The sequence below is a fragment of the Polaribacter sp. SA4-12 genome (assembly GCF_002163675.1).
Taxonomy (GTDB): Bacteria; Bacteroidota; Bacteroidia; order Flavobacteriales; family Flavobacteriaceae; genus Polaribacter.
The window spans coordinates 2,719,558-2,777,228 of record NZ_CP019334.1 but is presented as its reverse complement, the minus strand read 5'-3'; the positions used below and the strand labels follow the sequence as shown (position 1 = coordinate 2,777,228).

The 57,671-nt window shown below is 29.8% G+C and carries 55 protein-coding genes (2 of these 55 only partly in view); 18 read left to right on the top strand and 37 right to left on the bottom strand.

The window, feature by feature from the left end; translation table 11 throughout:
* Positions 1-166, bottom strand: partial view of a single-stranded DNA-binding protein gene (locus BTO07_RS11990; RefSeq protein ID WP_087522633.1) — the beginning only. The gene continues 173 nt to the left of window position 1, outside the view; the window shows 166 of its 339 coding nt (coding positions 1-166); it begins with the start codon at positions 164-166; its stop codon lies beyond the left edge, outside the window.
* 154 nt (positions 167-320) lie between these two features.
* Between BTO07_RS11990 and BTO07_RS11985 the strand changes: the two genes are divergently transcribed.
* From BTO07_RS11985 to BTO07_RS11975, 3 genes are read left to right on the top strand one after another with little or no spacing between them, the layout of a single operon-like run.
* Positions 321-863 carry a GNAT family N-acetyltransferase gene (locus BTO07_RS11985; protein WP_087521454.1) on the top strand — a complete coding sequence of 181 codons (543 nt, stop codon included), beginning with the start codon at positions 321-323 and terminating at the stop codon, positions 861-863.
* A complete protein-coding gene (locus BTO07_RS11980; RefSeq protein ID WP_087521453.1) occupies positions 853-1,203 on the top strand; it encodes a hypothetical protein in 351 nt (116 codons plus the stop codon). Before BTO07_RS11985 ends, BTO07_RS11980 begins: the two co-directional genes overlap by 11 nt.
* 51 nt (positions 1,204-1,254) lie before the next feature.
* Entirely contained in the window at positions 1,255-1,953 is a 699-nt protein-coding gene (locus BTO07_RS11975; protein ID WP_087521452.1) for a hypothetical protein, read from the top strand.
* Here the strand turns inward: BTO07_RS11975 and BTO07_RS11970 are convergent.
* Complete coding sequence (locus tag BTO07_RS11970; protein ID WP_087521451.1) at positions 1,950-2,420, bottom strand: CBS domain-containing protein; 471 nt, start codon at positions 2,418-2,420, stop codon at positions 1,950-1,952. The genes BTO07_RS11975 and BTO07_RS11970 overlap by 4 nt on opposite strands.
* Positions 2,421-2,526: 106 nt before the next feature.
* Here BTO07_RS11970 and BTO07_RS11965 point away from each other — a divergent pair, with 106 nt between their 5' ends.
* Entirely contained in the window at positions 2,527-4,824 is a 2,298-nt protein-coding gene (locus BTO07_RS11965; protein WP_087521450.1) for a M28 family peptidase, read from the top strand.
* 376 nt (positions 4,825-5,200) lie between these two features.
* On the opposite strand, the gene pyk is transcribed toward BTO07_RS11965, so the two are convergent.
* The 5 genes from pyk to BTO07_RS11940 all read right to left on the bottom strand — a co-directional run bounded on the left by pyk (position 5,201) and on the right by BTO07_RS11940 (position 9,437).
* The gene (gene pyk / locus BTO07_RS11960) at positions 5,201-6,628 is read right to left on the bottom strand and encodes a pyruvate kinase (RefSeq protein WP_087521449.1); all 1,428 of its coding nucleotides are present in this window, start codon (positions 6,626-6,628) and stop codon (positions 5,201-5,203) included.
* Between the two features lie 2 nt (positions 6,629-6,630).
* Complete coding sequence (locus BTO07_RS11955) at positions 6,631-7,080, bottom strand: IPExxxVDY family protein (RefSeq protein ID WP_232457024.1); 450 nt, start codon at positions 7,078-7,080, stop codon at positions 6,631-6,633.
* A gap of 115 nt (positions 7,081-7,195) precedes the next feature.
* Positions 7,196-7,933 carry a ribonuclease III gene (gene rnc, locus BTO07_RS11950; RefSeq protein ID WP_087521447.1) on the bottom strand — a complete coding sequence of 246 codons (738 nt, stop codon included), beginning with the start codon at positions 7,931-7,933 and terminating at the stop codon, positions 7,196-7,198.
* A gap of 6 nt (positions 7,934-7,939) precedes the next feature.
* Positions 7,940-9,193, bottom strand: a complete 1,254-nt coding sequence (gene fabF, locus BTO07_RS11945) for a beta-ketoacyl-ACP synthase II (protein WP_087521446.1) — start codon at positions 9,191-9,193, stop codon at positions 7,940-7,942.
* Positions 9,194-9,200: 7 nt separating this feature from the next.
* Complete coding sequence (locus BTO07_RS11940) at positions 9,201-9,437, bottom strand: acyl carrier protein (protein ID WP_004569249.1); 237 nt, start codon at positions 9,435-9,437, stop codon at positions 9,201-9,203.
* A 168-nt stretch (positions 9,438-9,605) separates the two neighbouring features.
* Between BTO07_RS11940 and purN the strand changes: the two genes are divergently transcribed.
* Both purN and BTO07_RS11930 read left to right on the top strand, forming a co-directional pair.
* Complete coding sequence (gene purN / locus BTO07_RS11935; protein ID WP_087521445.1) at positions 9,606-10,178, top strand: phosphoribosylglycinamide formyltransferase; 573 nt, start codon at positions 9,606-9,608, stop codon at positions 10,176-10,178.
* Positions 10,171-10,806: a ribonuclease H1 domain-containing protein gene (locus BTO07_RS11930; protein WP_087521444.1), complete on the top strand. Its 636-nt coding sequence runs from the start codon at positions 10,171-10,173 to the stop codon at positions 10,804-10,806. Before purN ends, BTO07_RS11930 begins: the two co-directional genes overlap by 8 nt.
* Positions 10,807-10,951: 145 nt before the next feature.
* Here BTO07_RS11930 and BTO07_RS11925 read toward each other — a convergent pair whose 3' ends face one another.
* From BTO07_RS11925 to BTO07_RS11910, 4 genes are all read right to left on the bottom strand, one after another.
* Positions 10,952-13,597 carry a carboxypeptidase-like regulatory domain-containing protein gene (locus tag BTO07_RS11925; RefSeq protein ID WP_087521443.1) on the bottom strand — a complete coding sequence of 882 codons (2,646 nt, stop codon included), beginning with the start codon at positions 13,595-13,597 and terminating at the stop codon, positions 10,952-10,954.
* A gap of 12 nt (positions 13,598-13,609) precedes the next feature.
* Positions 13,610-14,338, bottom strand: coding sequence for a GLPGLI family protein (locus BTO07_RS11920; RefSeq protein WP_087521442.1), 729 nt, complete (start codon positions 14,336-14,338; stop codon positions 13,610-13,612).
* 21 nt (positions 14,339-14,359) lie between these two features.
* Complete coding sequence (locus tag BTO07_RS11915; protein ID WP_087521441.1) at positions 14,360-15,088, bottom strand: GLPGLI family protein; 729 nt, start codon at positions 15,086-15,088, stop codon at positions 14,360-14,362.
* A 64-nt stretch (positions 15,089-15,152) separates the two neighbouring features.
* Positions 15,153-15,410 carry a hypothetical protein gene (locus tag BTO07_RS11910; protein ID WP_087521440.1) on the bottom strand — a complete coding sequence of 86 codons (258 nt, stop codon included), beginning with the start codon at positions 15,408-15,410 and terminating at the stop codon, positions 15,153-15,155.
* Positions 15,411-15,969: 559 nt separating this feature from the next.
* Between BTO07_RS11910 and BTO07_RS17455 the strand changes: the two genes are divergently transcribed.
* Together BTO07_RS17455 and BTO07_RS11900 are read left to right on the top strand one after the other, a co-directional pair.
* Positions 15,970-16,242: a helix-turn-helix domain-containing protein gene (locus BTO07_RS17455; RefSeq protein WP_198342464.1), complete on the top strand. Its 273-nt coding sequence runs from the start codon at positions 15,970-15,972 to the stop codon at positions 16,240-16,242.
* Between the two features lie 269 nt (positions 16,243-16,511).
* Positions 16,512-16,742, top strand: coding sequence for a helix-turn-helix domain-containing protein (locus BTO07_RS11900; RefSeq protein ID WP_087521438.1), 231 nt, complete (start codon positions 16,512-16,514; stop codon positions 16,740-16,742).
* Positions 16,743-17,202: 460 nt separating this feature from the next.
* On the opposite strand, the gene BTO07_RS11895 is transcribed toward BTO07_RS11900, so the two are convergent.
* The 19 genes from BTO07_RS11895 to gdhA all read right to left on the bottom strand — a co-directional run bounded on the left by BTO07_RS11895 (position 17,203) and on the right by gdhA (position 36,374).
* Positions 17,203-17,943, bottom strand: coding sequence for a succinate dehydrogenase/fumarate reductase iron-sulfur subunit (locus BTO07_RS11895; RefSeq protein ID WP_087522632.1), 741 nt, complete (start codon positions 17,941-17,943; stop codon positions 17,203-17,205).
* 22 nt (positions 17,944-17,965) lie between these two features.
* Positions 17,966-19,978, bottom strand: a complete 2,013-nt coding sequence (locus BTO07_RS11890) for a fumarate reductase/succinate dehydrogenase flavoprotein subunit (protein WP_087521437.1) — start codon at positions 19,976-19,978, stop codon at positions 17,966-17,968.
* 10 nt (positions 19,979-19,988) lie between these two features.
* A complete protein-coding gene (locus tag BTO07_RS11885; protein WP_087521436.1) occupies positions 19,989-20,666 on the bottom strand; it encodes a succinate dehydrogenase cytochrome b subunit in 678 nt (225 codons plus the stop codon).
* 145 nt (positions 20,667-20,811) lie between these two features.
* Positions 20,812-22,428 (bottom strand): aspartate:alanine exchanger family transporter, encoded by a 1,617-nt coding sequence (locus tag BTO07_RS11880; protein WP_087521435.1) that lies wholly within the window; start codon positions 22,426-22,428, stop codon positions 20,812-20,814.
* 174 nt (positions 22,429-22,602) lie between these two features.
* Positions 22,603-23,244, bottom strand: a complete 642-nt coding sequence (locus BTO07_RS11875; RefSeq protein ID WP_087521434.1) for a DUF6973 domain-containing protein — start codon at positions 23,242-23,244, stop codon at positions 22,603-22,605.
* Between the two features lie 69 nt (positions 23,245-23,313).
* On the bottom strand, positions 23,314-25,779 hold the full coding sequence (locus tag BTO07_RS11870) for a chondroitinase-B domain-containing protein (protein ID WP_157663340.1): 2,466 nt from the start codon (positions 25,777-25,779) through the stop codon (positions 23,314-23,316).
* Between the two features lie 80 nt (positions 25,780-25,859).
* Positions 25,860-26,318 (bottom strand): 3-oxoacyl-ACP synthase, encoded by a 459-nt coding sequence (locus BTO07_RS11865; RefSeq protein ID WP_087521432.1) that lies wholly within the window; start codon positions 26,316-26,318, stop codon positions 25,860-25,862.
* Positions 26,299-26,844 carry a YceI family protein gene (locus BTO07_RS11860; protein WP_232457023.1) on the bottom strand — a complete coding sequence of 182 codons (546 nt, stop codon included), beginning with the start codon at positions 26,842-26,844 and terminating at the stop codon, positions 26,299-26,301. Before BTO07_RS11860 ends, BTO07_RS11865 begins: the two co-directional genes overlap by 20 nt.
* Entirely contained in the window at positions 26,829-27,938 is a 1,110-nt protein-coding gene (locus BTO07_RS11855) for an NAD(P)/FAD-dependent oxidoreductase (RefSeq protein WP_087521431.1), read from the bottom strand. The genes BTO07_RS11860 and BTO07_RS11855 overlap by 16 nt, the downstream gene beginning before the upstream one ends.
* Entirely contained in the window at positions 27,939-28,388 is a 450-nt protein-coding gene (locus BTO07_RS11850; protein ID WP_198342463.1) for a GNAT family N-acetyltransferase, read from the bottom strand. It lies immediately after the preceding gene.
* A gap of 146 nt (positions 28,389-28,534) precedes the next feature.
* Positions 28,535-29,632 (bottom strand): DNA polymerase IV, encoded by a 1,098-nt coding sequence (dinB, locus tag BTO07_RS11845; protein WP_087521429.1) that lies wholly within the window; start codon positions 29,630-29,632, stop codon positions 28,535-28,537.
* 105 nt (positions 29,633-29,737) lie between these two features.
* Entirely contained in the window at positions 29,738-30,577 is an 840-nt protein-coding gene (locus tag BTO07_RS11840) for an alpha/beta hydrolase family protein (protein WP_087521428.1), read from the bottom strand.
* Complete coding sequence (locus BTO07_RS11835; RefSeq protein WP_198342462.1) at positions 30,574-31,131, bottom strand: hypothetical protein; 558 nt, start codon at positions 31,129-31,131, stop codon at positions 30,574-30,576. Before BTO07_RS11835 ends, BTO07_RS11840 begins: the two co-directional genes overlap by 4 nt.
* Positions 31,128-31,832: a hypothetical protein gene (locus BTO07_RS11830; RefSeq protein ID WP_198342461.1), complete on the bottom strand. Its 705-nt coding sequence runs from the start codon at positions 31,830-31,832 to the stop codon at positions 31,128-31,130. Before BTO07_RS11830 ends, BTO07_RS11835 begins: the two co-directional genes overlap by 4 nt.
* 17 nt (positions 31,833-31,849) lie before the next feature.
* Complete coding sequence (locus BTO07_RS11825; protein ID WP_087521426.1) at positions 31,850-32,908, bottom strand: hypothetical protein; 1,059 nt, start codon at positions 32,906-32,908, stop codon at positions 31,850-31,852.
* Positions 32,905-33,447 carry an XAC2610-related protein gene (locus BTO07_RS11820; protein WP_087521425.1) on the bottom strand — a complete coding sequence of 181 codons (543 nt, stop codon included), beginning with the start codon at positions 33,445-33,447 and terminating at the stop codon, positions 32,905-32,907. The genes BTO07_RS11825 and BTO07_RS11820 overlap by 4 nt, the downstream gene beginning before the upstream one ends.
* Before the next feature lie 137 nt (positions 33,448-33,584).
* On the bottom strand, positions 33,585-34,190 hold the full coding sequence (locus BTO07_RS11815) for a LysE family transporter (RefSeq protein ID WP_087521424.1): 606 nt from the start codon (positions 34,188-34,190) through the stop codon (positions 33,585-33,587).
* 51 nt (positions 34,191-34,241) lie between these two features.
* Positions 34,242-34,868, bottom strand: coding sequence for a LysE family transporter (locus tag BTO07_RS11810; protein WP_087521423.1), 627 nt, complete (start codon positions 34,866-34,868; stop codon positions 34,242-34,244).
* 150 nt (positions 34,869-35,018) lie between these two features.
* Positions 35,019-36,374, bottom strand: a complete 1,356-nt coding sequence (gene gdhA / locus BTO07_RS11805; RefSeq protein WP_442956787.1) for an NADP-specific glutamate dehydrogenase — start codon at positions 36,372-36,374, stop codon at positions 35,019-35,021.
* A gap of 196 nt (positions 36,375-36,570) precedes the next feature.
* Between gdhA and pheS the strand changes: the two genes are divergently transcribed.
* The 4 genes from pheS to BTO07_RS11785 are packed head-to-tail and all read left to right on the top strand — an operon-like array spanning position 36,571 to position 38,676.
* Complete coding sequence (gene pheS / locus BTO07_RS11800; RefSeq protein ID WP_087521422.1) at positions 36,571-37,590, top strand: phenylalanine--tRNA ligase subunit alpha; 1,020 nt, start codon at positions 36,571-36,573, stop codon at positions 37,588-37,590.
* On the top strand, positions 37,590-37,850 hold the full coding sequence (locus BTO07_RS11795) for a hypothetical protein (protein ID WP_087521421.1): 261 nt from the start codon (positions 37,590-37,592) through the stop codon (positions 37,848-37,850). Before pheS ends, BTO07_RS11795 begins: the two co-directional genes overlap by 1 nt.
* Positions 37,851-37,854: 4 nt before the next feature.
* Positions 37,855-38,280, top strand: coding sequence for an META domain-containing protein (locus BTO07_RS11790; protein WP_157663339.1), 426 nt, complete (start codon positions 37,855-37,857; stop codon positions 38,278-38,280).
* The gene (locus tag BTO07_RS11785; RefSeq protein ID WP_087521419.1) at positions 38,281-38,676 is read left to right on the top strand and encodes a hypothetical protein; all 396 of its coding nucleotides are present in this window, start codon (positions 38,281-38,283) and stop codon (positions 38,674-38,676) included. It abuts the gene before it with no gap.
* Between the two features lie 354 nt (positions 38,677-39,030).
* Here BTO07_RS11785 and BTO07_RS11780 read toward each other — a convergent pair whose 3' ends face one another.
* Positions 39,031-40,506, bottom strand: coding sequence for a Na+/H+ antiporter NhaC family protein (locus BTO07_RS11780; RefSeq protein ID WP_087521418.1), 1,476 nt, complete (start codon positions 40,504-40,506; stop codon positions 39,031-39,033).
* Between the two features lie 93 nt (positions 40,507-40,599).
* Here BTO07_RS11780 and BTO07_RS11775 point away from each other — a divergent pair, with 93 nt between their 5' ends.
* Entirely contained in the window at positions 40,600-41,142 is a 543-nt protein-coding gene (locus tag BTO07_RS11775) for a pyridoxamine 5'-phosphate oxidase family protein (protein ID WP_087521417.1), read from the top strand.
* A gap of 52 nt (positions 41,143-41,194) precedes the next feature.
* Here the strand turns inward: BTO07_RS11775 and BTO07_RS11770 are convergent, their stop codons facing one another.
* Entirely contained in the window at positions 41,195-44,503 is a 3,309-nt protein-coding gene (locus BTO07_RS11770; protein ID WP_087521416.1) for a S8 family serine peptidase, read from the bottom strand.
* 81 nt (positions 44,504-44,584) lie between these two features.
* On the opposite strand from BTO07_RS11770, the gene BTO07_RS11765 reads away from it, so the two are divergent.
* Both BTO07_RS11765 and BTO07_RS11760 read left to right on the top strand, forming a co-directional pair.
* The gene (locus tag BTO07_RS11765; protein ID WP_087521415.1) at positions 44,585-46,231 is read left to right on the top strand and encodes a glycerol-3-phosphate dehydrogenase/oxidase; all 1,647 of its coding nucleotides are present in this window, start codon (positions 44,585-44,587) and stop codon (positions 46,229-46,231) included.
* A 454-nt stretch (positions 46,232-46,685) separates the two neighbouring features.
* Positions 46,686-47,021, top strand: coding sequence for a hypothetical protein (locus tag BTO07_RS11760; protein WP_087521414.1), 336 nt, complete (start codon positions 46,686-46,688; stop codon positions 47,019-47,021).
* 112 nt (positions 47,022-47,133) lie between these two features.
* Here BTO07_RS11760 and BTO07_RS11755 read toward each other — a convergent pair whose 3' ends face one another.
* The 3 genes from BTO07_RS11755 to BTO07_RS11745 are packed head-to-tail and all read right to left on the bottom strand — an operon-like array spanning position 47,134 to position 50,105.
* Positions 47,134-48,402: an MFS transporter gene (locus tag BTO07_RS11755; RefSeq protein WP_087521413.1), complete on the bottom strand. Its 1,269-nt coding sequence runs from the start codon at positions 48,400-48,402 to the stop codon at positions 47,134-47,136.
* Positions 48,403-48,406: 4 nt separating this feature from the next.
* Complete coding sequence (locus BTO07_RS11750) at positions 48,407-49,066, bottom strand: hypothetical protein (protein WP_087521412.1); 660 nt, start codon at positions 49,064-49,066, stop codon at positions 48,407-48,409.
* A 43-nt stretch (positions 49,067-49,109) separates the two neighbouring features.
* Positions 49,110-50,105, bottom strand: a complete 996-nt coding sequence (locus BTO07_RS11745) for an NAD(P)H-dependent glycerol-3-phosphate dehydrogenase (protein ID WP_087521411.1) — start codon at positions 50,103-50,105, stop codon at positions 49,110-49,112.
* 96 nt (positions 50,106-50,201) lie between these two features.
* Between BTO07_RS11745 and BTO07_RS11740 the strand changes: the two genes are divergently transcribed.
* The 3 genes from BTO07_RS11740 to BTO07_RS17340 all read left to right on the top strand — a co-directional run bounded on the left by BTO07_RS11740 (position 50,202) and on the right by BTO07_RS17340 (position 51,762).
* Complete coding sequence (locus BTO07_RS11740) at positions 50,202-51,071, top strand: alpha/beta hydrolase (protein WP_087521410.1); 870 nt, start codon at positions 50,202-50,204, stop codon at positions 51,069-51,071.
* Between the two features lie 5 nt (positions 51,072-51,076).
* Positions 51,077-51,508, top strand: a complete 432-nt coding sequence (gene dut, locus BTO07_RS11735; protein WP_087521409.1) for a dUTP diphosphatase — start codon at positions 51,077-51,079, stop codon at positions 51,506-51,508.
* A gap of 104 nt (positions 51,509-51,612) precedes the next feature.
* Positions 51,613-51,762, top strand: a complete 150-nt coding sequence (locus BTO07_RS17340; RefSeq protein WP_157663338.1) for a PspC domain-containing protein — start codon at positions 51,613-51,615, stop codon at positions 51,760-51,762.
* Between the two features lie 940 nt (positions 51,763-52,702).
* Here BTO07_RS17340 and BTO07_RS17335 read toward each other — a convergent pair.
* Both BTO07_RS17335 and BTO07_RS11725 read right to left on the bottom strand, forming a co-directional pair.
* On the bottom strand, positions 52,703-52,867 hold the full coding sequence (locus tag BTO07_RS17335) for a hypothetical protein (RefSeq protein ID WP_157663337.1): 165 nt from the start codon (positions 52,865-52,867) through the stop codon (positions 52,703-52,705).
* A 279-nt stretch (positions 52,868-53,146) separates the two neighbouring features.
* On the bottom strand, positions 53,147-57,671 hold the 3' portion of the coding sequence (locus BTO07_RS11725; RefSeq protein WP_087521408.1) for a DUF4347 domain-containing protein. It continues 2,222 nt past the right edge of the window; 4,525 of the gene's 6,747 nt are visible here — the last part of the coding sequence; its start codon lies off the right edge, out of view; its stop codon occupies positions 53,147-53,149.

The window sequence follows — 57,671 nt, the reverse complement described above, 5'->3', positions numbered from 1 at the left end:
CATTATGCCATTGTGTATCTGTTACTTTTTCGCCTTGAGCATTTTTATAACTTTCATTTGTAGCAATAGAAAATTTTGCTAATTTATTTCCACTTTCTAAAGTGATAATTTCTGGGTTGTTTCCTAAATTTCCAATTAACTGTACTCTGTTTCTTAACGTACTCATAAGATAAGGTTTTAAATTATTATTATTTGTCAATTCGTTTTGACACTGCAAAGTTGCGACATCATTACAATTTTATTCGGTTACAAAACAATTACTTTCGGTTGTAATTATTTGTAGTCGTTTGTAAACGGATATTTTTTGGTACTTTAGCTATATGAAAGTTTATATAGAAACCGAAAGATTAATCCTTAGAGAAATTAGAGAATCTGATCTTGAGGGAATGTTTGAATTAGACTCAAATGCAGAAGTTCACAAGTATTTAGGGAATCATCCTATAAAAACGAAAAAGGAAGCTGAAAATGTGATTCAGTTTATTAGATATCAATACAACGAAAGAGGAATTGGACGTTTTGCTGTAATAGAAAAAAAATCAGGCGAATTTATTGGTTGGTCAGGTTTAAAATTGAATAAAGGTGAAAAAGAAACACTTAATGGTTTTGATAACTTTATTGATATTGGCTATCGATTGATTCCTAAGTATTGGAAAAAAGGCTATGGTTTAGAAGCTGCAATTGCTTGTTTAGATTTTGGTTTTAAAACATTAAATTATGATATTATTTATGCAGCTGCAGAAGTAGAAAATGTAGGTTCTAATAAAATTTTACAAAGAATTGGATTGCAATTTGTAAATGAATTTGAGTATGAAAACGTGAATGTAAATTGGTATCAACTTAAAAAAGAAAACTATGGAAAGTAAAAAATGTTTAGAATGTGATGAGGTGGTAAAAGGTAGAATTGATAAGAAATTCTGTTCTGATTATTGCAGAAACGCATACAATAATCGTGTAAATAAAGACAGTAAGAACCTCATCAGAAACATTAATAATCGTCTTAGAAAAAATCATAAAATTTTATCAGAATTAAATACAACAGGTAAAACCAAAGTAACAAGAACCAAATTATACGATAAAGGTTTCGACTTTCAGTTTTTTACATCCATCTATAAAACAAAAACAGGAAACACTTATTTTTATATATATGATGAAGGTTATTTACCTTTAGATAATGAAATGTTTTTATTGATTAAAAGAGATTAAATCTGTAACTATTTTACAGAAAACGATACTAATAGTTAAATTTATATGATAATGTTTCTATCCTCAAATTCCTTTTTTGTTCCAATTACTGTAATTTCTATAGCTGCACTTGTAGGTATTTTAATCTATTACTTTAATACGAAACAAAGAATTATTAGAACACTATCTAAACTACCAATTAAACAAATAGGCAGTTTAAGAAATAATGAATTTACACGATTTTCAGGAAAAGCACTACATGTAAAAGAGCCTTTAATTGCTCCTTTTAGTAAAAGGAAATGTGTTTTTTATGTGATGAAAATTGAAAAGAAAAAGAGTAATGGTAAAAGCTCTTATTGGGACACTATTGTTAAAGAAGAAAAAATTCAAGAATTCTTTTTAGAAAAAAATGGAGATTTTGCAATGGTAAGGCCTTCTCAAAATCCTAAAAATTACATCAGTCATTTAGTCGTTGATAAAAAAACAAACTCAGGTACTTTTAATGATCCAACTCCAGAATTCAATGAGCTTTTAGCAAACTATAATGTTGATAGTGAAAGTTTTTTTGGCTTCAATAAATCTTTGCGTTATTCTGAGGCAATTATAGAAATTGGCGAACAAATAACTGTTGCTGGAATTGCAAAATGGAAAAGTTTAAAAGAACCAATAGAAGGCTATTCATATTCTAAAATAGCCGAACTAGAGAGTTCTGATAAACAAAAATTAATTATTACAGATTTACCTAATATTAAATCTAAAAAACGATTTTAACTATTCCAAGTATTACCTTTTACACTAATTGCAGCTTTTAAAACATCTTTCTGGCTTAATTGCCCAATTAATTTTCCGTTTTCAACAACAGGAAATCTTCTTCTGTGTGAACTTATAAATTTAAAAGCGGCATCAAAAATATTCATGTCTTTATCAATCGTATCAACATCTGTAACCATATATTTACCTACAGTATTATTTATATCAGAAGGCATATTGTAATATTTGCTCTCAGAAATATGCTTAATACAATCCGTTTCAGAAATAATACCTATTAAATCATTTTTATCATTTACAACGGGGCCACCAGAAATTTTATATGTAATTAATTGATTAATTACATGATCTAAGGAATCTTCAGCTTTAAAAGTTATCAATTTTGTTGTCATATAATCAGACACTAAAATTTGAGCATCTTCTTTTCCTTGCTTCGTATCTCTTTTTCCTTGAAAGCTTTTAATTGCCATAATCGTTTCGTTTTTAATTGTTTTAAATTTACTGTTTTTTCTGTTTTTTTCACAATTTAAAGTAAGTTTTTTTTATTTCATACATTTATAAAAATTATTTCATCAAATGAAAGCCTTTTCATCTCTTGTTTCTGTACTTATAATTATTGGAGTTATCTATTGGAGTTTTTCTGATTTAAAACCTACCTTTTATCCTGAAGAAACTCCATCTAAAACTGAATTCTCAATTAATAATGCCCTATTTCATCTAAAGAAAATTAGTAAAGAGGCACATTATACAGGATCTGAAAATCATAAAGAAGTTCAAAACTATATTGTAGACGAACTTCATAAAATGGGATTAGATACAGAAATTCAAACCCAAACAGCAATTAATAAAAAATGGTTTGCAGCAACTACAGCAGAAAATATTTTAGCCAGAATTAAAGGTTCTGAAAACGGAAAAGCATTAATGTTGTTAACACATTACGATTCTAATCCTCATTCTTCTTTAGGTGCAAGTGATGCTGGTTCTGGAGTTGTAACTATTTTAGAAGGAATTAGAGTTTTCTTAGAAAAGAACGAACAGCCAAAAAATGATATTATTATCTTAATTTCTGATGCTGAAGAGCTAGGTTTATTAGGTGCTCAGGCTTTTGTTGATGAACATTCCTGGACAAAAGATATTGGTTTGGTTTTAAATTTTGAAGCTCGAGGAAGTGGTGGTCCAAGTTATATGTTGATGGAAACCAATGGAAAAAACAGTAAGTTATTGTCAGAATTTATGGCAGCAAAACCTAATTATCCTGCAACAAATTCTTTAATGTATAGCATTTATAAAAAGTTGCCTAATGATACAGATTTAACTGTTTTTAGAGAAAATGCAGATATAAATGGTTTCAATTTTGCGTTTATTGGCGATCATTTCGATTATCATACCGCACAAGATTCTTTTGAACGTTTAGACAGAGAAACTTTATTACATCAAGCAGATTATTTTACGTCAACAGTAAATTATTTTGCAAATTCAGATTTGTCAGATTTAAATTCTGATGAAGATTTTGTCTATGTAAACTTTCCGTTTGTAAAATTAGCAACTTATCCTTTTTCTTGGGTTTTTCCAATGTTAATTATCGCAGTTATCGTTTTTTTAATTTTACTTTTCTTCGGATTTTCTAAAGGAAAACTTTCTTTAAAAGGAATTTTAAAAGGTTTTGGAGTGTTTATAACCGCTATACTTTTGTGCGGAGGCGTTTCTTTTGGTCTCTGGAAGTTATTATTAATAATTCATCCTGCATATAAAGACATTTTACACGGTTTTACCTATAATGGATATCAATATATAACTGCATTCGTATTCTTAAATTTATGGGTCTTATTTAAAGTCTATAAATACATTTCTAAACATGAGAAAACTACAGATTTATTAATTGCCCCAATTGTAATTTGGTTGGTTATTAATTTCTTTATAAACGCGTCTTTAAAAGGAGCTGGATTTTTTATAATTCCGGTATTTTCTGCATTGATCATTTTAGCGATTGCTGTTTTTATGAATTTGGAAGAAAAATCGAGACGCATCTTATTTACTATTTTATCAATTCCGACTATTTATATTTTTGCTCCTTTAGTTAAAATGTTCCCTGTTGGTTTAGGTTTAAAAATATTGTTTGTCAGCGGAATTATAATTGCTTTAGTTTTTGGGTTGATGATACTCTCATTTCATCAAAAGAAAACTTTTTGGATGCAAAAAACAGTTGGTTTCTTAGCAATTCTATTCTTTGGTTTGGCAACTTATAATAGTGGTTTTACTGTTGATAATAAAAAACCTAATAGTATTGTTTATATTCAAAATTCTGATGATAAAACAGCTTATTTTGGGACTTACAATTCAACTTTAGATGATTACACCAAACAAATTTTTGATGAAAGCGCAACAGAAGGAAGTATTGCAAATGCAGAAACTAAAAGTAAATACAATACTCGTTTTAAGTATCATAAAAAAACGGAGTTTAGAAATATTTCATCTGCAAACATAGAAACAGAGTTAGATACAATTATTGGCGACAAACGTTTTTTAGAATTTACGATTTCATCCGACAGAAAAGTGAATAAGTTAGAATTTATTACAAACAAAAAATTGAAGTTATATCAGTTTAAAGTAAATGACGTTTTGGTAAATGATGGAAAGAGTTATGATGTGAAAAGTGGTACTTTTTTAGTGTATCATTTAGCAAACCAAGATAAAGAAGTTACCATTTCTTTTAGTGTTTTAACAGCATATGAATTAGATGTTATATTGAATGAAATCTCTTATGATTTATTAGAAAACTCTAATTTTTCGATAACTCCAAGAACAGAAGAAATGATGCCAATGCCTTTTGTTACCAATGATGCTATTATTATATCTAAAAAACTGAAGTTATAAAGGTTCATGAAAAAATTACTTTGTGTCTCGTAATGACTAATAGTTCGTAAAATGGGTATCCCTGATTAACTCTACTTTAATATTTTATTGAATCGTTGAATACTCCGCATTAGAAAAAACATCCTTTCTATTACCAATAAATAAGCATCATTACGAGTGAAACGAAGTAATCCGTTTCTAGTTATGAGATTGCCACAGTTTACAAAAAAATAAACTTCGAAATGACAATAATGAAAAGATATAGCCTTTCTACTTCGCTCAAGATAAATTCCAAGTAGGAAATAGCTTCAAAAAAATTAACCCATTTTTATTTAAAGCAAAAAAAAGCATTCTGAAAAATCAGAATGCTTTTTTAATATATAGTTTAAACTAATAATTATTCTATTTCAGAAACTCTAGATGTATTCACCATTCCTTGCGCTTTTGCAGGCATAGATGTAAGGTTAATCATAAGATCTCCTTGTTGTACATATCCTTTTTCTTTTGATATTCTATTGATATCAACAACTGTTGCATCAGTAGTTAAGTTTGCATCATAATAAAAAGCTTTTACACCCCAAAGTAAGTTTAGTTTTCCTAAAATTCTTCTTTCTGATGAAAATACTAATATTTTAGCTTGTGGTCTCCAAGCAGATATTTGAAAAGCAGTATAACCACTTCTAGTAAGTGTAGAAATTGCTGCTGCATCTATATCATTTGCCATTAAAGCTGCATGATGACAAACTGATTTTGTAATAAATCTGTTTGTTCTAATATGTGGTGCTTCATGTGGTACTTTAATCATTCTAGAGTTTTCAACAGCTTTAATAATTTCTGCCATTTTTTGAATAACTCTAATTGGGTGTTTCCCTACAGATGTTTCTCCAGAAAGCATTACTGCATCTGCACCATCCATAATTGAGTTTGCAACATCATTTACTTCTGCTCTTGTTGGAACAGAATTGTCAATCATTGTTTCCATCATTTGAGTTGCAATAATTACTGGAATTCTTGCTCTCTTTGCACGTCTCACTAATTTTTTCTGAATTAATGGAACATCTTGCATTGGAATCTCTACTCCTAAATCTCCACGAGCAACCATTAATCCATCACAATAAGGAATTAATGCATCTATATTTGCAACTGCTTCTGGTTTTTCAATTTTAGCAATTACAGGAACTCTATAATCTGAATGCTCATCGATTAAATCTCTTAACATTCTTAAATCTTCTGGCGTTCTAACAAAAGAAAGTGCCATCCAATCTACATTTAAACCTAATGCAAAAATTGCATCTTTTTTATCTTTTTCTGTTAAAGCAGGTAAAGAAATAGCTGTGTTTGGTAAGTTTACACCTTTTTTAGAATTTAATGGTCCACCAACAATTGTTTTAACAACTACTGCTTTGTCCATATCTGTAGAAATTACTTCAAAAAGTAATTTACCATCATCAACCATAATGTTTTCACCAACTTTTACGTCTTTAGGAAAACGTTGGTATGTCATAAATGCTCTTTCTTTATTACCTACACATTGTTCTGTTGTAAAAGTAAAAAGATCTCCATCATTTAAAACCACATTATCTTCCATAACTCCTACACGAAGTTTTGGACCTTGTAAATCTGCTAAAATGGCAACATTGTAACCGTTTTCTTCATTGATTTCTCTAATGGTTTTTACAGTCTTTTTAACGTTGTCATAATCAGCATGAGAAAAGTTAATACGAAATACATTTACACCTTCTCTGGCTAATTCCGTTAAAATTTCTTTACTGTCCGTTGCTGGTCCTAGGGTTGCAACTATTTTGGTTTTCTTGTAATCGTTCATGTTTAAAATATTAAAAAGTCTTTAGACTTGAGGGTGTTTTTATCAATTGAAAATGCAGTTATAACATTTTCGATATTTTTAATCTTATTTATTGTTTTCATAACAAACTCGTATTCTACTTCTCCACAAATTTTCAGAAAAAAATCTACCTTTCTCTTTTCTGGAATTAAATATGTCTTTGTTTCTGAAGTTAATAATAACTCGTTAGAAACGGTTTGATTTTCTCTTGTATAACTATTAGCTATTAAAAACCAATCAAAATCATATTCTTTATTTTCATAGTTATAAATAGCAAAAGAAGCTTTCTTTTTTTCTCTTACAAACTCTAAATCTTCTTTTGCTTTATAAAACCGAGTGTTCAGGTTTCTGTTTAGTAAGTAGGCAAGTTTATAGTCTTCTAATGTAGAATGGATTCCTATTAAAGAATATTCTTCTTCGCAAAAATCGTCCATTTCTAAAGCGTACACCTGCATAAATTATAACTAGTACTAGTTTTTATGAGAGAGCTAAATTACTAATTGTTTATGGGTTTTAAAGCTAATTTTAACGAAAACGTTATCGTGTAGGCTAACTTAACTTAATTTGCTTTTGAAAAGCAAAATACACTCTTTTAGAAGCTTGTTCTTCTGCTTTTTTCTTCGAAGTTGCTCTTCCTTTAGCAATTAGTTCGCCATCGATACTAATTTTTACGCTAAAGTGCTTAATGGTTTCGTTACCAGAATCCTCATAAGTATCGAATGAGTATTTTTTCTTTTGCTTCTGACACCATTCAATAATTAGACCTTTATAGCTAGTTATTTTACCTTCTAGTTTTTCAATATCTACATAAGGTACAATTACATTTTTATAAATAAACTTATGACTAGCATTGTATCCTTTATCTAAATAAATAGCGCCTACTAACGCTTCAAAAATATTACCATGAATATTATCGCCCACATTTGCTTGATCTATATTACTTTTAACAAAACGGATTAAGTTTAAATCTTTACCTAATTCATTTAAATGCTCTCTACTTACAATTTTAGAGCGCATTTGTGTTAAGTAACCTTCATTACCTGTAGGTACTTTTTTATATAAATAAGCAGCAATAACAGAACCTAAAATAGAATCTCCTAAAAACTCTAAACGTTCGTAATTAATAGGAATTCCTTTACTGTCTGTCATTTGCACAGATCTGTGTGTAAATGCTTTTTTGTATTGGTTTATTTTTCTAGGTGAAAAATTAAGAAGTTTTTTTAATTCGTTATATAATTGTTCATCCTCTTGATTGCGAGGCTTAACTATTTTACGAATAAAATTCATAGTGTATTATTCTTCTAGCTTTCTAAATGCAACACAAGCATTATGTCCTCCAAAACCAAATGTATTACTCATAGCTACTTTAATGTCGCGCTTTTGAGCTTTGTTTAACGTTAAGTTTAAATCAGGATTAATGTTTTCGTCGATATTAACATGATTAATTGTAGGTGGTACAATGCCATGTTTCATTGCTAAAATTGCAGCAATAGATTCAACAGCTCCTGCAGCTCCTAACAAGTGACCTGTCATAGATTTTGTAGAGTTGATATTAATATTTTTAGCATGATCACCAAAAACATTAGAAATTGCTTTTAATTCCGCAACATCACCTAAAGGCGTAGAAGTACCATGTGTATTAATATGGTCTACATCTTCTGGTTTAATTCCAGCATTTTCAAGACAGTTTTTCATTACAGCAATAACACCAATTCCTTCAGGATGTGGTGCTGTCATATGATAAGCATCAGAAGACATTCCTCCTCCAATAACCTCAGCATAAATTTTTGCTCCCCTTGCTTTTGCGTGTTCGTAGCTTTCTAAAACTAAAGCACCTGCTCCTTCACCTAACACAAAACCATCACGTTCTGCATCAAAAGGTCTAGACGCTGTTTCTGGGCTTTCGTTTCTTGTTGATAATGCTTTCATAGCATTAAAACCACCAACACCAGAAATTACAACTGCAGCTTCAGAGCCACCAGTTACAATTACATCACAAGTTCCTAAACGAATATAATTTAAAGCATCTATCATTGCGTTAGCAGATGATGCACATGCAGAAACAGTAGTATAATTTGGCCCCATAAATCCATTTTTAATAGAAATATTTCCTGGCGCAATATCTGCAATCATTTTTGGGATAAAGAAAGGATTAAATTTTGGTGTACCGTCTCCAGCTCCAAAATTTATAGCTTCGTTTTGAAAAGTTTCTAAACCTCCAATTCCTGCTCCCCAAATTACACCAACACGGTATTTGTTAATTTTTTCTAAGTCTAGATTTGCATCTGCAATTGCTTCATCTGAAGCAACCATTGCATATTGTGTAAATCTATCCATTTTACGTGCGTCCTTTCTATTAATAAAGTCCGTTACGTTAAAATCTTTTAATTCACATGCAAAACGAGTTTTGAACTTGGCAGCGTCAAAACTTGTGATAGGTGCTGCACCGCTAACTCCGTTAACTAATGCGTTCCAATATTCTTCAATATTATTACCAATTGGCGTTAAAGCGCCAAGTCCAGTGACTACAACTCGTTTTAATTGCATATAAATCTTACTTTTTTGCTTCTTCTATATAACTTACAGCTTGTCCTACAGTTCCAATGTTTTCTGCTTGATCATCTGGTATTTGAATATCAAATTCTTTTTCGAATTCCATAATTAACTCAACAGTATCTAAAGAATCTGCTCCTAAATCATTTGTGAAGCTCGCTTCTGTTGTTACTTCGTTATCGTCAACGCCTAATTTGTCTACGATAATCGCTTTTACTCTTGATGCAATGTCTGACATAATTTTTTATTTTAAATTTTAAATCAGGGCAAAAATACAAATCTTATTAATTATAACTAATGTTTGCCCTAAAAATGATTACTAAAAGTAAATAAAATAATTTAATCTTTACTTAAAATAATCAGTTTGTTAATAATTATTCCTTTTTTTGTAACTTAGAAATTAGATATGAAGCGTATTGTTATTTTTGCATCTGGTTCAGGATCGAACGCAGAGAATATTATTAAGTTTTTTAATCACACTAAAACCGCTAAGGTTACTAATGTGTTGTGTAACAATGAACATGCCAAAGTTTTTGAAAGATGCAAAAAACTAGAAATCAATTGTTTATACTTTAATAAAACAGAATTTTCTTCTACCGATGTTATTCTAAATAGGTTAAAAAAAGAAGCAGATTACATTATTTTAGCTGGGTTTCTATGGAAGATTCCACAGCGTATTATTGATGCTTTTCCTAATAAAATCATTAACATTCACCCTGCTTTATTACCTAAATATGGTGGAAAAGGAATGTATGGAATGAATGTTCATAAAGCTGTAAAAGAAAATAAAGAAACAGAAACTGGTATCACAATTCACTTCGTAAATGCCAATTATGATGAAGGAGCTATCATTTTTCAGGCAAAAACGACGCTTTTAAGCGTAGATTCTCCTGAAATTATTGCAGAAAAGATTCATTTTTTAGAGCAAAAGCACTTTCCGAAGGTTATTGAAGAGGTAATTTTAAATAAAAATGAGTAAAAAAAAGTTTTATGTTGTTTGGAACGGACGTAAAAAAGGTGTTTTTACTTCTTGGAAAGTCTGTAAAAAACAGATTGATGGTTTTGATGGTGCTCAATACAAATCTTTTGCAGATTTAGAGGAAGCCGAAAAAGCATCCAAAGGAAAATATGAAGATTATATTGGTAAAAACAGCAAAAAACCAACTTTATCATCAGCTGAAAAAGCAAGTTACGGTGCGCCTAATTTAGAAAGTATTTCTGTGGATGCTGCTTGTTCTGGAAATCCTGGAAAAATGGAATACAGAGGTGTTTTAACGCATAATAAACAGCAAATTTTCATTAAAGGTCCTTTTAAAAAAGGTACTAATAATATTGGTGAATTTTTAGCTTTGGTACATGGAATTGCCTTATTAAAAAGTAAAAACAAAGAAGATATTCCTATTTATTCTGATTCTAAAATTGCCATGAGTTGGGTAAAACAGAAAAGGTGTAAAACCAACATGCATTTTGATGCTTCTAACAGAGATTTATTAGAGCTGATTAAAAGAGCCGAAAAATGGCTGAAAGAAAATACGTACAAAAACCCGATTTTGAAATGGGAAACCAAAGCCTGGGGAGAAATTCCTGCAGATTTTGGGAGGAAATAAAAAAAGCCCAACCCAACCTTCCCAAAGGGAAGGAGTTAGCTAGTTTATGAATACTTATTATTATTAATTGATTGCAGCTTGTAGTTTAGTTTGTCATTTGGAAATGAACTTTTTTAAGTGATTGAGAAATCTCACCTTCTTACAACTACAAATTATACCCTATACTAAACATCATTATTCTTGGTAGGATAAATGTTTTTGTATCTGAAACTACATAATCTGAAAAAGAATTGCTTTGTTTAAACTGTGCGTTAAATAAATTTTGAGCACTTATTTTATATGACCAAGCAGAATTCTCTTTTTTGTAAGACAAGGTTGTATTTGCTATTTCATACACATTTTTTTGCCTCAATGTTTTATTTTGATAATTGCTTCGTTTGTAATCAAAATTAAAAATAAATCCTTTAGCAAAATCATAATCGACCGTTATAAAAGGTTCTGATGTAATAAATTTTGATGTAGAATTACTAGAAATAAAAGTACCAATTTCTCTTTTTAAACCGACTTCTATGGTTGGAAAATTATCAAACAACGTTTCAAAACCAATTTCAAAATCGTAATTATTATTTTTATTGGTTTGTAAGTTTCCGTTTAATTCTTGTATATATTTTGAATTGCTAAAACCAACATCAAATTTATATTTAATGGTTTTAATCGTTTTTTCTAAATATACATTTCCTTGAATGTCTTCTGAAGGGTTTTCAAATAATTTTACGGTTAAAAACTGATTTACATCATTAAAATCGACAACACTTCTAACTCCTTTTATTTGTTTGTTATAATTTAGATTAGCAAAAAGCATTAAACCTCTGTATAAACTAAATCTACTATAACGGATTCTTGCATTATGATATAAGTTGTTTTCTAGCGTTTCATTTCCTCTAAAAACAGAATTATACGATTGTAAATAAAATTGGTTTGCAAATTTACTAGCATCAGAAAAAGACGTTTTTAAATTATAATTCAGTTGAATTTTTTTTGATTTATTAAACTCAATTTTTGCTAAAAAATCGGGTAAAACAACCCACTTATTTTTATCTAAAACGGTTTGCTTGTTTAATTGCCAATTGTAATTGTGTAAATAAGCACCTTGTTTTAATGTAAAAATACCTGCTCTAAATTTGTAGTGAATTCCTAAAAACAAATCATTTAATTTAAAATTAAGATTATTGCCAAATTCATCCGAAGAAAAATTATTTGTGGTTCCATCATCTAACGTTTGAAAATCATTTGTTAAAAAATCTTCATTTAAAAACTTATTACCAACCGTTGTATAAATATGATTGCTATTGTTAATTTCCCAAAAGTGTTTAAAAATTACATCTATATTTTGCTCTTTGGTATTTTTAAGTTGATGAATTAAATATTGATTCTGATTCAGAACTGGTATTAACCCATTAAAAACATCGTCTTCTGTTTGCCAAAAATTAGTTTTATCACTTTTATCATATACATAATTAAAAACCGAAGAAAACGTGTGTTTATCAGATTGTCTTTTATGCCATTCTATATTTTGGTTGATATACGTTGCATTTAAATCTCTATCGGTTAAGATTGTATTCGCATTGGTATCTATCAAAGAAATTAACGTGTTATTATTTGTGTTATTTGTTCTTTTTACTTGAGTTCTTGCATACCATTTTTCTTTATTGTTAGGCGTGTATTCTATATTTAAATTTCCAATACCTAATAAATTATCTGCATTGGTGTTATTTGTTCTTTGTTCTGTAAATGTGGTATATTCATTAAAATTTTCTATAAAGCTACTGGTATTTGTGTTCGAAAAAATGGCATAACCAGAAATATCTAACTTTGATGTTGCTGTTTTTGTAATATTTAAAGCGCCAAATTTTTGTTTGCTTTTAAGTAAATCTTTGCTTTCTAAAAACTGAGAAAAATTACCACGTTTCCATTTAAAGTTACCACTAAAAATGGCATTCATTCCTCCAGAAAAACTCATATAATCTCTAAATGTGAAGGTTTTTTCGCCAATATTATTAATGTTTCCTATAAAGTTGACATTGGTTTTAGGTGAATAATAAAACAAATTGGCACTGGTTTTATAAAATTCTTTGTTGCCTTTACCTGCTTCTACATCACCAAAAAGAAAACGTTTTTTATCTTCTTTTAATTTGATATTCATTGCCATTTCATCAGAATCTGTTAATCCTTTTAAAAACGAGACTTCGTTATAGTTATCGATTACCTCAATATTACCAACTGCATCTGCAGGAATATTTTCTACCGCCAATTTAGAATTTCCTCCAAAAAACTTTTTGCCATCTACCAACATTTTGGTTACTTTTTCACCTTGTACGGTAACCGTTCCGTTTTTACTTACTTCAACACCAGGTAATTTTTTTAAAACGTTTTTTAATTTACGTTCTGTTCCGTTTATAAATTTATCTGTTTTATACGTAGTAGTATCTCCTTTTACAGTAACAGGCATTTCTATAACAACCTCATCTAATTGTTCTGACGATTGCTGTAAAACAAAATCTTTTTTGCTTGATTTTAAAGCTACAAATTGAAAATTAACTGGTTTATACCCCAAATAAGAAATACTAATGGTTATAGTGTCTCCTTTTTCTAATAACAACTTATAATAGCCTTCGTTATCTGTAATAGCAAATTGTAAATTTTTAGAAACATCTTTTGGTTTTGCAATAACATTTGCATAAGATAATGGGGTTTGTAAACTATCTTTTACAGAACCGCTTAAAGTTACCTTTTGGGCAAAAAGAGTAGTTGAAATACTGAAAATAAATAGAAATAGGAGGTTGTTTTTCATAGATTATAAAAATTAATATCCTTGATTCTTTTTAAATTTTTGTATTGTTGACGAAGCCACTTCTTGATACTCTTTTTCAGTCACTTTAATTCCTTTAATTGGTTTTTTAATTTCTATTTTTTCTTTTGGATTTAATACAATCTTTTTCACAAAATAAATTTTCTTATAAATCTCTAGCTCCAAAATTAAACCAGGTAGACCATATTCTCCTTTTGGACCAAAACTAACAGGAATAGAAGGAGTATACCATGCAATAACTTTACCTTTATTTCTCGTCGCCTTATTTGTTACATAACCATTCATAGTTCTTGTCTCCTGGGTCAATTCCCATTTTAAATAGTTATTAGTATAAATAAAATGTTCCCCTATACTGAATTCTTTAATTAAATAGGTTTTATTTGTATCATTATAGTAATATTCGTTTGAACCCCCAGCACTTGTTTTGTTTATTCTCTGACCTAAATCATGTATATCGGAACTTAACTTATCTTCAACGATAAATAAACCTTCTCTGTTTGAAAAAGTTAATTTAGATTTTATAGCTTTGGTATATAAATAAACCTGATCAAGTGATTTTATAAGAGTTTTGTTTTTTATGTTTTTCCTTTTTGTTGATAAATACTCATCTAATTTTTTACTACTAATAGTTGATTCGTAATGAACAATTCCAGAAAAATTTTGTTGAGAGAAAATAGAAGCATATGTAAAAATGCTGAATATTAAAATAATGATCTTTTTCATTTAAGGTTTATTTGATTTCTCCTACTTTTCATAAAAGTCTGGAAAAGCTTTTTTTAAAAGTGCATTGTAATTTTCTTTACTTATAACTTTTCCATTAGGTTTTTTGATTATAATTTTTTCTTTAGGATTGATTTCTATTTTTATTGCGGTAAATGTTACAGTATTATCCTCTAACTCTAATATTAAACCTGGTAACCCTGTAAAAATTTTAGGTCCATAACTCGCAGGTATTTTAGGAGCAAACCACGCTATAGGTTTTTTATACTTATACAAAGGGTTTTGATATACAGCTCTGTAACATAAATAACCTCCGATAATTTTAGATTCTTGTGAAATTTTCCAAATAGATTTTGGTTGTTCAATTAAGAAACATTCCCCTAAAATAGCACATTCAACAATACTATTTTTATGTAGAAAGGAATTGTTAGTGTAATAAATTCTTGCATTTCCAGCACCCGATTTTGTTTTATTTCTCATCCGATTAGCATCATTTTTTAATTTGGATTCTAATTTTTGAATTGAATGAAAATCATTAAACTCTAAATATGCTAAAATATCTCGAGCGCTGTTAATTCTATCTCTTGTGCTTTGAGATGTCTTTACATTTCTTTCTTTATTTCTTTTATCTACTTGTTCAATTGTTAAGTTCAGTGAAACATTATAAGTAACTCTACCTGAAAGTTCTTGTGCCTTTATGTTTGTTAATACTAAAAAGAATAAAATAACAGTAATTTTTATACATTTTTTCATCTTATAAAATTTGAATAAGAATCACTAAAAATTAATTTTAGCGATTCTTAAGTGATAAACTTGATTAATCTACACAATTTGAGTAGTAACAATAACCATACTCTAGCATGTAATCATCCATAGACGCACCTCTTCCTTCTTCTGCAGCTTCTTGAAAAACAATTGCTTTTGAACTTCTAACACAATCACTAGCACAACCAAAATCCTCTATTATTTCAACAGTTTCAGTGGTTGGTGTAATTATTATTTCATTTGTAGAGTTCGCATTCATCATAGTTCCTGTTGCAAAAACAAAAACTAAACTTAAAATTAATTTTTTCATAATATAAAAATTTGTAACCTAATTTTTTATTTAGGTTTAATTTATTAAAAATATTTAGAGCTTTAGTTGAGTTAACAAGTTTAAAATTCTCTAAAAAACTTGTAGAAAAAGGCTTACTTTTGTAGTCTTCCTCTGTTTGTTGGTGTTTATTTACATAAGCATTTGTTTTAAGTGATACATTTATTTAGTAATTTTTATATTTCTTAATTCCGCAAGCGGAGGTTTTTTGTTTTCGTTATCCATATCACTAGCTTACTAGTTATTAGTGAGATTTCTCAATCGCTTAAAAAAGCTCATTTCGAAATGACAAAACTGTATTATTTAAATAGAATACTTCGTCATCCTTTCTCATAATGACGTAAAGTGAAGAAATGTTTTTTTATAGCTATTTCTTTTTCCAAATTTGATAAATATATTTTTAGTTACCAAAGAAATCTATTTCCATTATAGCATACCCAATTTCAGGGATATAAAAAACTCACCGTTTTCAGGTATGCCAAAATGGATGGGTTTTAGACTTCTTTTTTTCTTATTTTTACAACGAAAAAGAAAATATATTATGAGAGAAAGAGAAAGAGAAAGAGAAAGAGAAAGAGAAAGAGAAAGAGAAAGAGAAAGAATACAAGAGTCTTATAAAACCATTCTAAATACTTTAGAAGAGAAAAGAAAAATTGCTAATATTAGTCGTTTTGAAATTGCGGTACATTTAGGTTTAACAGAAAATGGTTATTTTAAAGTTATTAAAGGGCAAACAAAATTAGATTTAGAAAGATTACTAACTATTTTAGATAAGTTAGATATTACTCCTACTAAATTTTTTAAAGATATTTAAACGAATACTATAATTTAAAGACAAACCCCAAACTATAAATAGTTTGGGGTTTTTTTGAAGTTTAATGAGATAAATTTTCTTTTCATAGCAATTTTCCCAGAGTACAAAAATGGTAAAGATTTTAAAAGTAACCTAAAAACTCTTTCCTCTTTTTGGACTAACGGTTTTCAGGGAGGTAAATCGCCTCACTGAAAACAGTTAGTCCAAAATGGAAACTAAAAAAACACATTTTAGCACTATATTTGATGTAAGAAAAAGAAAAGGTTAAAATGCTAGAAAAAAACACTATCGAAAAGCCGCAAGAGCTATCAGACAAAGTGCTAAAAAAGATTGTTGAAAGAAGACAAGAATTAGGTATTTCTCAAACGGATTTAGCTATAAAACTAAGCATGACCACAAGTGGTTATTTTAAAGTTGAAAAAGGAGAATCTAAGTTAGATCTTATTCGATTATTTGAGATTGCTGAATTTTTAAATATTGATGCTAAAGAGCTTTTTTAAAAGCTATCTTTTTATTGCATTATACTTCAGCTCAAAAGGAACTCTAAAAATAGTTTCTAATTATTTTACGCTCTTTTTATAGAAAGCGGTTTCTGTGGTAAGCTTTAGTTTTTCTAACATCTTGGGTTATAATAAAATCTGATATCATCAACTTATTTATCTTAATTCTATAATCAGAAGATTTTCTTCCCTCAGCAACATCAACATCTAAATAACATCCTTGTAAAAGGGTTTTATTTAAGTCGTTTAAACACTCTTTTACTAAAAACGTACTTTGCCATCTTCCATAGAAAAAAATATATATAGGCCGTTAAATTGATGTTTTTTTTAGAACAAAATTAAATAAGTGCTTTTCGGGCATAAAAAAACTCCTTAGTAAAATTACTAAGGAGTTTTAATCTTTTATAAATTGAGATTTCTTAATTGCCTTTTACAAGCTCATTTTAAAATATCAATCTTATTATAGATTCGCTTTCATAAGCTCTCTATTCATTCTTGCAATATTGTCTAAAGAAATTCCTTTAGGACATTCAACTTCACAAGCTCCTGTATTTGTACAGTTTCCAAAACCTTCTAAATCCATTTGAGCAACCATGTTTTGTACACGATCTGCAGCCTCTACTTGTCCTTGTGGTAATAAGGCAAATTGAGAAACTTTTGCTCCAACAAATAACATTGCAGAAGAGTTTTTACAAGTTGCTACACAAGCACCACAACCAATACAAGTTGCTGCATCCATAGCATCATCTGCTGCGTGTTTAGAAATAGGAATGTTGTTTGCATCTTGTGTATTCCCAGAAGTGTTTACAGAAATGTAACCACCTGCTTGTTGAATACGTTCAAAAGCCATTCTATCTACAATTAAATCTTTTATTACAGGAAATGCTGCTGCTCTAAATGGCTCAATTGTAATTGTATCACCATCGTTAAACATACGCATATGTAACTGACAAGTAGTAATACCTCTATCAGGTCCATGAGCTTCACCATTTATGTACATAGAACACATACCACAAATACCTTCTCTACAGTCATGATCAAAAGCAACTGGCTCTTCACCAGCATTTACTAATTGTTCATTTAAAACATCCATCATTTCTAAGAAAGACATATGTTCTGAAATATCAGTTACTTTATAATCGACCATTTGACCCTTTGAACTTGAGTCTTTTTGTCTCCAAATTTTTAACGTTAAATTCATTCCTTTACCTGACATATCTTTCTTATTTATATGAACGTTGTTTCAATTCAATATCGTTAAACTCTAATTGTTCTTTGTGTAAAACTGCGTCTGCAGGTTCTCCTTTATATTCCCAAGCAGATACAAAAGCAAAATCTTTATCGTTACGTTTTGCTTCTCCTTTTTGCTCACCGTCTAATTCTACAGATTCTTCTCTAAAGTGTCCTCCACAAGATTCATTTCTTACTAAAGCATCTTTAGCAAACAATTCTCCTAGTTCTAAGAAATCTGCTACTCTTCCTGCTTTTTCTAATTCAGCATTCATTTCACTTGAAGTACCAGGAACCATTACGTCTTTCCAGAATTCTTCACGAATTGCTTTAATTTCTGCCATAGCAGCCGTTAAATCTTTTTCGTTTCTAGACATTCCTACTTTATCCCACATTACTTTACCTAAACGTTTGTGGAAATAATCTACAGTTTTTGTTCCTTTATTATTGATAAAGAAATCAATTCTGTCTTTTACTTCTTTTTCTACTTCATCAAACTCTTTAGTATCTGTAGGAATTTTACCTGTTCTAATATCATCAGATAAATAATCACCAATTGTATATGGTAATACAAAATAACCATCAGCTAAACCTTGTAATAAAGCAGAAGCTCCAAGTCTGTTTGCACCATGATCAGAGAAATTAGCTTCACCAATACAATATAAACCTTCAACAGTAGTCATTAAGTTATAATCAACCCAAACACCACCCATTGTATAGTGTGTTGCAGGATAAATCATCATTGGAGTTTCATATGGATTTTCAGCGATGATTTTTTCATACATCTGAAATAAGTTTCCATATTTTTCCTTTACAATTGCTTGTCCTAATTCTTTAATTTTTGCAGCTGAAGCATTTTCAATATTTTGAATTTTTGCTTGCTCACTTCCATAACGTTGAAAAGCAGAAGCAAAATCTAAATATACAGCTTCACCTGTTGCATTTACACCATAACCAGCATCACAACGCTCTTTTGCTGCTCTAGATGCAACATCACGTGGTACTAAGTTACCAAATGCAGGATATCTTCTTTCTAAATAATAATCTCTATTTTCTTCAGCAATTTCAGTAGGCTTTAATTTACCTTGTTGAATTGCTTTTGCATCTTCTATTCTTGCAGGAACCCAAATTCTACCATCGTTACGTAATGACTCTGACATTAACGTTAATTTAGATTGGTAATCTCCAGAACGTGGAATACACGTTGGGTGAATTTGTGTCATACAAGGATTTGCAAAGTATGCTCCTTTTTTATGAATTTTCCAAGCTGCAGTAGCATTAGAACCCATTGCATTTGTAGATAAGAAATATACGTTTCCATAACCACCAGTTGCAATAACAACAGCATGTGCAGAATGACGTTCTATTTCTCCTGTAATTAAATCACGAGCAATAATACCTCTTGCTTTTCCATCAACTTTTACAACATCTAACATTTCGTGACGATTGAACATCTCAATCTTTCCACGAGCAATTTGACGGTTCATTGCAGAATAACAACCTAATAATAATTGTTGTCCTGTTTGACCTTTTGCGTAAAAAGTTCTAGAAACTAAAACTCCACCAAAAGAACGGTTGTCTAATAAACCACCATAATCACGTGCAAAAGGAACTCCTTGTGCTACACATTGATCAATAATATTAGAAGAAACCTCAGCTAAACGATAAACGTTTGCTTCACGAGAACGATAATCTCCACCTTTTACAGTATCGTAAAAAAGACGATAATCAGAATCTCCATCTCCTTGGTAATTTTTTGCTGCATTAATTCCTCCTTGTGCTGCAATTGAATGCGCTCTTCTTGGAGAATCTTGATAAGCAAATGCTTTTACATTGTAGCCTAACTCTGCTAATGTAGCAGCAGCAGAACCACCTGCTAATCCTGTACCTACAACAATAACATCTATGTTACGTTTATTTGCAGGGTTTACCAAGTCTATTTTATTTTTGTAATCTGTCCATTTATCTTTAATTGGACCTTGAGGTACTTTTGAATCTAAAGCCATAGTTATAAGATTAATGGTTATGATTTAAGTGATGAAACAATGCAACAATTATAAATCCTAAAGGAATAATTATTGAGTATATTTTACCGAAATTTTGTAATGCTTTTTTTCTTCCTGCTGTAACTCCCATAGATTGAAAAGCAGATGTAAACCCATGTGCTAAATGCAATCCTAAGAATACAAATGCTACAGTATAAGCAGCAACTCTCCAGATAGGAACAAACTTCTCTTGTAATTCATGAAAGTATCTAAAACTACCATCATGCAATCCAGACATATCGCCTACTACATATTTTGTATTTAATTCTGGAATCCAGAAATCTAAAAAATGAATTACAACGAAAGCTAAAATAGCTATTCCACTGTAAATCATGTTTCTACTCATCCATGTAGAATTAGCTGCACCATTGTCTTTTGCATAGGCAACTCCGTTTGCTTTTTTGTTTTTTATTTCTAGAATAAAACCCAACACAAAGTGAAAAACAACTCCAAAAACTAATACAGGTTGCAGCGCAAATTGTACTAATGGATTTGTACCCATAAAATGGGATAACTCGTTAAAGAGGTCTTCACTAAAAAGTGATGTAATATTTACCGCTAAATGTATAATTAAGAAAAACATCAGGAAGAATGCAGAAAGCGCCATGGCTATCTTTCTCCCAATTGAAGATTTGAAAAATCCGCTCATTGTATTATTTTAGGTTAAAATTGTTGATAACAAATGTACTATTTAGATACTCTTCAGTGAAATAAAACACTGATTTTTTGGTTATTTAGAATCGTTTTAATAAAGGGGTTTCGCTATTTCATTGTTTATATATTTATGTGATTATTTATAGTATTGCCATGATTTCTGCCATAGCAATTATGAGAACTAGTGAAAAAGGATATACTGCTGCATAGGCAATTTGTGGCGCTTCAGATTCGGTCATTGAACCTGTTGCACTCAATCCTGGGGTTGATGTCATTCCTCCTGTTAAGGCACCTAATATAGATAAAAAGTTAATTTTAAGTAAAAAACGCCCAGTTAAAACTGTAATAATCATAGGCATCAACGTAATAAGTGCTCCGTAAAGAAAAAGAATAGCTCCATGTTCTTGAATCGCTAAAACTAAACTTTGACCCGCTTTTAAACCTACAGGAGTTAAAAATAATAACAATCCAAATTGTCTTAATATTTGGTTTGCTGGACCAGGAAGGTTCCAAATTACTGGACCAGTTTTTCCTTTCCAACTTAAAAATATTGAAGCAAGAAGTACACCACCTGTAAGGCCTAACTTAAGTTGTAAACCTCCTATTGGAATAGCTATAGAACCAAGAATAATACCTATCGCAATACCAAATGCAACGGGTAAAAAACTAGTTTGTCCAATTCTTTTTAAACTATCTCCAAAAAGTTGCGTTACTGCAGGTACATTTCCTTTAGAACAAGATATAAAAATTTTATCTCCATATTTAATTTTGGTTGTAGGATGAGGAGATAAATCTATACTTGCTCTTCTTATACGCGTAATTGTAGCAGAATAGTTTTCTAGAAGGTTTAGTTCTTGGATCGTTTTATTTACCACCGTATCGTTGCTTACTACATACCATTTTACATCATAAGTTCCACTTTTAGGAATTTCTATATCGGTAATTTTACCTAACAAAACCTGAATTCTATTTAATGCATTTACAGTCCCTACCGCTTTAATAATATCTCCTGTTTCTAGAATTGTTTTAGGTGTTGGAGAGAAAGGTGGTTGATTCGGCTTCATAATACGTGAAATATTCGCCTTTGTCATGAAACGTATTCTCAACTCATCAATTGTTTTTCCATGAACGTTTTCATTAGAAATAATCAAGTTTTTATTTATAACCATTGGCATTGAAGAACTCGATTTTTCTTCAAATTCATTTTCTTCTTTTTTGATATTTACCCTAAATAAAGAAGGTCCTAATTTCACAAATAGAATAACACCTAAAACCCCAAATGGATACGCAATTCCGTAACCAATAGAAGCTAAAGGAGAATGAGAAGATTGAATGGATGCCGCTAAACCTGGTGTCGATGTCAATGCTCCTGTTAGTAAACCACTCATCATATTCATATCTACATCATAGATGTAAGAAATAGATATCGCTGTAATTCCTCCTGTTATTACAGTGATTCCTGCCAAGACAATTAATTTTGTTCCTTGTTCTTTAAAAGAACTAAAAAAGGAAGGCCCCGCTTGCATACCAATTGTGTAAATAAACAAAACCAATCCCACACGTTGTATAATAGGTGGAATACTAAAAGTTATGCCTTTTAAATTATACAAATAGCCGAAAAATATAGCAACAAAAATAACAGCTGAAGTATCAAAATTAATCCCTTTTATTCGAACATTTCCAAGAGCAATTCCAAGACCGATAACCAGAAATAACACAAAATAATCTTTAGTGAGTAAGTCTGAAATAAGTTCCATATTTTGTATTGTTTAGTTTTATGAAAACCTGAATTATATTTACTTCAGCAAAAGTATGAATTTACTGAATGAAATTTTTATGATAAATATCAATTAAAGCCTTACTGTTATTGGTTATTTTAATTATATCTCCCCTAAGCACTATGTCTATTGACCGAATACGTTGTAGTGATTTTATTCTTTATTATAAGGGAGGTTTTTATCCTTTTCTGATGAAATTAAACACTTATTATTCTTCCATTTTCCTTTAAGTTCCTCTTTGGCAATGACTTCTCCTTTACAAGTTAAAAAATTACCCTTTTTATCCTTTTTTAGAATTTTAAGTTTCCCAGATTTAATAGCATTAATAATTCTATAAATTAATCCTTTTTTAGAGACTTTACTTCCTTTAGAAATCAATTTTATTCCTTGATCATTATTATATAAATCCATTTCTGATGCTATTTCATCAGGTACAACTCCGTCTTCTAATTTTCTTTTTTTATACGTTAAATAGTTTTCCTTTTCATGCGCTTTTCCTAATGAACAAGCAGCTCTTTTACCCATTTTTTGGGTTAATCTAGCCATCCAATAAGCATGTCTAAAAGCATCTACCTGACCACCAGAACCATCACCATCTAATACATCTGTTTTTGAAATAGAATCTGCAATTCGATTCGTTTCTTTAGATATTTTTAAAGATTTTTTTGCTTTAAAAGGATGAAATAATACCCAAGTTCTTTTTGGACCAGAAAGTTTAAAAAAATCTTTAAGACTTGATTGACCACTTGCAGAAATTGAAACAGTAAGGAATGCTAAAAGTAATATTTTCTTCATTAAAAAATGATTGTAAGTAAAATGTTTTTTTGTAAAAATAACGCTTTATAAATAAACGGTTTTTAGGAATTAGTTTTTTATAAATCGACTAAAAACATCTCTTACTTTTATAATATAGATTCCTGATGAAAGAAAACCAACTTCAATTTTTCCTAAAAGCTGATTTATATTTTTCTTTATCAATGATTTTCCATGAATATCAAATACTTCTACTTGACCAATTTTTTCTGTTTGAGATTTAATATTTAAAAAATTGGTATTTGTTGGTATAGGGTACAAAACAACACCAATTTCTTGTAATGAATTATCTTTTACACTTAAAGAAGCACAATTTTCATCACCAAAAACCTGAACTTCTTCATAACTATTCCAACCAGATCCTTCAGAATTTCCATATCCAAAAACTCTAACATATCTTACTTCAGTATTTGATGGAAGAGGAAAATCTTCGAACCCAACTGTAGTTCCAGAACTTGTTAAAACATTAGTTACATCTGTATAAGTTACATTATCATTAGAAGTCGCTATTTTAAAACTTGACGATCTAGAATTTCCTTTATGAAAATAAATTTTTACACTTGTCACTGTTCTTTTACATTGCAAATCGTACGTTAAATATGCTGATCCATCACTAGAATTTGCAGACCAACGTGTATCATCAATATCATCTAAAGTATTTTCTGGAATATTTGGGTCTTGTGTACCAACACCTGTAACTGTTAAATCTGTAATTGAAACAGCGTCATCAATACTAAATGCATCAATAGATTGATTTACAATTATTGTTGCTGTTAAAGTTCCATCATTTTCAGAAACAGTAATAGTTGCAGTTCTTAAAGATCCAGAATTATTTTCTGATGCTGTTATTTCAATGGTTTCATTATCACTTCCACTTAAAGTATTTAATTCTAACCAATCGGCATTTTCAGAAACCGTCCAATTAATATTAGAATTAATATAAAAATTTAAAGTTCCTCCAGAAATGGCATAATTTATTTCATTTACCGATGTTGATAATCGGTTAGATTCTCCAGATAAAAAACCTATTTTTTCACCAACATCTTCAACTTTATATGGAAAATTTTTTCCGTTTGAATTTAATTCTTCTGCACCAGCATCAAAATTAGAATCTCTTGTTCCTCCAAGAATATCATCACTCAAAAAAGAATAGTTACCAACTCCCGAATTTACTGCTGCACTTGCTGAACTAATTCTATAAAAACCGGTTCCTGTTTCTAATAAATCCGCAGAAACTGTTTGATTGTTATTTGTACCATTTGTTAAATCCCAATTTCCATTCTGGTTGATATTTCCTTCAGAAACAGAACTTCCTATCGGATTCGTTTGTAAATCGTAAGCGCTAATACTTGTATTTAACATGATATTATTTGCTAAAATGATGTTTTCTGGCGCCAATGTTAAATCCGATTTTACTTTCGTTCCAATTCTTACACCATAATCACAATTCACAAAAGTGTTATTAACAATTGTTGCATTTTTCACTTGATAATATCCATTTAACTCAGAATCTGGTCTTCCGTTTGTAATGTTAATTCCTCCAGCAGTATTTGTTTTACTTCCACTTGGTTTTAAAGAATTTACACCTTCAAAATAATTATTATAGATTTTATGATCTTCTCCAATCACTCTAACTCCACCAGAAAGAAGATTGTTATTTGCGAAAAAGTAGTTGTTAAAAACCTCAGAACCATTACCATGTCTTAAAGTTAAAGTTCCTTGATAATCGCTAAAAGTATTATTGTAATACTTATTTTTTCCGCTTTTGTTTGATATAATTTCCACTTCACCAGACCAATCATAAAACAAGTTATCATACACTTCTGTATAAGAATCGGATAATGATGTAGAACTATTACCTATTCTAATAGCGTCTTGATCATTCAATTCATTTACAACGCCAACAGGAGTTCTTGAAGCAAAATAATTATGATGAATTTTTGTGTAATCTGGGTTTGTATCATTTCTATTATCATTAATAATACTTCCAATTCCGTATTTACCAACAAAAGAACTATGACTTATTTCATTGTTTTGGCCATAAACAATAACCCATTTAAAAGTATCTGTAGCTTGGGTTGAAGTACCATTATAACTATCAATTTTAATATTGTTTACAACACAATTATTACACTCATTATTACTAGCATCTCTAAAAGCGATGATAGGATCTATTCTATCTCCACTAGAAACTAAACTTGATGGATTCTGAAAAACAAAACCTTTAAAAAAGATATAATTTCCACCTAATTGAATGTTAGAATTTCCTTCTATAAAAACCTGACCCACATTTTCTGCCCTTAAAATAACTGGGTTTGCAGCTGTTCCGTTTTTATTGATACTAATTTGAACGTTTGTCCAAACTCCGTTTGATAAAACAATTTCTGACCCTGCAGAAGCGTTAGAAATTGCTGCTTGTAATTCTGAATCGTTATTAACGAGCGTTTGTGCTTTTAAATTACCACAAAAAAGGATTGCAATAAAAAGTAATAGTATTTGATAAGAATATAGTTTCATTTTGTTGTTTTTAAATTGGTTAACCAATTTTTATATTGTAAAAATAACAAACAAAATTTAAAAACAATCTTTTTGAAGATTTATATAATATTTTTAATTTGAAAAGTTTTTCCGTTGAAAGTAAACTCCTCATTGCGTTTTTTACCCAATAACAGTTTTCCAATAGGTGATGATAAAGAAATTGCAAAATAGATTTTATCTTCAACCATTATTTTTCCTGTAGAAATAGACAGAAAATAATTAGCAAAATCTGTTTCAACAATACTGCCTAAATGAGCGATTTCTGTCTTTTTTGAAATATTAATTTGAGCCAAAATCAATTTCATTTGATTAATTCCAGCAAGTTGTTGTCCTGCTTTTTCCATTTCTAGTTGCAACATTGCGCGCCCAGTTTCATGCTTATCACCAGCAGAACTTTTAGTTTCTGATTGCAATGCTTTTTGGTTCGATGAAATGATGTCTTCGACAGTTTTTGAACGTTTGTTTACAAAGTCTTGACATTCTTTAAAAAGAACTTCTTTAATTTTTAGTTGCAACATATATCATTTTAATATTCACTTTTTTAGAAAGTACAAAACTACTTCCTCCAACTCCAAAATACTTTCTATTAAGAACAAAATTAGCAGAAATTGTAACATCCGTTTTTGCTTGCTTTACTTCTAAAGGAACTTCCATCTTTTTTTCGACACCTTTTATAAACAGAGAACCTTTTATCAAATATTTATCGTTAGTATCTTTTATTATTTCAGAAGATTTAAACACAATATTTGGATGTTTTTCAACATCAAAAAAATCTGATTTCAATAAATGTTCCTCCATACTTTTAGAGCCCGTAGAAATCGATTTTACGCTAATTTCTGCATTCAAAAAACTCTCTTCTAAATTACTAGAATTAAAGTTACTTAAAAATGAAAAATCACTAAAACTACCATCTACATTAACTCCAAAATTTTTTATTTTAAAGGTAATTGTTGTTTCTGTATTATTTTGAACCAACTCTTGAGAAAAACAAGTGAAAGCACTTAAAACGAAAACCAATACTATATATTTTAATCTAATAAACATGCTAATTTTTTTCCTATTAAACTTCCTATTGCAATACCCATACCACCTAAGCGAACTCCACAAAAAACATTTTCTGAAACTTCTTTAACAATTGCTTTTTTCTGATTTCCAACTCCCATAATTCCACTCCATCTATGTGCAATTTCAAAATTTATATTTGGTAAAACCGTTTCTTTTAAAATAGTTTCTAATTCATTCTGAATGATTTCTGTTTGCCCAAATTCAGTAGTTTCTTCCGTTTTAAAATCAAGGTTTCTTCCTCCTCCAAATAAAATTCTATTATCTATATTTCTAAAATAATAATACCCTTTATCTAAATGAAATGTTCCTTTTATATGTAAATTTTTAATTGGTTTCGTAATTAAAACTTGTGCCCTTGCAGGTGCTACTTTTTCATTTAATAATTTATTTGAAAAACCATTGGTGGCTATAAATAATTTATTGGTTTTAAAGTTAATTTTATCCGTTTTTACTTCAACAATATTATTTAAATCAGAAAAACTATCGACTGTAATATTATTTAAAATTTTTACACCTAATTTTTGAACCTTATTCAATAATTCAAAACTCATTTTTCCGGTATCAAGCTGACCTTCAAAATTGTTTGTAATGTACTTTGGATGTACTTTTTGAAAATTAAATTTATTACTACAAACCGAAAAAACATCGTCTTTAAAAATTGGTTTTAACAACTCATTTATTTGATTTTTATTCGAAATACATTCCTCAAAAAAATCTTGAGAATCAAATAATTCGAATCCTTTATTTTGTTGAAAATCAATGTTTTTATCACCTAGGTTTTTACGCAAAAGCGCTAATCCTTCCCAACGTTTTTTAACCAAATTATAAACTTCTTCTTCTGTATGAGAATTTAAATCATCGATAATTTCTGATAAACTTCCAAAACAAGCAAAACCTGCATTTTTAGTAGTTGCTCCTTGAGGTAACATTCCTTTTTCTAGGATTAAAACCTTCGCTTTTGGGTATTTTATCTTGAGCTCTAAAGCACAGTTTAACCCCACAATTCCACTACCAACAATAGTAAAATCGATGTTTGTAAACCACTCTTTTAATTCCCAATAACTATAGTTCATTTAAAATGTTTTTTCAAAACAAATACTGTTTTCCATTTTTTTATATTGCCCGTAATTTGAAATAATTTTATAATCACATTTATGATAAAAACCAACTGCCTCTACTTGTCTTTTTCCTGTTTCTAAAATACAACTTTTAAAACCCAATTCTTTTGCCCAAACTTCTAATTCAGTTAGTATTTTTTGTGCAATTCCTAAACCTCTTTTTTCAGTAGCAACAAACATTCTTTTTAATTCAACAGAAGTTTCATCAAACTTTTTAATTGCTCCACAACCAACAGCAACTTCATCAGCATAAATTACAACAACATTTTTTAAAACATCAATATTATTAAATTGATTGTAAAAATCATGTTCGTCGCCATCCATAACTTTTAAATACGCATCTAATTCTTTTACCAATTTGATAAAATCTGGATGTTCTGAATTTGTTCTGATAATTTTAATCATAATTTATGTTTTTTGTCATTTAGAAATGAGGTTTTTAAGCGATTGAGAAATCTCTTAAGATTTCTCCTCATTAGCTTCACGAGATACTTTCAATCAAATACATTTTGATTTCAGTAGCGTTCTAAAGAACACTTTGCTGATAATACTTAAAGATACTTAGTATCAAAATCGAACTTTAACTGAACCCAGAAAGGGTCTTTTTTTATCGTATTTAAATTACTAAACGACAAGCCTAATAATCGAACTGAATTTACTAATTTATCTTGAAACAATAATTCTTTTACCACAGGAAAAAACTCTTTTTCTGTCTGCATAAAATTAGCTTTCGTTTTGCTTCTTGTCTGTTGTGTAAAATCTGAATATTTAATTTTTAAGGTGATTGTTTTACCTTTTGTATCCGATTTTATCATTCTTTTCTCTAACTCTTCTGCAATTTTTTCTAACTCTTCTATCATAAAAATTTCTGAAGAAATGTTTTCTAAAAAAGTACGTTCTGCTGCAACAGATTTTCGAATTCTATTTGGTTTTACGGGGCTGTTATGAATTCCTCGAACAATATTATAATAATGACCGCCAGATTTACCGAAGAGTTTTACCAATTCTTCTATCGATTTTTTCTTTAAATCGTTACCCACAAATATTCCTAGATTATACATTTTAGCTGCGGTAACTTTACCAACACCGTAAAATTTATTCACCTGCAATTCTTCTAAAAATTGAAGCACCTCTTCTGGATGAACCGTTTTTTGCCCGTTAGGTTTGTTTATATCAGAAGCTACTTTGGCTATAAATTTGTTAATAGAAATTCCTGCGGATGCCCTTAAACCTGTTTCATCAAAAATACGCTGTCTAATTTCTCTCGCAATTGTATTTGCAGACGGATTTCCTTTCTTATTTTCTGTAACGTCTAAATACGCTTCGTCTAAAGAAAGTGGTTCTACCAAATCTGTATACTCGTAAAATATTTCTCTAACTTTTAATGAAATTTCTTTATAACGCTTAAAATCTGTGTTTACAAAAATTAAATGCGGACATTTTTGTTTTGCTAAAGTGCCACTCATTGCAGATTTTACTCCGAATTTTCTTGCTTCATAACTTGCTGCGGAAATAACTCCTCTTCTACCTTCGCCACCAACTGCAATTGCTTTTCCCCTTAATTCTGGATTGTCTAATTCTGCTACCGATGCATAAAAAGCATCCATATCTACATGAATTATTTTTCTAAAAGGAGGTTGTAATTCCATGTTTCGAAAGTACGAAAAGATGTTGTTTGTCATTGCGATTTTAAGAAGCAATCTCATTTTAAATAGACAGATTACTTCATTCGTTCCTCATTCGTAATGACAATTTTATTTTAAAAAGTTAATACAAAAATTTGTTGTCTCTTCTAATTCTTTTGATAGGTTTCCTTGTTTCCAAGGATGAGAAACATTAAAAACATGATTTGCTTTTTCTATAATTTTAAATTCACTTTTTGGATGCCACTTTTTTAAACTTTCTGCTTCATTAATCAATACAGAAGTATCATTATCTCCATGAATTATTAAATGTGGAATCTTTAAATTTTTTGTTGCTTTTTGAACATCTAAACGTTCTTTATTCTGAATAAAGTCTTCGTAAAACTGGTAGAAATGAGGCATATTTTGCTTTGTTCTTCCATTTAAAACATATTTTACACCTTCAGTTTTCCATTGATCTAAATCGCCAACAGTTGCTGTTCTTTTTTCAAAATCGCAAACTCCAGCAAGTGTAATTACTTTTTTAACTCGAGTATCTTCATTCGTTTTTAAAAGTACAATTCCTCCACCTCTACTATGACCAATAATTGAAATATCATCTAGATTTACTTTCTCTTTAAAATCAGAATTTGTAGAAACCCAATCGATAATACTACCTAAATCATCTAGTTCTTTAGAGTAATTATTATTACCAAAAGCCTCTAAATCTGGGAAATCTATTGGTTGTTCAACTGTACCTCCATTATGAGAAAAATTAAATTTAATAAAGAAAAAACCTGCATTGGCAAAAGACGCTGCCATTAAATTCCAAGCTCCCCAATCTTTAAAACCTTTATAACCATGACAAAAAATCACCACTTTTTTTGGTTGATGATCTTCTTTGTAAAAAACATCTGTTACAATTGGTTTGTTATGTTTTCCTTGAAGGATGTTATTTTTAGTGATTTTCATATAATTGGTGTCCAGTTTAATTCTTTTTCAATTAGTTTTCTATATTTTGTTTCAATCTGAACAGGTGTTTTTCTAATGTATTCTTCTGCTAAAGCGCTCTTATTTCCTTTTAAATTCCTCAAATAATCACATCTTTCATTTGATGAAATCAATAGATTTTCTACCAACCATTTTTCACCTAAATTAGTCCAAATAACGGCATCGAAATCAGTTTTATGAATCCATTCTCTAATTTTTGTTTTGAATTGAAATTTTTCTGGCATAAAATCGCCTGACGTTTTATCATAATACCCAATACTTTTTCTACCTGAACCTTCTCTTATCGCAAGGTTTAAAATAGCTTCATTTACAGTTTTGTATGTTGATAAAGCGTATAACGTTTTTACTTCAGTTCCATCAGAAGTAATAACTAATGTTAATCTACCATCTGTAGAAATTCTAGCAAATTCTATAGGTAAAATTGGCCCATCATTTTCCCAATCAAACTCTTTATCAAACGCTAATTCTTTGGGTTGCCAATATAACGAACCCCAACCTAATATTGCTATTTTCATAATTCTGATTGTTTACAAATGTGATTCATTTTTGTTCTGAAATTTTTTCTTAAATCTTCTATTGATATTCCTATTTCTTCAAACTTTTTTCCATCAGCAATGGCTTTACTATACTCTTCAAGTAGTTCTTCTAATTTTTCTTGAAAATTATTTCTATAGATTATGTTATTACCATCATCATATTCATAACACTTATCATTATTCTCCTTAGCAACTCTTATAATCCAATTACCTTTTGTTTGAGTTTCGTGTAGTAAACCACAACGAACCTTTGAATAAAAATCACCACCATTAATATTATCAAAAGAATCACTAAAGTCTTTAAAAAATTGCTCAAAAATATAGCCATTTTTTATATTTTCTCCCTCTTGATCTTTCACAACAAGTATCTTTTCTTTACAACCTGTTTCTTTCCACCATTTATTCTTATCAAACATCCACCCATTAATAAAACACTCAAAAGTTTCTATTAAAGAACATTGTAGATTTACCATTGCAAAACCTTCACCTTCGTTTAGGTTTAAATTTTGTATTGCGTGTATTGGTGTTAAGTATCTTGTTTTTATTCGTTCTTCAAAAAAGTGTGCTCCTAACCCCCATAATTCATCATTTTCGGGTTTTAATTTTTCTTTTAACTCATTCCATTCATCAATAGTTAAATTTCCTGCTATTTTCATTTTTTTCTCTTCCACTTTTTTCATTTTTGATTAATCGTAATCTAATCTTTTATAATTGAGCCGTTTTCAAATAGAATTAATTTAACTTTACAAATAATATTGACCTTATTGTTTTTACTATAGTTTTTTAACCTGACAAGCTTTGAGTCTTTTTTACTGTTGAATTTAACTGAGAATATTTTATTTAAATAAAGATCACCTGAATGTCCTAATCCACTTTTTAATTCAATCGTAAGGTTTTCATGTTTATACAACTCTTCTTTAAAAGAATCTTCAATTATTAAATCGAATCTTATAGCTTTTATTTTTTGTTCACTGAGATCTCGTCTTGAAATTTGATAAAACTCAATTTCAAGTTTAGTATCATTGTATTTATCATATACATTTGACCACATACAATCTTTTGTAGAAACCCAAACCAGATCTTTAGGTTTTGAAGAGAATGTAATAGAGTCTTGAAAACTAATCCAATATTCTTTATAGTTTTTCATTTCGTATACTATTTTCACATCTCTCTCCTTTGGTTTTTGATAAATTATTCTTTTTGCTTTTCTTAAGGTTGGAATTTCAAAAATTATTTTATAATTATTTTTTAACCAAATAGCTTTTTTACCAGAAATATATCTTTCATCAATTTTATCTGCTACTGAAAAAAAATCTTCTGATGTATATTCGTTTATAATCAATAGAGAATCTGGTTTGCCATTTATCTCAAGAAAACTATCGAACAAATTATCAACTTTTTCTTTAGAAATTTCCCCATTATTTCTATAAATTTGACCTTGCTCAATTGTGTCTTTTCCTATTTTAAATTCTATTCTTCTTAAACTTCCAAAACTATAATTACTAGTGTAACGCTCTTCGTTTAAATAAACCCCCATTTCTTGTTCATTTTTTTTATGTTTAAAAACATAACCAATACTACTTATCTCATTTGGTCTATTTTTATATTCTTTAAAAATTTTAAACGTTTTATTTTTAATCATTTCTTTTAAGAAATCATTTTTTGATATTTTTCCAAAAGCAATGTTTTCAAAAGGGTCAGATGTGTTTTTGCAGCAAATTAAACTTAAACTTATCAATATTAAAATTCTTTTCATCTTCTCTCTATCTCAATTAATTTATTCCCTTCAATTTTAAATAATTCTCTATTATCGCCATTCCCATCAGGTTGTGTAAGAATACGTTTATTGGTTTTATCTATTTTCTGAATTCTTAGATAATCCCAAGTTTCAATATGCTCATATTTGTTTTTAGTAGGGTTATACAAATAGTATTTTTCCCAAGTATTTTTTCCTGAATCTATTGGAACAGTAAAATCTATATAGCCATCTAAATTATAATCATAAAAACGAAATACAATTCTATCTAACGCAGTTGGGTCTTCCATATTTTTAAAACTATTCATACATTGTCCATCCTTATAAATTTGTAGCTCTTCGATACCTCCATAATGACTTTCAAAATTTGAAGAATAACTCAGTTTTTTATCCCAAGTAACAATAAACTTAAAATTATTTACTTTAAATATTTGAGATTTATTTACTGTTTTAAAAACAATATCCTTGTCTTTTAAATCTAAAAGTTGAGCATTTAAGAAGCCTGTATATAATAAACACAGTAACATTACTTTTTTCATTTTTAATTTTATTTACAACCTGTAAGTTAACAAAATACTACGTAAATCATTACGGTTAACCGTAACTGTTACAAACAAAAAAACCTCACAAAAAGTATGTAAGATCTTAATTATTTTTTAAAAAAGTAATTCGTAAATTATATTACAAATTTAATGAATGTAAACGCAGCAAAACTAGTTGTAATAAAACTTAATATTAAATTGATGTGATTTGTTAAATTTCCCGTTTTTTGTTGAATGAAATTTGCAAATCTTCCATATAAATATAGGATAAAATACGTGCCAATTACAGATCCTATAACAAATAATAATGTAGAAACAATATCGAAACTAAAAAGATTAAAAGTCATTAAAAATGCTGCTGCACCGGACAAAAAAGGAATTGCAAACATGTTTAATGTTGATAAAAAAATACCCATAAAAAAAGAGTTCTTTATACGGATTTCAATTTGTTTTTTCTCTTTCTTATTCTGCTTGTAAAAATAAACGGATAAGAAAAGCAACACTACAATTCCTACTTTTTCTAACAGATCTATAAAAGCTGGATTATCAGAAAGATATTGTATGATATAAATGGAAATATAAGCTTGTATAAAAACAACTAACGAAACACCTAAAATAAATTTACTAAACTCTCTTTTGCTGCCATCTAAACTAATTTTTAGAGCAGTCATATTTAATACACTTGGTAGCGTAAAACCTAAAAAGGAAAAAATAAATCCAAAGAAAAGAAGGGAGATCATATTATTTTGTTTGATACTAAATCTGTCGAATTTTTGTATCAAAAATTACTTTCAGGAATTAAAAAACAGTTTTACAATCGAAATAAGAGCAACTAAAGCAGTTAAAATACTTAGAATTATGTTGATGTCTTTTGTTAACTTTCCTGTTTTACTCTGAATGGTTTTTGCAAATTTTCCATATAAAAAAAGGATATAAAAAGTACCAATTATAGAACCCAAAGTAAAAAATAGCACTGGAATTAGATCGAAACTAAATAATTTAAAAATATCTAAAGTTATTACTGTTCCAATAAAAAAAGGAATTGCAAACATGTTTAAAGTAGACAATGTAATTCCGGTTAAAAAAGGATTTTCGTTTTTAGTATTTACTCCTTCAACCTTTATTTTACTTTTTTTAGATTCTTTGTAAAAATAATAAGACAACAGGATAAAAATAATAATTCCTGCTTTTTCTAGCGTTTCTAATATTTTAGGATTTTCTGCAATGTATTTGGTTAAAATAACAGCAATATAAACTTGTGGAATTACAACAACAGAAACCCCTAAAGCATACTTATTAGCTGCATCTCTACCTTTCTCTAAACTAATTTTTAAAGCAGTCATGTTTAACATACTTGGGGTAATAGAACCCACAAAAGAGAAAAGAAATCCGAAGAAAAAAAGAGAAAAAAAGAGCATCAATAAAAATTAATATGAATATTTAAACACAAAGAACGCAAAGACTAATTACTAAAAACCAATAACTAACAACTTTTTTTATCAATTGGACAAAAAAAACGCACCAAATAAATTGATGCGTTTCATTATTTAAATTTAATAAATATTTTTCTAAACAACTCCTTGAGCTAACATTGCATCTGCTACTTTAACAAAACCAGCAATATTTGCACCTGAAATATAATCTACAGAACCATCTTCTCTTGTTCCATATTCTACACAAGAATCATGAATGTCTTCCATAATATCTTTTAGTTTTTCATCAACCTCTTTACGAGACCAACTTAAACGTAAAGAATTCTGACTCATTTCTAAACCAGAAGTTGCAACACCACCAGCATTTGATGCTTTTCCTGGAGCAAATAAGATTTTTGCTTTTTGGAATTCTTGAATTGCTTCTGGTGTAGAAGGCATATTTGCTCCTTCAGAAACACACATACATCCATTTTTAACTAATTCTATTGCTTCCTCTCCATTTAACTCATTTTGAGTTGCACATGGTAAAGCAATATCACAAGCAACAGACCAAGGTCTTGCTCCTGCAACAAATTTTGCGTTCGGATATTTTTCTACATATTCACCAATTCTTCCACGTTTTTCGTTTTTAATAAACATAACGTGTTTTAGTTTTTCTGTATTAATTCCTTCTTCATCTAGAATATAACCACTAGAATCTGACAATGTTAAAATTGTTGCTCCTAATTCTATTGCTTTCTCAGCAGCATATTGTGCTACGTTTCCAGATCCAGAAATCACTACTTTTTTTCCTTCAAAAGAATCGTTGTTTCTTTTTAACATATTTTGAGCAAAGTATACGTTACCATAACCTGTTGCTTCTGGTCTAATTAAAGAACCTCCCCAAGAAGCTCCTTTACCAGTTAAAACACCTGTAAATGTAGTTTTCAACTTTTTATACATACCAAACATGAAACCTATTTCTCTTGCTCCAACACCAATATCTCCAGCAGGAACATCCGTATTATGGCCAATATGTCTAAATAATTCACTCATAAATGCATGACAGAAACGCATAATTTCATTGTCTGATTTTCCTTTAGGATCAAAGTCAGAACCACCTTTTCCTCCACCCATTGGCAAAGTTGTTAAAGAGTTTTTAAACACTTGTTCAAATGCTAAAAACTTTAAAATACTAGCGTTTACAGTTGGGTGAAAACGCAAACCACCTTTATACGGTCCAATAGCAGAATTCATCTGAATTCTATATCCTCTATTTACTTGAATTTCATTTTTATCATCAACCCAAGCTACTCTAAAAGATATTTGCCTTTCTGGTTCTACCATTCTTAAAAGAATGTTTTTACCGAAGTAAATATCGTTTTTTAAGATATAAGGAATTACAGTTTCTGCAACTTCGTGCACAGCTTGTAAAAATTCTGGCTCATGGCTATTTCTTAGTTTAACCAAGTCCATGAATTCATCAATTCTAGATTTAATATTTTTATCCATGTTTTTTTATGATATTAATAAAAATTTAACGGCGTAAAGATAATAAATTTTCAATATCACAAAATTAAAAGTTTCATAAAATATTAACAGAATATCCTTATTTCAATCGATTTCAGAAGTAGTCGTTGTTTTATTAACAAATACAATCTAAAACTCTTTAAAAAAGATTAAATTTGCACCTTAATTATCCTTGAAAATGTTAGATAAAGTAAGAGAACTGATTGGTGATGTAACAGCATTTAATGCAACTACAAAAGAAGAAGTTGAAACGTTTAGAATTAAATACCTAGGAAGCAAAGGTTTATTAAAAGGACTTTTTGCTGAATTTAGAAACGTAGATGCGCAACTTAAAAAAGATTTAGGACAAGCTTTAAATAGTTTAAGAAATGCTGCTGAAGGAAAAGTAACTGAACTAAATGCAACTTTAGATAGTTCTACGAGTCAGAAATCTTTTTACGGAGATTTAACGCGTCCATCAGAACCAATTAACTTAGGTTCTCGTCATCCAATTTCATTGGTTAAAAATCAAATTATTGAAGTTTTCAATAGAATTGGTTTCACAGTTTCTGAAGGTCCAGAGATTGAAGATGATTGGCATAACTTTACTGCCTTAAATTTACCAGAATATCATCCTGCAAGAGATATGCAAGACACGTTCTTTATTGAACAAGATCCAGATATTTTATTAAGAACACATACTTCTTCTGTACAAGTACGTTACATGGAAGAAAATCAACCTCCAATAAGAACAATTTCTCCAGGAAGAGTTTTTAGAAATGAGGATATTTCTGCAAGAGCACATTGTATTTTTCATCAAGTAGAAGGATTATATATAGATACTGATGTTTCTTTTGCCGATTTAAAACAAACACTTTTATACTTTACAAAAGAGATGTTTGGAAAATCTAAAATTCGTTTAAGACCTTCTTATTTTCCGTTTACTGAGCCAAGTGCAGAAGTAGATATTTACTGGGGATTAGAAACTGAAACTGATTACAGAATTACAAAAGGTACAGGTTGGTTAGAAATTATGGGTTGTGGTATGGTAGATCCTAATGTATTGAAAAATGCAAACATCGATCCAACAAAATACTCTGGTTACGCTTTTGGAATGGGAATAGAACGTATTGCAATGTTGTTATATCAAATACCAGATATAAGAATGTTTTACGAAAATGACAAACGCTTTTTAGAACAATTTAAATCTGTTATATAATGAAATACTTTTCACAATTTTGGGACGAAAATAGAGATGATGAATATGCAGATTGGGGAACCTCAACTTGGTATTTTGAAACAAATGATGCAGATGAAGTTTTAAAACAAATTACTGTTTATAAAAACGAAAAACTGACAAAATATAACGAGAACAAGCTAGAGGATGAATTTGGTGGTTTATGTGAAGGAACATTAACTATTGATGAATGTGATGGAGATGTTATCTCTAAAGAGGATTTCTATAAATTGTGGAATTAAAAAAGTGAAAAAATTACTTTTACTTTTATGTACATTTCTTATGATTTCATGTGGTTCAAATTCAGAAAATAAGAAAACAAAATCTGATTTTTTAAACAGTGTTCAAGGTACTTGGACTGTTTCTGAAATAAAAGATATTACCAAAGAAACTTTATCAAACCATAGAAAAACTCCTTTTATAAAAATAGAAGGAGAAAAAATAAGTGGTAACAATGGATGTAATAATTACTTCTCTTCAATACTTAATATTGATAAAAAGTCTTTAGAATTTTCGCATTTTGGTGAAACTAGAATGATGTGCCCAGATATGAAAATTTCAAATACATTTGGTAAATCAATATCTAAAATAGAAACTTATACAGTTGATAAAGAAACATTAACGTTCTTTAATGCAGAAGGAGAAAAAGTTTTAATTTTTACAAAAAGATAAATGAAAAAAGACATACAAATACCAGAAGTTACAGATGTAGAAATGGCTGTTGTTTATGAATTTAATGATTTGTATCAAACAGATGATTGGAACGTTTACATCATCAATAATAAAAATGTTGATTTAGAAATGATGGTCATTGTTTCTCAAGGTTTTTCTGAAACAAAAACGACGTCATTAATTCGTAAAAAATTAGACAAACTGCCTGCTAATTCTTTTGCTAAAATTGAGTATATTCAACCTGCGTTATTCAAATTGAATAACCGTTTTCAGGTTACTTTTTTCGAAGGAAATACCTTGTACGAAAAAACGTTTATTTTTAAAGAAAACACGGTTAAAGAAGGTGCTTTACGTATGATTAAAGAAATTAAAAAACGAGGAATTATAGCGAAATAAAAGTTCTCGATACATTTTTTATTTCCACTTTGTTTCAATAAAAAACACTCGAACTGACAGTATGTTCATACTCTTGCGATGTCTTTGTGAAGAATGAAGCAATCTCTTAAAAATTGGAACTCTGAATAAACAGATTACTTCTATAGTAATGACAAACGTTTCTAAAGAAGCCCGCGTTAGCGATTGAAGCATTTGTTTGAGCTCTTTTGTGAGAGGAACGAATAAAAAGCGAGTGCGGAAAGCGCGACTCTTGTGGTAACGCCCAAATTCTTAAAAATTTATCGTTAAATTGAACAGATTGCTTCGTAACCTCGCAATGACAGATTCTGAAAAAAGTTAAGAACTGCGCTTATTTTATCCCCAAAACCCAATAATTAAATACAAAATAACGGTAACGACACCACCAATTAAGGCATAAGGTAATTGTGTTTTTACGTGGTCTATATGATCACTTGCAGAAGCCATTGAGGAAATTATGGAAGTATCAGAAATTGGCGAACAATGGTCTCCAAAAATTCCTCCTCCTAAAGTTGCAGCAACTACAATTGTAATATCTGCTCCGTGAATATTTACCATAGGAACAGAAATTGCTAACATAATTGCAAATGTTCCCCAAGAAGTTCCTGTAGAAAATGCAATAAAAGAACTAATTATAAAAACAACTGCGGGTAATAATTCTGGCGACAACCATTCTTTGGTAGCATTTGCCACATAAATTCCGGTTTCTAATTCTTTACAAGCATCACCAATAGCAAATGCCAACAACATTAATAAAGCCAAAGGCATTAACTCACTAATTCCTTTTAATGTTAGATTTACAGCTTCTTTTGGCTTCATAATTCCTTGAATGAAATACATAATCATAGCAACTAAAAGTGCTGTAATTACAGCGTATAAAACAGAGGATGAACCAGAACCTTTTCCGATTGCTTCTGTAGCGTGATTAAAAAATGATGTTGCGTTTTCTACGGAACTCCAACCTGTATAAATTAGGTTAATTGGCATCATACAAACCATAACCAAAAGCGGTACAATCATATTATATGCTTTGGCTGGTATTCCTTCTTTTGGCGGAAATGAAGTAATTTCATCAGAAACCATTGGCTTAGAACCTTTGTTCATTAATTCGCCAGTTTCTTTTGTTCTTTTCTCTGCTTTTTTCATCGGACCAAAGTCCTTTTTTGTAAGAATAACAATGAACACAATTGCAATTGCTAACAAAGGATAAAAGTTATACCAAATAGAACTCATCATCACAGAAAATGGTTTCTCAATTCCTTGTGTTAATAAAAGTCCCATTATAAAAGCTCCCCAAGCATTAAAAGGAATTAAGATGGATGAAGGTGCGGAACTAGAATCTGCGATGTATGCCAACTTCTCTCTTGGGATTCCCATTTTATCGAAAATAGGACGGTATAACGTACCAACTGTTAAAGAGCTTATACTTGTTTCAACAAACAGTAATACCCCCGTAAAAGTTGCCAAAACTTGTACCATTACTCTACTGTAACCTGTTTTTTTATCTTCTAGTTTTACTAACCTTCTATTGATGATGTTGATAAAACCTTCGACTCCTCTAGAATATTGAATAAATATTAACAAAGCACCTACTAAAGCACTAAACATTATGGTTCTTGTGTTTCCTTTAGATTGAAAAACGTTGACCATTCCTTCAATCATTGCTAAGGTTCCGTCAAGCGGATTCCAGCCTTCTATAATCAACCAAGAAAACCAGATACCGAATAACAAAGCAATATATACTTGCTTGGTTCTTAAGGCTAAAATAATGGCAACAATTGGTGGTATTACTGAAAGAAATCCATATTCCATAAAAGAGAAAATTTATTTTGGTTAAAGGTAGTAATTTATAAAACATTTTATCAATCGATATTTTGTAAATTGTCAGCGTTAAATAACGTTTTTATGTCAAAAATTTATAAAAAGATTACACCAAGACTTCAGAAATTTATAGAAGCTCAAAAAATATTTTTTGTTGCTACAGCTCCTAATTCTGGTAGAATTAATTTATCACCAAAAGGAATGGATTCTTTTAGAGTTGTTGATGAAAACCGTGTTTTATGGTTGAATGTTACAGGAAGTGGAAACGAAACTGCTGCTCATTTATTAGAAAATGACCGACTTACAATTATGTTTTGTGCTTTTGAAGGCGCTCCTAATATTCTGCGTTTATACGGAAAAGGAAAAGAAATTAAAGAAGGTGATGCTAATTGGAATGATTTAATTACACTTTTTCCAGAAACACCAGGAACGCGTCAGATTTTTGATATCACAATTGAATCTGCACAAACTTCTTGTGGAATGTCAATTCCATTTTTCGAGTACAAGAGTGAACGAAATGAATTAAATGATTGGGCTGCTGATAAAGGTAAAGAAGGAATTAAACAATATTGGGAAGACAGAAATCAAACAAGTATTGATGGTTTACCAACAGATATTTTAAAATAAAAAAAGCCAGAATATCAATTCTGGCTTTTTAATTATTAATTTATTACAGTAACTATTTAGAGATAATAATCTTTTTAGTTGCTTTTTTGTTTCCTTGTTCTATACTTAATAAGTACACTCCTGAAGAAACATTTTTTGTATCAATTTCTTTTGTGAAAATTGTGCTATTAACTTTGTTTACAGAAGTACTTATTTTTCTTCCTTGTAAATCAAATAATGAAATTTTTACATCTTCATTATTCACATTATTAATTTTTACATTTAAAATTCCTTTTGCAGGGTTTGGCCATAAAGAAACTTCGTTTAAAGAAAATTCATTTGTTTTTAAAACACCTTCTTGAATCGTAATTATTTGGTTTGGTAACCAACCTTTAGCATCATTTGTGATGTCTACTATAAATTGATCTGAAAAAGAACCAGTTTCAGAATTTGTAAAAGTAATTTTACCAGATGTAATGTCTGCTTGTGTAAAAGTATCTCCAGCAACTAACGCTGTACCCTCTTTTTTAAGATCTCCTTTTATTGGTAACTCAACTAAGGTATAGATTTGTTGTTCTGCTGTTTCTGAAGTACTAGAAGCATTCATATTAGTAGCAGTTATTACATAATTTGTATTACCATCTAAAACTAAGTTTGTTGATGAGAATGTAGGAATACTTGTATTTGCTACTGATGAACAAATAGTAATAGATACTGAATTAATTTGACCTCCATTTAGCTCAGTATTATCTTCAACTATAATTTTCCATTCTCCTAAAGCGCTTTCACCTAAGAAAGGATCACTCATATTGTTTTCTGGTGCTATTGAACCGGATACAGCTGGGGCTGAAAAACCACAAAATAAACTACCTGCAGCATCATCAAAAGTTGCGTTACTTATATCTGCTATACTACCACAAACATTTGATAAAAGAACAACTTTACCTCCTCCAGTAATAGCAGGAGCTTCTAATGAAATCTTTAATTCATTAACACTAGTATGTGAGATATCTGTAGTAAGAAGTACTTTATTAACAATTAAGTTTTCTGTAACATTAATAGGTACAGTAGCTGTAACATTTGATGATGCAGCATCTATACTAGCCATAGAGAAATCTGTAGCTGTATATGTATTTGTACAATCTGTAACACCTGTTTGAAAACTAAAAGTAGATGAATATACTCCATCACCACATCTGTTTTTTGGTTTTATTCTCCAATAATATACAGAATCTTCCACTAAACCATCAACATCTGCTGTTAAAGCTAATACATCATCAGTAAATATAATGTTCGTAAAATTAGGTGAATCAGACAATTCTACTACATAATTTTCAGCATTCAAATTCTTTTTCCAACCTAGTGTTGTTTTCTTTGATAATGCTTTCTGTCCATTTGTTGGAAACTCTAATTCAGATGGGTTATCATCAAAATTTTCATGATAAACAACTACTCTTATAGTCCTTTTCTGAATTTCATTTCCATTATCACCAATAACATCAATACTATATGGACCTGCAGATACATCTTTTAAATTTCCAATAGTTAAACTGAAAGTTCCATTATCACTAAGTGATTCTTTTGAGAAAGCAACAGACATTGCCTCATCAGCCCCTGAAACTGAAAACTGTGTAGTTCCAGCAACAACTTGTCTATATTCAAAATCAAAAACAGCATCTGAATCTGAACAGAATGCTTTCTCTGAACTATCAGCTAAAAAAGTAAACTCACCAGAAATACCTGTAATAATTAAAGAAAATCTTTGATCTTCTTCTAAGGTTCCTTTATGAGTAACTGTTATTGTGTATTCTCCTATTGTTGGGTTTTCAATATCTACTCTTTCATAAGGATCTACTAAATTATCTCCTTTCTCATTACTATAAACCCCTGTTAATCTCCAAGGTAAGTATTCATCACTTTCTCTAGTAACTTTAATATCTAAATCATTTACTAAAGCAGCAGTTGCATCATTTATAGTTCCTTCACTTGCAACCCCTGGTTTATCTGTCCAAGATATAGAAGCTAATAACGGATTTAAACCATCCGATTTAACAGTAATAGAATACGAACTTCCATTTGTTAAAACCTCTTCAGAAATCCAAGATTCGAAACCATTTTTTGTAATTGTTTCAGCAGCAACTTTACTATTCATCAATCCCCAACCAGTTTGAGAATCTGGTCCAGCAATTTCAGTATCATCTGCAGTATGAAGCGCTAAACCTTTTAAAGTAGCTGCTCTAATATAGTTACCATATGTTTCTTTATGATGTTGTTGCAATAATAACAAAGAACCTGTTACGTTTGGAGATGCCATTGAAGTTCCAGTAATAGAATTATATGCATCATCTGCAGAATCATAAGTAGAATATAACCCAGATCCATTTCCCATTAAGTCTGGCTTAATTCTTAAATCATCAGTTGGTCCTTCAGAACTACTTGTATTTCTAGTTACTGATAATAAACTACCATCATCGTTTATTAATGCGTCTTGTCCGTTTGCAATAATTAAACCATTTTTAGCAGTTGAACTACCCGTTAGTTTATCATAACCAGCATTTCCTTCTAACGGTTCTAAATTTGCAGTATTATCGTTTCCATCGTTTCCTGCAGCTACAACCATTAAATAATAAGGCGCATTATACATAATGTTATCCCAATTTCTAGACGAACTAATATATGCTCCGAAATAATATGTTGGAATTTGCACTTCATTATCATCATTTCTAGCAGCAATACCATAAGAGTGGTTTGAAACTAACATTCCATTTGCAGCTGCAAATGTAACCTCAGACAAATCATTACTCCAATCAGATCCAATTCCTTTTGCTTTTGGTGCCATTCCTTTTGCAGCAGCTTCAAAACCTGAAGAAATAATGGTTCCCATTACGTGAGCTGCATGATAATTTAGTTCTGTAGATCCATCTCCTACAGAAAATCTATTTTCTCCTCCATCTCCATCATATTCTTGGTGAGTCTCTCTTGCTATACCTCCATCCCAAACATAAGCCGTCATTCCTTGACCTTCTAGATTTAAACCAAGACCTCCATTATTATGTAAGTAATTTGTTCTTGTAGAAATTGCAGCATTAACGTTGTATGTTTTATAATATAAAGGTGCTCCTTCCTTAGATATCTTCATTAATTCATAAGAAGATCCATTAGCATCCTTAAATTTTAGTTTCCAACCTCTTTGTGTTGCTAAAAGATTAGCTCTGTTTTTTTCTTTTATAAAATTTGAAGAATAATCTTCCTTTAGATTTTGTAATTTTGTTAAATCGTAATCTTTAGTTATCCTTTGTTTCTCCTTAATATTTTGAGCAACAATAGAAAATGAAGTAAAGAATAAAACGAAAATAATTTCTTTGAAGTATTTATATTTCATACGGGTATTTTTTAACTTTTTTTGTAGTTTACTAACAAATATAAACTTTTTAATATTTTATCCTTAAATTTTAACATTATCATGAATAACTTTTCATTTTTTAACAGAGAAAATATTACCAAAGACTTACAAGCTACCGAATTTGATTTATTAATAATCGGAGGAGGAATTACTGGTGCAGGAATCGCTTTAGATGCAGCTTCAAGAGGAATGAAAGTTGCTTTAATAGAAAAGAATGATTTTGCTTCTGGAACCTCAAGTAAATCTACAAAACTGATTCATGGAGGTTTACGTTACCTAAAACAATTCGATTTTTGGTTGGTAAAAGAAGTAGGAACAGAACGTGCAATTGTACATGATTTAGCTCCACATCTAGTCGTTCCAGAAAAAATGATTTTGCCTTTAATTGAAGGTGGAACATATGGAGAATGGTTAACTTCTATTGGCTTAAAAGTATATGATATTTTAGCTTCTGTAGAAGGAGAAGATAAACGTAAAATGTTAGATAAGGAAGAAGCATTAGAAAAAGAACCTTTACTACCAGAAAGTATTTTAAACGGTGCAGGCTATTATGCAGAATACAGAACAGATGATGCTCGTTTAACAATAGAAGTATTAAAAACAGCTTTAAATTACGATACAAGTGCACTAAATTATACAGAAGCTAAAGACTTTATTTATGAAGATAATAGAGTTGTAGGAGCAACAGTAAAAGACACACTTTCTAACTCAAGTTTTGATATTAAAGCAAAGTATGTTGTAAATGCAACAGGGCCTTGGGTAGATGATTTAAGACAAACGAATCATTCTAAAACAGGTAAACGTTTACACTTAACCAAAGGTGTTCACTTAGTAGTTGCTCATGAAAAATTACCTGTAAAACAATCTGTTTATTTTGATGTGCCAGATGGAAGAATGATGTTTGCAATTCCTCGTGGAAAAGTTACTTATTTTGGAACAACAGATACCAACTACCAGAAAGATAAAAACAATGTAACTACAAACTTGGTAGACGCAACTTATTTAATTTCTGCTGTTAATAATATGTTTCCTGAAATTAATTTAACACTTGATGATGTTCAGTCTTCTTGGGCTGGTTTACGTCCTTTAATTCATGAAGAAGGAAAATCTGCTTCAGAATTATCTAGAAAAGATGAAATTTTTGTTTCTGATACTGAATTGATTTCTATTGCCGGAGGAAAATTAACGGGTTACAGAAAAATGGCAGAACGTATTGTAGATTTAGTTGCAAAAAAGTACAAACGTAGGTTTGATAAAGAATTTGATGAAATAAAAACAAAAGAAATTGCACTTTCTGGTGGAACTTTTAAAAACTATCAAGAGGTACAAAGCTATACAGATGCAATTTATAATAGAATTGCAGAAGTAGATTTTAATCAAAAAGATGCAGAATATTTAGTTCATAATTATGGAAAACAGACTGATATCATTTTGCAGAAATTTGATGATTTAATGCACGATAATATGCAAGAGAAAATGATAAAAGCAGAAGTTTGGTTTACTATAAATTATGAAATGACTTGCTCTCCTACAGATTTCTTTATGCGTAGAACCGGACGTTTATTTTTTGACACACACAGTGTGTTTTTGTTCAAAGAACTTGTTTTAGACTTATTTAAAACTCATTTTTCTTGGGATGAGGAAACAACAGAAAAACACTTAAAAGAATTGAATAAGCATATAAATATTGCTACTACTTTTGAGTAAATAAACTTTAATAGGCTCATTTTTATATTTAAAACACCCATTAAATGCATATCATCGGCCTGCGCCTGTCGAAGATATTATCAATTTATAAAAAAGTTAATTATTGTAGAATAATACTCTTTATTTATTTAAACCTTGTTATCAAAAAAGTAAACAAAGGTTCTATTAAAAAGACAAAACGATACTTTTAACACAGATTTCATAAACTATAACTCACTGATAAACAATATAAATACAACGAAAATAATTATTGAAAAAAAAAATTCATAAATAATTAAAAAAATAAATAATTTTTAATTTTCAATTGAAAAAAAATGTACATTTGATATACAGTATCAATAATTTTAAGGCTTATGAAAATATAGTTCGTTATCACCTCAACAAAAAGCACCTTCTTTTTTGGAAAAAGAAGAGCTACTATATTTATTAAAAAATAACTTTAAAATTAAAAATTATGAAAACTTTATATTCTGTAGCATTCGTGCTATTTATTTCAGCGTCTCTTTCTTTTACTTCTAAAATTAATGTAATAGAAAATACATTAACTGCAACCTTTAAAGGTCTTAATGAAGATGATTATTTTAAATTTGAAGACGTAAATAAAAAGGAAATTCTCTTTTATGATATTAAAGAAGAGATCGAAATTGATTTATATGATAATGAATTTATAGATAAAAAATTCACAATTACTTGGTCTGAAATAGAAGTAGAATTAACTGACGAAGATGGAGAGTTGACAGGAGAAAAAGTTAAAGAAAAATCTATTACTGAGCTTGTGTTAGTTAAATAACACCTTTTAAAAAAAATACTTAAAAACCGTTTTTCGATGATCGAAAAACGGTTTTTTTATAGTAAAAATTTTGTCTTGAATATTTTCTTGAATTCAATGAATCCGTGAGTTATTAATCTTCTTTTTCGTTGGCTTCAATCTCTGCTGTTAAATCTAAATCTCTTAAAGTTGGGTTTAAAGCACCTGTTGCAACAACTGTAATTAAAGTCATCGTTCCACCAAAAACAACTGCAACTACGGGTCCTAATATTTTAGCCGCTAAACCACTTTCAAATGCTCCTAATTCGTTTGAAGACCCAACAAACATCGAGTTTACAGAAGATACTCTTCCTCTCATATCATCTGGTGTTTTTAATTGTAAAATTGTTTGACGAATCACCATAGAAATTCCATCTGCAGCACCACTTATAAACAATGCTAAAATACTTACCCAAAAAATAGATGACAACCCGAAAGCAATAATACTAAGTCCAAATACAAAAACAGAAATCAACATTTTCTTACCTGTATTTTTATTGATAGGAATATAGGTTGTTATAAACATTGTTAATATACTACCCATAGAAATAGACGCATTTAAAATACCAAAACCTTCTGGACCAACTCTTAAAACATCTTGTGCAAAAACAGATAAAATAGCGACAGTTCCTCCAAATAAAACGGCAATCATATCTAAACTTAAGACTCCTAAAATTGTTTTATTTTGAAAAACAAACTTCACTCCTGCTTTTAAACTATCTCTCATCGGTTCACCAATTTTTGTATTTAAAATTGGTTGTTTCTTTATCTGAAAAAGGAATATAAGTGATAGAATTACTAGAATAAAAACGAGACATAAAGTTTTATCAACACCAATCCAACTTATAAAAAAACCACCAAATAAAGCTCCAGAAACAGATGCTGTTTTCCAAGTACTTGTACTCCAAGTTGCAGCGTTGTGATATATTTTTTTAGGAACTAATAACGCGACTAAAGAAAAAATTGTAGGCCCAAAAAATGAGCGTAAAAATCCGCCAAAGAAAACCAATGCATAAATAGAATATAAAACTGCGTTTGTAGACCAACTGCCAATAATCCTATCTGTAGTTAAGAGAAATAACCCTAAACTAATTAATGAAAAAGCGGCTGTACAAATTGCTAATAAACTTCTTTTTTCGTTTTGATCTACAATATGACCTGCAAATAAAGCCATTGTAAATGCTGGAATTATTTCCATCAACCCAATTATTCCAAGAGATAACGGATCTTTTGTAATAGAATATACTTGCCATTCAATGACAATAAATTGCATAGACCAACCGAAAACCAATAAAAACCTAACAAACAGAAAGATATTAAATTGCTTTATTCTTAATGCTGCATAAGGATCTTGTTTCGCCATTTAATTAGCTTAATTTCATATCCATTAAGATAGAAAATGTTTGGTTAATGTCTTCCTCTTTTACAACAATTGTCATTTCATTTGTAGTAGAAATAATTTCTTGTAAAGGAATGTCTGCCCAAGCTAATTGCTTTAAAATAAAGTAATAAATACCTGATTGTTCTTGATTTTTAACTGGCAGTTTTATTGTAATAGATGCCAAGTCTAACATTCTATTTGTTAAGGTTTCATGTTCAAAAATTTCTTGAACAAAAGGTTGTAAATTTTTACTTGTAACAATATTGGTTTCAAAAATACCTTGAGAAACTGTTAAAAAATAATCAGTATTTTCTGAAGATTTAGTTAGAATTTTTGCAATTTCTCTTAATAAAGATGGCGTATTTTTAAAAGTAAAATCGCATAAGTCAGAACGAACAATAACATCACCTAAATCTAAAGCTAATTTTTTAATGTTCTTTCTAATGCGCAATTCACTTGCAGGAGAAAGTCTGTTAATTGCCATCATAACAGCACCAACTTTTACATCTTTCTTTAAAGCAGCTGATACCTCTGGTAAAATAATTCTGGCTAAAGAAGAAACATTTATCAACTTTTCATTTAAAGCTTCTTCAATAAAAGGTGTTTTTCTAATCGTGCTTTCTACAACTTCTTGTATTGTTTTCATAAACAATGTTTAATAATTAATAACAATGTTCAAAATTAAACAATTAATCTAATTTATCTGTCAATTTTTTAAATTCTTTTTGAGGGCTTTTATTATCATATAAAATATTGTAAACAGTATCTATAATAGGAGTGTTTGCACCACTTTCTTCTTTCATTTTAAATGCACTCTTGGTAGCGTAATACCCTTCTGCAATCATACTCATTTCCATTTGAGCAGATTTAACGGTGTATCCTTTACCAACCATGTTCCCAAATTGTCTGTTTCTACTAAAAACAGAATAACCAGTAACTAACAAATCACCTAAATAAGCAGAGTTATTAATATTTCGTTTCATCTTATGAATCTTTTTAATAAAACGTTTCATTTCTCTAATAGCATTACTCATTAATACCGCCTGAAAATTATCTCCATAACCTAAACCATGCGCCATACCAGCAGCAACAGCATAAATATTCTTTAACATCGCAGCATATTCAGTACCAATAATATCATCAGAAATCTTCGTTTTTATATACCAGCTTTTTAATGAATTACTTATAAATTCAGCTTTTTCTTCATCTTGACAAGCTATTGTTAAGTATGACAAACGTTCCATTGCCACTTCTTCTGCATGACAAGGACCTGTAATTACACCAATATTTTCTAATGGAATGTTGTATTCTTTATTAAAATGTTCTCCAATAATTAAACCTGTTTCTGGTACAATTCCTTTAATTGCAGAAAAAATAATCTTATTCTCTAAAGAAGTTTCTAATTTTTTTAATTCACTTGTTAAAAAAGCTGAAGGAATTGCAAAAATAAGTACATCGTAATTTTCAACGATGTAGTTTATATTAGATGATAAATCTAATTGACGTGCAAAAATATCTGCAGAACGTAAATAATTTGGATTATGATCATTTTCTTTAATATGTTCAATTGCTTGCTCATTTCTCATGTACCAACCAATTGTTTCTAAATTTTCACTCAACATTTTTACAATAGCAGTTGCCCAACTACCACCTCCAAATACCGCTATTTTTTTCTGCTCATTCATCTTTTCTCCATTTTATACATCAAAAGTAATAAAATTAGTATCTATTGATGAATGCATTTGTGAATTATTATATTTGTAAGGTTAGAAAACTTACTTATGATCAAAAATATTTCACTTTTTTTATGTCTTTTTCTATTGATAACATCCTGTAAGGTAATACCAAGTAAGAAAGAAAAAGATGAAACTAAAGTAGAAGAGAAAAAATCTACAAAAGCAGCCAATGTTTCCATTTTAGAGAAAGAATTTGTTGTTGATGGTTTAAATGATATTTCACATAAAATTTGGTTGTATTTGCCTCCAAATTATGATGCTTCAAAAGAAAAGTATAATGTAATTTATATGCATGATGCTCAAAATTTATTTGACGATGCTACTTCTTTTGTTGGAGAATGGAGTGTTGATGAAACCTTAAATTCACTTTATAAAAAAAAAGGAAAAAGCTTTATTGTTGTTGGTGTAGAAAACGGAGGAACACATAGAATTGAAGCATACACACCTTGGAAAAACCTAAAATACGGTGGAGGAAAAGGTGAAATATATGTCGATTTTTTAGTAAAAACTTTAAAACCTTTTATTGATAAAAATTACAGAACAAACTCAGAAGCAAAAAACACTGCTATTATTGGTAGTTCTTTGGGTGGATTAATTTCTTTTTATGGCGGATTAAAACATCCTGATATTTTTGGTAAAATTGGTGCGCTTTCTACCTCTTTTTGGTTTTCTAATAAAGTAAATGATTTTGCAGAACAAAATGGAAATCAGAAAAACACAAAACTATATTTATTAGTTGGTGATAAAGAAGGAGCCTCTATGGTTCCTGACACAGATAATATGGCAGAACGATTGATAGACAGTGGTTTTCCATCAGATAATATTAAAACTAAAATTGCACCTGGAGGAAAGCATACTGAGTCTTTCTGGAAAGCAGAATTTTTAGAAGTAATTACATATTTATATAATTTATAATAACAATGAACGTACAAATAATTAACAAATCGAAACACGCAACTCCTAATTATGAAACTGAAGGAGCAGCAGGAATGGATTTAAGAGCAAATATTGAAGAAGCTATTACTTTAAAACCGTTAGAAAGAGCCATTGTAAAAACAGGTTTATTTATTGCATTACCAATTGGTTTTGAAGCACAAGTGAGACCTAGAAGTGGTTTAGCCGCTAAAAAAGGAGTTACTGTTTTAAATTCTCCAGGAACTGTAGATGCTGATTATAGAGGTGAAATTGGTGTAATTTTAGTCAACTTATCTAATGAGGAGTTTGTAATTAATGATGGCGAAAGAATTGCGCAATTAATTATTGCAAAACACGAACGTGTAAATTGGCAAGAAGTTGAAGTTTTAAGTGAAACAGAACGAGGTGCTGGAGGTTTTGGAAGTACTGGTGTATAATTTGTTTAAATTTCATCGTTTAAAGATGAACATTCACCGAAATAATAATCTATTAAATAACGATATTTAATATTTTTGAATCAAATTTAAAAAATAAAAAAATTATGATATTAGGAGTTTCAGATTGGTTAAGTCCAAAAATAAATGTTAAAGCAAAGTTTATTAGAATAGGTTTTGTAGTTGCTTTTTTACTAGCAGGTTTTGGTCTTGGATTGTATTTAATCTTATGGATTGTAAAGCTACTTTCTAAGTAATAAATTATACAATAAAAAAAAGCCTCTGGTAGAGGCTTTTTTTTATGTCTAAAATCTTTAAAATTAATTGATTTCTTTATAAACCTGACTCATTTTTCTTACCTCTTTATGTAATAAATCGTACTCTAAAAAAGTATGAGAATGATATTTATATCCTAGTTTTTTATAAAATTGGAATGCTTGAGGTTGCTCATCCATAGCATCTAACCAAATAATTTTATATCCTTTTTCTTTGGCTATATTTTCTAGTAAAAAAATTACTATTGTTTCTCTTTTCTTTTTCTATTCTTATTAGTTAAAAAAAGAATTCTATCCCTTTTTTTACAACCATTACAATAATATTTTTTTGAAGTTATAGAAAGATACGTATAAAATTTACTTCTATTTGTTCTACTTAACGCTTTAGAATCGCATAAAGGACAAGAATTTAAATGTGTATTAATAGTATTCTTTCTAAGAATTAGTATACAATAAATAATGCTAATTATTAATAATAAATAAAAAACAGAATCTAATGGAAGTATTTTAGCTATTAGTGTAAATATCATTTTAGTTGTTTAATAATAAAATAAATGGGCTGTATTTGAAAAATATTGAACGCCAACTGTCATTTAGTTGTAAAATGTTTTAAATTCTAAACCTAGTAATGGGTTAAACATCTTTTGAGCAAAAAAAAATCAACTAAAGCTCAACTATTACTATTCTCTAAGTCAATTTTATTTCGATAGGAGGTTTCATCTGTAGTATATTGGTTACATACGCTGTTAAAAAAACACTACTAGTTAAAAGTAAAATGAGCAACCTTAAACTAGATATTTTATTCTTAAATATCATTTTTTATTTTTATTATAATATACTTTTTGATAAATAAATAACATTGTAAAAATTATTGTAAAAAACACTACAACTTCTAGAGTTCCTTTCGTATTGTTCATAAAAATCATTTACTTATAATATTTCTTTGAAAAGACATCGGTTTTTTTCTATTTTTTAAGACTCCATAAAAAACTCCAATAATCATTAAAAATACCAAGCAAGTATCTATTGGAAGACCTGGCGGTGGTGGTGGTGGTGCTGGTGGTGGAAATATCTGTATAAAAATCATTTGCTTTTATTTAAATAATAAAGTTAATGGGATAATTTTTTTGGGGAAAAATTAAAATTACTTTATAAGGAAAAATGTTTAAAGAAAACCTTATAAAAACCATTAATTTATTATAATATATAATTTTTTAAGAAAACTAAAAAAGGAGTTATTATTTTTAAATAAAATTATAATTAAAAGGTAGGGAATCTTTTAATAAACCTCTTTTAGGATCTTTAATATTACCATCAAGCCCTAATAACCCCCCGGTTTTAGCTCTTAGGTAATATTTTTTTTATGCTACTTTATATAAATTTTCTTTGAGAAATACCCTTTATCAGTTTGTACTTTAACTATGTATATCTGATCATCTAAACTCTTTACTTGTAATCTATTTTCAAACTTATTTATAAGGCTACTCCATTCTTTTATTTTTTGTCCTAAAATGTTATATAATTCAACTCTATTTATTTCTAAATTTCGATGGTTTTGAATAACTAACTCTTTTGTGTTGGTACTTGTAAATATTGATATTTCTTTATCTAAAGTTTTATTTTCAATATCATTAATAGATAATACAGCTCCATTAAAAACTAAAGAAAACCTTTCTAAATAAGAGCCTTTAAGTAACTGTATTGCAACAATATTATTATTTAATAAATGTATTTGGTTTGTGACTGCGTCTTTAAGAAATACATCTCTATTAATACCTTTTATTTCATCTATTTGTATTGCTATTGAGCCATTGTAATTCATAGTAATATGAATAGGTATTTCTAGATTATCTGAAACTTCTTCTACACCAACAATTACATAATTTAAATCATCGTTTGGTAGTTTCCAATAAATATCTGTAAGGCGTAAATCATAAATTTCACTATCATATCCTTTATCAAAAGCAAAAGAATTATTTGAATTAAAAGAAGCACCAATTTGTCTATGAATGCTTATTCCTTCTCCATTAAGAAAGTCCATACCTAGTTTTATGATAGGTAAAACATCTTTGGTAGCCTCGTTACTTGAGGATATTGTTTTTGAAGAATTATTATTTCTAAAAAAGACAGAATTATCTCCTTCTGTTTTAAATTCTCTTTGACTATTATTAAATACAATAGGACCTCCATCTGTTTCGTCTCCTTGTATAAAGAAACCTTGACCAATAGCAATGTATGCTTCTGGAACTAAACTTGCATTAGAACCACCAGCGTTTGGTGCACAACTAATATTACCATCTGCATCTTGTAATTGTAAGTAGTTTATATATGTTTCATTACTATCATTAGACATAATGGTCACATTAGCTCCTGTTTCTACACATACTTGAATATCAAATGTTGAAAAAGCTGATGGAGATGCTGGTAAGGTATATTCTCCTCTAGTGGAACCATTAATTTTAAGTGTAATATTTTTATCTAAGTTAGATTTATAATTTATTTTTAAAATATCTACACCTTTAATAATATTTTGAAACTCAACAAAATTACTTGCAGTATTAATTATAACAAAACCTTCAACTCCATCAGAAGAGATTGTACCATTTATATTTACTCCAGGGTCTTCTGCTTGTAAAGCAATATCAAAAGCCCCTACAAGTAATGCGTCATTAGCAGATATACCCATTGCAATATTTCTTGTAGCATAACCGCCAATATAACCTGCAAAATTATGACCAGAACTAACAGAACTACTATCGTCTGCTTCACCAACATGTTGCCAAAAATACAAGGTAGCTGTGGTAGATTTCATATTATCTTCTATAAACCTTTTAACACTTAGTGCTGATGCAAAAGGGTTACCAACCAAATAAGATTCATTTGCGCCTATTGCAGGACTAGATATTAAATCGCCATCTTTTGGGGTACCAACAAAAGTGTAATTTTGAGCAACACCTGGGCCTTTCATTATAAAACCATCTGTTTGTGGAATTGTTAAATTATCATATTTATGTACCCAATTAGATCTTCTGTCTGATGAGGGTGCATAGGTATAAATCCAATAGTTGGCTAATGAAATTGGCATATTTGCAGTAATTGCTCCATCATAACCACCCACAAAAGTAATGTCTTTGGCAATACCAGATGCACCATTACCAATAGCAGTAGTAGCATCTAATGCGTTGGTACCATCTTTTAAAACAGAACCTACCGTAAATGTATTTGCGCCAATAGTGTTTACCGGACTACTCATATAATTATATCTATATAAACTTGGTATTTCAGAATTTTGATCTACCAATAGTTTACCTAAACCAGAAACTTGTGCAGCTCCTGTATGGGTTTGAACCAATTGTCCTGCTCCTAATAAACGGATTTCTGCATTGGCATTGGTAAATGAAATATCATTCGTAACTACTAATAAATTATCTGTGGCTAGTTTAGCATCTCCTACCCCTAATTTTCTTGCGCTTAATCGAACTCCTGTAGTATGACTATAATCTCCGTTTACAATTACATGTCTAGATCTGTCTGGATATCCATTTGGCCAAGTTGCTAATGTATTTGCTCCTACTCCTGTTGTGGTGGTAGTTCCAAATCTATGTAAACCTAATAATGTATTCGATTCGGTATTTACAACCGCTGTAATTTCTGATTGCAATGCATCGTGTATATGTCTTTCTGGTCCACTACCTGCAACTTTATCTCCGTTTACATCGTATAATACATCTTTGTAAGGATTTAAACCTCCATCTAAAACAGCTCTGTCATCTACAAATTGCACCCATTCTGCTGGGGTATACGTTGTATTTGGCACTAAAGTTTCATCTATACGTACAAAAGATGTAAAGTCTGTTAAACCACTTACCACATCTATTCTTGTGTCCCAAGGTGCATTTGTTGTACCTGCTTTACCACTTCTAGAAATGGTAATAACATCGTTGGTATTATCAAAAGCGGTTACGCCTGCATTGGTAATTGGAGTAACTCCAGTTTTTACTTGGGCTGTTACTGCACCAGATGAGAATAAAATAGAATTACCTGCTGTAATCTCTGCAGTATTTAAAGCGGTTGCTGTTCTTGCAGTGGTAACACCTGCATTAAATAAATTTAAATTGGCTGCATTGGGTACTACTATTTTATCTGAAGCATTATTAGTAACTTCTACAATTCTTTCTCCATCTTTCCAATACACTTGTGTTATCATTGGGGTACCACAACCGTTTTTGGTATTGTCTAAAGCGTAGGTTGTATAATTAGTGGTTGTAAATGCATTGGCTATAATACCATTGTCTGCAACAGTTTCTAAACTGTTGGCATAACCATTAGCACCTACAATATCTAAAGTAGTATTAATTTGTGCATTGGCAGTACTCGTAGATGTTGTAGCACCAACAGTACCATTTACAATATTGGCTGTTTGCAATACTGAAGGCACTGCTGCTTCTATAGCATCTGGACAACCATCGCCATCTGAATCTAAATCTAAATGATTTGGAATACCATCTCCATCTGTGTCTGAAGCACCTTCATCAGTGTCCAAAATACCATCATTATCATCGTCTAGATCACAAGCATTATCTATACCGTCATTATCTGTATCTATTCCTACTGCGGCTACACAAGGGTTAGTACAAGAAGTAACTGCTGCGTTTGTATAATTAGAATTAACCGTATAATCTACCAAACCACTATTAATACCTGCTACTGTTTGCACTGCATCTGGTACACCATCTGCACCTACAAGTGTATTAGGAAACTGATAAAGAGAAGACTGGTTTGTTGTTGCGCCAGATTCTAAAGCATCTGAACAACCATCTCCATCACTATCTAGGTCTAATGAATTTGGTATGCCATCTCCGTCTGTGTCACAGAACGTAGTAGTTACGCTAATTTCATCTACTAAAAGTGAATTATAAATTGGAGAAACGTTTTTATTATAAATTTCAATTGTTACTGTAGTTGTAGTTGAAGTAAAGAGAAGTTCATAAGGTACCCAAGCTAATGATATAACTCCTGTATCTATTGTTGCTAGAACACTACCTACACCATCTTTAACCTGTATTCTAACATCAGGATAGGCACTGGCTGGTTGCCCAGACTCTTCCGCTGCTGCTGCTATAAAAAGTGAATATGAATAAGGGTTGTTAGCTATAACAGTAACATTTTGTTGGTAACTTAAAACAGGTGAAACTCCTTGAGGATTATCTAACGCTAGATACCTACCTTCAGTATTTCCTGTGGCATCCGACCCTGTATTTGATCGATACCAAGCTTGACTTGAAAAATCTGCACTTGTACCAACTCTTACGTTTTCAGTATTGAGAACACTTGGATGACTTGTTGCAGGATTACCTGTACCAGTACCAAAACTTTCAAGAAAAGTAGCAGTACAATTATTTTCTACTGTGTCCAAAATCCCATCATTATCATCGTCTAAATCACAAGCATTATCTATACCGTCATTATCTGTATCTATTCCTACTGCGGCTACACAAGGGTTAGTACAAGAAGTAACTGCTGCGTTTGTATAATTAGAATTAACCATATAATCTACCATACCACTATTAACACCAGCTATTGCTTGCACTGCATCTGGCACACCATCTGCACCTACAGATGTATTAGGAAACTGATAAAGAGAAGACTGGTTTGTTGTTGCGCCAGATTCTAAAGCATCTGAACAACCATCTCCATCACTGTCTAGGTCTAAATAATCTGGTATACCATCATTATCTGTGTCTTCACAAACTCCTGTTGGTTGATTTACATCGCCCATAATAAAAATCTTTCCATCCACTCCACTATTTTGATCAATATTAACTCTTATTTTGTATATTTTTGCGCCTAATGGCGCAAGATCATCTAATGGATAAACGGCTATATCTGCT

Excerpts from the sequence above, each read along its gene's own strand:
- dut (WP_087521409.1), top strand. The coding sequence starts at position 51,077 with ATGAACGTACAAATAATTAACAAATCGAAACACGCAACTCCTAATTAT.
- BTO07_RS11850 (WP_198342463.1), bottom strand. The coding sequence starts at position 28,388 with ATGATTAAAATTATCAGAACAAATTCAGAACATCCAGATTTTATCAAA.
- BTO07_RS11940 (WP_004569249.1), bottom strand. The coding sequence starts at position 9,437 with ATGTCAGACATTGCATCAAGAGTAAAAGCGATTATCGTAGACAAATTA.
- purN (WP_087521445.1), top strand. The coding sequence starts at position 9,606 with ATGAAGCGTATTGTTATTTTTGCATCTGGTTCAGGATCGAACGCAGAG.
- BTO07_RS11915 (WP_087521441.1), bottom strand. The coding sequence starts at position 15,088 with ATGAAAAAATGTATAAAAATTACTGTTATTTTATTCTTTTTAGTATTA.
- BTO07_RS11955 (WP_232457024.1), bottom strand. The coding sequence starts at position 7,080 with ATGGACGATTTTTGCGAAGAAGAATATTCTTTAATAGGAATCCATTCT.
- BTO07_RS11810 (WP_087521423.1), bottom strand. The coding sequence starts at position 34,868 with ATGCTCTTTTTTTCTCTTTTTTTCTTCGGATTTCTTTTCTCTTTTGTG.
- BTO07_RS17455 (WP_198342464.1), top strand. The coding sequence starts at position 15,970 with ATGAGAGAAAGAGAAAGAGAAAGAGAAAGAGAAAGAGAAAGAGAAAGA.
- BTO07_RS11875 (WP_087521434.1), bottom strand. The coding sequence starts at position 23,244 with ATGAAGAAAATATTACTTTTAGCATTCCTTACTGTTTCAATTTCTGCA.
- fabF (WP_087521446.1), bottom strand. The coding sequence starts at position 9,193 with ATGCAATTAAAACGAGTTGTAGTCACTGGACTTGGCGCTTTAACGCCA.
- BTO07_RS11750 (WP_087521412.1), bottom strand. The coding sequence starts at position 49,066 with ATGAAAACAATACAAGAAGTTGTAGAAAGCACGATTAGAAAAACACCT.
- BTO07_RS11825 (WP_087521426.1), bottom strand. The coding sequence starts at position 32,908 with ATGAAAAGAATTTTAATATTGATAAGTTTAAGTTTAATTTGCTGCAAA.
- BTO07_RS11755 (WP_087521413.1), bottom strand. The coding sequence starts at position 48,402 with ATGGCGAAACAAGATCCTTATGCAGCATTAAGAATAAAGCAATTTAAT.
- BTO07_RS11840 (WP_087521428.1), bottom strand. The coding sequence starts at position 30,577 with ATGAAAATCACTAAAAATAACATCCTTCAAGGAAAACATAACAAACCA.
- BTO07_RS17335 (WP_157663337.1), bottom strand. The coding sequence starts at position 52,867 with ATGATTTTTATACAGATATTTCCACCACCAGCACCACCACCACCACCG.
- gdhA (WP_442956787.1), bottom strand. The coding sequence starts at position 36,374 with ATGGATAAAAATATTAAATCTAGAATTGATGAATTCATGGACTTGGTT.
- BTO07_RS11980 (WP_087521453.1), top strand. The coding sequence starts at position 853 with ATGGAAAGTAAAAAATGTTTAGAATGTGATGAGGTGGTAAAAGGTAGA.
- BTO07_RS11740 (WP_087521410.1), top strand. The coding sequence starts at position 50,202 with ATGATCAAAAATATTTCACTTTTTTTATGTCTTTTTCTATTGATAACA.
- rnc (WP_087521447.1), bottom strand. The coding sequence starts at position 7,933 with ATGAATTTTATTCGTAAAATAGTTAAGCCTCGCAATCAAGAGGATGAA.
- BTO07_RS11880 (WP_087521435.1), bottom strand. The coding sequence starts at position 22,428 with ATGGAACTTATTTCAGACTTACTCACTAAAGATTATTTTGTGTTATTT.
- pheS (WP_087521422.1), top strand. The coding sequence starts at position 36,571 with ATGTTAGATAAAGTAAGAGAACTGATTGGTGATGTAACAGCATTTAAT.
- BTO07_RS11820 (WP_087521425.1), bottom strand. The coding sequence starts at position 33,447 with ATGAAAAAAGTAATGTTACTGTGTTTATTATATACAGGCTTCTTAAAT.
- BTO07_RS11835 (WP_198342462.1), bottom strand. The coding sequence starts at position 31,131 with ATGAAAATAGCAATATTAGGTTGGGGTTCGTTATATTGGCAACCCAAA.
- pyk (WP_087521449.1), bottom strand. The coding sequence starts at position 6,628 with ATGAACGATTACAAGAAAACCAAAATAGTTGCAACCCTAGGACCAGCA.
- BTO07_RS11775 (WP_087521417.1), top strand. The coding sequence starts at position 40,600 with ATGTCAAAAATTTATAAAAAGATTACACCAAGACTTCAGAAATTTATA.
- BTO07_RS11745 (WP_087521411.1), bottom strand. The coding sequence starts at position 50,105 with ATGAATGAGCAGAAAAAAATAGCGGTATTTGGAGGTGGTAGTTGGGCA.
- BTO07_RS11920 (WP_087521442.1), bottom strand. The coding sequence starts at position 14,338 with ATGAAAAAGATCATTATTTTAATATTCAGCATTTTTACATATGCTTCT.
- BTO07_RS11890 (WP_087521437.1), bottom strand. The coding sequence starts at position 19,978 with ATGGCTTTAGATTCAAAAGTACCTCAAGGTCCAATTAAAGATAAATGG.
- BTO07_RS11985 (WP_087521454.1), top strand. The coding sequence starts at position 321 with ATGAAAGTTTATATAGAAACCGAAAGATTAATCCTTAGAGAAATTAGA.
- BTO07_RS17340 (WP_157663338.1), top strand. The coding sequence starts at position 51,613 with ATGATATTAGGAGTTTCAGATTGGTTAAGTCCAAAAATAAATGTTAAA.
- BTO07_RS11785 (WP_087521419.1), top strand. The coding sequence starts at position 38,281 with ATGAAAAAAGACATACAAATACCAGAAGTTACAGATGTAGAAATGGCT.
- BTO07_RS11830 (WP_198342461.1), bottom strand. The coding sequence starts at position 31,832 with ATGAAAAAAGTGGAAGAGAAAAAAATGAAAATAGCAGGAAATTTAACT.
- BTO07_RS11865 (WP_087521432.1), bottom strand. The coding sequence starts at position 26,318 with ATGTTGCAACTAAAAATTAAAGAAGTTCTTTTTAAAGAATGTCAAGAC.
- BTO07_RS11860 (WP_232457023.1), bottom strand. The coding sequence starts at position 26,844 with ATGTTTATTAGATTAAAATATATAGTATTGGTTTTCGTTTTAAGTGCT.
- BTO07_RS11900 (WP_087521438.1), top strand. The coding sequence starts at position 16,512 with ATGCTAGAAAAAAACACTATCGAAAAGCCGCAAGAGCTATCAGACAAA.
- BTO07_RS11855 (WP_087521431.1), bottom strand. The coding sequence starts at position 27,938 with ATGAACTATAGTTATTGGGAATTAAAAGAGTGGTTTACAAACATCGAT.
- BTO07_RS11770 (WP_087521416.1), bottom strand. The coding sequence starts at position 44,503 with ATGAAATATAAATACTTCAAAGAAATTATTTTCGTTTTATTCTTTACT.
- BTO07_RS11815 (WP_087521424.1), bottom strand. The coding sequence starts at position 34,190 with ATGATCTCCCTTCTTTTCTTTGGATTTATTTTTTCCTTTTTAGGTTTT.
- BTO07_RS11965 (WP_087521450.1), top strand. The coding sequence starts at position 2,527 with ATGAAAGCCTTTTCATCTCTTGTTTCTGTACTTATAATTATTGGAGTT.
- BTO07_RS11870 (WP_157663340.1), bottom strand. The coding sequence starts at position 25,779 with ATGAAACTATATTCTTATCAAATACTATTACTTTTTATTGCAATCCTT.
- BTO07_RS11795 (WP_087521421.1), top strand. The coding sequence starts at position 37,590 with ATGAAATACTTTTCACAATTTTGGGACGAAAATAGAGATGATGAATAT.
- BTO07_RS11765 (WP_087521415.1), top strand. The coding sequence starts at position 44,585 with ATGAATAACTTTTCATTTTTTAACAGAGAAAATATTACCAAAGACTTA.
- BTO07_RS11930 (WP_087521444.1), top strand. The coding sequence starts at position 10,171 with ATGAGTAAAAAAAAGTTTTATGTTGTTTGGAACGGACGTAAAAAAGGT.
- BTO07_RS11910 (WP_087521440.1), bottom strand. The coding sequence starts at position 15,410 with ATGAAAAAATTAATTTTAAGTTTAGTTTTTGTTTTTGCAACAGGAACT.
- BTO07_RS11975 (WP_087521452.1), top strand. The coding sequence starts at position 1,255 with ATGTTTCTATCCTCAAATTCCTTTTTTGTTCCAATTACTGTAATTTCT.
- dinB (WP_087521429.1), bottom strand. The coding sequence starts at position 29,632 with ATGGAATTACAACCTCCTTTTAGAAAAATAATTCATGTAGATATGGAT.
- BTO07_RS11970 (WP_087521451.1), bottom strand. The coding sequence starts at position 2,420 with ATGGCAATTAAAAGCTTTCAAGGAAAAAGAGATACGAAGCAAGGAAAA.
- BTO07_RS11925 (WP_087521443.1), bottom strand. The coding sequence starts at position 13,597 with ATGAAAAACAACCTCCTATTTCTATTTATTTTCAGTATTTCAACTACT.
- BTO07_RS11760 (WP_087521414.1), top strand. The coding sequence starts at position 46,686 with ATGAAAACTTTATATTCTGTAGCATTCGTGCTATTTATTTCAGCGTCT.
- BTO07_RS11780 (WP_087521418.1), bottom strand. The coding sequence starts at position 40,506 with ATGGAATATGGATTTCTTTCAGTAATACCACCAATTGTTGCCATTATT.
- BTO07_RS11885 (WP_087521436.1), bottom strand. The coding sequence starts at position 20,666 with ATGAGCGGATTTTTCAAATCTTCAATTGGGAGAAAGATAGCCATGGCG.
- BTO07_RS11895 (WP_087522632.1), bottom strand. The coding sequence starts at position 17,943 with ATGAATTTAACGTTAAAAATTTGGAGACAAAAAGACTCAAGTTCAAAG.